The sequence below is a fragment of the Mumia zhuanghuii genome (assembly GCF_042681565.1).
In the GTDB taxonomy this organism is placed as follows: Bacteria; Actinomycetota; Actinomycetes; order Propionibacteriales; family Nocardioidaceae; genus Mumia.
In genome coordinates this window covers 1,952,234-2,009,904 of sequence record NZ_JBHUFT010000008.1, presented here as the reverse complement: position 1 = coordinate 2,009,904, position 57,671 = coordinate 1,952,234, and the positions used below count along the sequence as shown (strand labels likewise).

Annotated in this window: 45 protein-coding genes (2 of these 45 running past the window's edge); 24 read left to right on the top strand and 21 right to left on the bottom strand. The window is 68.5% G+C overall.

The features are described from left to right. The 4 genes in view from ACFSDF_RS18100 to ACFSDF_RS18085 are tightly spaced (each overlapping or abutting the next) and all read left to right on the top strand, a layout consistent with a single transcriptional unit that may run on beyond the window. Positions 1-553 carry the 3' portion of a TetR/AcrR family transcriptional regulator gene (locus ACFSDF_RS18100; RefSeq protein ID WP_167003213.1) on the top strand. 89 nt of this gene lie to the left of the window's left edge, so the window shows 553 of its 642 coding nt (coding positions 90-642); its start codon lies beyond the left edge, outside the window; its stop codon occupies positions 551-553. Continuing rightward, positions 546-1,919, top strand: a complete 1,374-nt coding sequence (locus ACFSDF_RS18095) for a glycosyltransferase (protein WP_377158617.1) — start codon at positions 546-548, stop codon at positions 1,917-1,919. Before ACFSDF_RS18100 ends, ACFSDF_RS18095 begins: the two co-directional genes overlap by 8 nt. Continuing rightward, positions 1,888-3,255: a hypothetical protein gene (locus ACFSDF_RS18090; RefSeq protein ID WP_377158615.1), complete on the top strand. Its 1,368-nt coding sequence runs from the start codon at positions 1,888-1,890 to the stop codon at positions 3,253-3,255. The genes ACFSDF_RS18095 and ACFSDF_RS18090 overlap by 32 nt, the downstream gene beginning before the upstream one ends. Then, on the top strand, positions 3,255-4,226 hold the full coding sequence (locus ACFSDF_RS18085) for an SIS domain-containing protein (RefSeq protein ID WP_377158613.1): 972 nt from the start codon (positions 3,255-3,257) through the stop codon (positions 4,224-4,226). The genes ACFSDF_RS18090 and ACFSDF_RS18085 overlap by 1 nt, the downstream gene beginning before the upstream one ends. Positions 4,227-4,249: 23 nt before the next feature. On the opposite strand, the gene ACFSDF_RS18080 is transcribed toward ACFSDF_RS18085, so the two are convergent. Both ACFSDF_RS18080 and ACFSDF_RS18075 read right to left on the bottom strand, forming a co-directional pair. Then, complete coding sequence (locus ACFSDF_RS18080) at positions 4,250-8,959, bottom strand: family 78 glycoside hydrolase catalytic domain (RefSeq protein WP_377158611.1); 4,710 nt, start codon at positions 8,957-8,959, stop codon at positions 4,250-4,252. A gap of 171 nt (positions 8,960-9,130) precedes the next feature. After that, positions 9,131-9,412, bottom strand: coding sequence for a hypothetical protein (locus ACFSDF_RS18075; protein WP_167003220.1), 282 nt, complete (start codon positions 9,410-9,412; stop codon positions 9,131-9,133). 117 nt (positions 9,413-9,529) lie between these two features. Here ACFSDF_RS18075 and ACFSDF_RS18070 point away from each other — a divergent pair, with 117 nt between their 5' ends. Next, positions 9,530-10,222, top strand: coding sequence for a phosphotransferase (locus ACFSDF_RS18070; RefSeq protein WP_167003222.1), 693 nt, complete (start codon positions 9,530-9,532; stop codon positions 10,220-10,222). Positions 10,223-10,229: 7 nt separating this feature from the next. After that, positions 10,230-10,385, top strand: coding sequence for a hypothetical protein (locus ACFSDF_RS18065; RefSeq protein WP_167003224.1), 156 nt, complete (start codon positions 10,230-10,232; stop codon positions 10,383-10,385). Positions 10,386-10,411: 26 nt separating this feature from the next. Here ACFSDF_RS18065 and ACFSDF_RS18060 read toward each other — a convergent pair whose 3' ends face one another. The 3 genes from ACFSDF_RS18060 to ACFSDF_RS18050 all read right to left on the bottom strand — a co-directional run bounded on the left by ACFSDF_RS18060 (position 10,412) and on the right by ACFSDF_RS18050 (position 13,820). Continuing rightward, complete coding sequence (locus ACFSDF_RS18060) at positions 10,412-11,161, bottom strand: VOC family protein (protein WP_377158608.1); 750 nt, start codon at positions 11,159-11,161, stop codon at positions 10,412-10,414. Positions 11,162-11,170: 9 nt separating this feature from the next. Next, on the bottom strand, positions 11,171-12,601 hold the full coding sequence (locus ACFSDF_RS18055) for an MFS transporter (RefSeq protein ID WP_167003228.1): 1,431 nt from the start codon (positions 12,599-12,601) through the stop codon (positions 11,171-11,173). Positions 12,602-12,716: 115 nt separating this feature from the next. After that, entirely contained in the window at positions 12,717-13,820 is a 1,104-nt protein-coding gene (locus tag ACFSDF_RS18050) for an NAD(P)H-binding protein (RefSeq protein WP_167003230.1), read from the bottom strand. 141 nt (positions 13,821-13,961) lie between these two features. Here ACFSDF_RS18050 and ACFSDF_RS18045 point away from each other — a divergent pair, with 141 nt between their 5' ends. The 4 genes from ACFSDF_RS18045 to ACFSDF_RS18030 all read left to right on the top strand — a co-directional run bounded on the left by ACFSDF_RS18045 (position 13,962) and on the right by ACFSDF_RS18030 (position 18,795). Continuing rightward, on the top strand, positions 13,962-14,927 hold the full coding sequence (locus tag ACFSDF_RS18045) for a hypothetical protein (protein ID WP_377158605.1): 966 nt from the start codon (positions 13,962-13,964) through the stop codon (positions 14,925-14,927). A gap of 18 nt (positions 14,928-14,945) precedes the next feature. Continuing rightward, positions 14,946-15,179 carry a ribbon-helix-helix domain-containing protein gene (locus ACFSDF_RS18040; protein WP_167003234.1) on the top strand — a complete coding sequence of 78 codons (234 nt, stop codon included), beginning with the start codon at positions 14,946-14,948 and terminating at the stop codon, positions 15,177-15,179. Then, positions 15,176-15,604, top strand: a complete 429-nt coding sequence (locus ACFSDF_RS18035) for a TA system VapC family ribonuclease toxin (protein ID WP_377158603.1) — start codon at positions 15,176-15,178, stop codon at positions 15,602-15,604. The genes ACFSDF_RS18040 and ACFSDF_RS18035 overlap by 4 nt, the downstream gene beginning before the upstream one ends. 107 nt (positions 15,605-15,711) lie before the next feature. Continuing rightward, positions 15,712-18,795, top strand: a complete 3,084-nt coding sequence (locus tag ACFSDF_RS18030) for a M14 family zinc carboxypeptidase (protein ID WP_377158601.1) — start codon at positions 15,712-15,714, stop codon at positions 18,793-18,795. A 52-nt stretch (positions 18,796-18,847) separates the two neighbouring features. On the opposite strand, the gene ACFSDF_RS18025 is transcribed toward ACFSDF_RS18030, so the two are convergent. Beyond that, positions 18,848-21,514 (bottom strand): DEAD/DEAH box helicase, encoded by a 2,667-nt coding sequence (locus ACFSDF_RS18025; protein WP_167250630.1) that lies wholly within the window; start codon positions 21,512-21,514, stop codon positions 18,848-18,850. A gap of 135 nt (positions 21,515-21,649) precedes the next feature. On the opposite strand from ACFSDF_RS18025, the gene ACFSDF_RS18020 reads away from it, so the two are divergent. The 4 genes from ACFSDF_RS18020 (at position 21,650) to ACFSDF_RS18005 (ending at position 27,143) form a co-directional block, all read left to right on the top strand. Next, a complete protein-coding gene (locus ACFSDF_RS18020) occupies positions 21,650-25,072 on the top strand; it encodes a helicase-related protein (RefSeq protein ID WP_167250628.1) in 3,423 nt (1,140 codons plus the stop codon). Between the two features lie 96 nt (positions 25,073-25,168). Beyond that, positions 25,169-25,507, top strand: a complete 339-nt coding sequence (locus ACFSDF_RS18015; protein ID WP_167250625.1) for a PadR family transcriptional regulator — start codon at positions 25,169-25,171, stop codon at positions 25,505-25,507. After that, the gene (locus ACFSDF_RS18010; RefSeq protein ID WP_167003247.1) at positions 25,504-26,436 is read left to right on the top strand and encodes a hypothetical protein; all 933 of its coding nucleotides are present in this window, start codon (positions 25,504-25,506) and stop codon (positions 26,434-26,436) included. The genes ACFSDF_RS18015 and ACFSDF_RS18010 overlap by 4 nt, the downstream gene beginning before the upstream one ends. 185 nt (positions 26,437-26,621) lie before the next feature. After that, entirely contained in the window at positions 26,622-27,143 is a 522-nt protein-coding gene (locus ACFSDF_RS18005; protein ID WP_377158598.1) for a sunset domain-containing protein, read from the top strand. A 9-nt stretch (positions 27,144-27,152) separates the two neighbouring features. Here ACFSDF_RS18005 and ppk2 read toward each other — a convergent pair whose 3' ends face one another. The 3 genes from ppk2 to ACFSDF_RS17990 form a co-directional block, all read right to left on the bottom strand. Beyond that, positions 27,153-27,974 carry a polyphosphate kinase 2 gene (gene ppk2, locus ACFSDF_RS18000; protein ID WP_167250621.1) on the bottom strand — a complete coding sequence of 274 codons (822 nt, stop codon included), beginning with the start codon at positions 27,972-27,974 and terminating at the stop codon, positions 27,153-27,155. Positions 27,975-28,016: 42 nt separating this feature from the next. Further along, positions 28,017-29,258, bottom strand: coding sequence for an ATP-binding protein (locus ACFSDF_RS17995; RefSeq protein ID WP_243845101.1), 1,242 nt, complete (start codon positions 29,256-29,258; stop codon positions 28,017-28,019). A gap of 125 nt (positions 29,259-29,383) precedes the next feature. Continuing rightward, positions 29,384-30,313 (bottom strand): serine/threonine-protein kinase, encoded by a 930-nt coding sequence (locus ACFSDF_RS17990; protein WP_243842953.1) that lies wholly within the window; start codon positions 30,311-30,313, stop codon positions 29,384-29,386. On the opposite strand from ACFSDF_RS17990, the gene ACFSDF_RS17985 reads away from it, so the two are divergent. Both ACFSDF_RS17985 and ACFSDF_RS17980 read left to right on the top strand, forming a co-directional pair. After that, entirely contained in the window at positions 30,312-30,869 is a 558-nt protein-coding gene (locus tag ACFSDF_RS17985; RefSeq protein ID WP_167003254.1) for an RNA polymerase sigma factor, read from the top strand. The genes ACFSDF_RS17990 and ACFSDF_RS17985 overlap by 2 nt on opposite strands. 106 nt (positions 30,870-30,975) lie before the next feature. Next, positions 30,976-31,731 carry a hypothetical protein gene (locus ACFSDF_RS17980; protein WP_167003256.1) on the top strand — a complete coding sequence of 252 codons (756 nt, stop codon included), beginning with the start codon at positions 30,976-30,978 and terminating at the stop codon, positions 31,729-31,731. 12 nt (positions 31,732-31,743) lie between these two features. Here the strand turns inward: ACFSDF_RS17980 and ACFSDF_RS17975 are convergent, their stop codons facing one another. The 4 genes from ACFSDF_RS17975 to ACFSDF_RS17960 form a co-directional block, all read right to left on the bottom strand. Next, positions 31,744-32,994, bottom strand: a complete 1,251-nt coding sequence (locus ACFSDF_RS17975; protein WP_167003258.1) for a hypothetical protein — start codon at positions 32,992-32,994, stop codon at positions 31,744-31,746. Beyond that, positions 32,991-35,606, bottom strand: a complete 2,616-nt coding sequence (locus tag ACFSDF_RS17970; protein ID WP_377158594.1) for a hypothetical protein — start codon at positions 35,604-35,606, stop codon at positions 32,991-32,993. Before ACFSDF_RS17970 ends, ACFSDF_RS17975 begins: the two co-directional genes overlap by 4 nt. Positions 35,607-35,743: 137 nt before the next feature. Further along, complete coding sequence (locus ACFSDF_RS17965) at positions 35,744-37,000, bottom strand: type II toxin-antitoxin system HipA family toxin (RefSeq protein ID WP_167003263.1); 1,257 nt, start codon at positions 36,998-37,000, stop codon at positions 35,744-35,746. Then, the gene (locus ACFSDF_RS17960) at positions 36,987-37,322 is read right to left on the bottom strand and encodes a helix-turn-helix domain-containing protein (RefSeq protein ID WP_167003265.1); all 336 of its coding nucleotides are present in this window, start codon (positions 37,320-37,322) and stop codon (positions 36,987-36,989) included. Before ACFSDF_RS17960 ends, ACFSDF_RS17965 begins: the two co-directional genes overlap by 14 nt. Before the next feature lie 508 nt (positions 37,323-37,830). Here ACFSDF_RS17960 and ACFSDF_RS17955 point away from each other — a divergent pair. Further along, complete coding sequence (locus ACFSDF_RS17955) at positions 37,831-38,508, top strand: hypothetical protein (RefSeq protein WP_377158591.1); 678 nt, start codon at positions 37,831-37,833, stop codon at positions 38,506-38,508. Between the two features lie 6 nt (positions 38,509-38,514). Here the strand turns inward: ACFSDF_RS17955 and ACFSDF_RS17950 are convergent, their stop codons facing one another. Then, entirely contained in the window at positions 38,515-39,099 is a 585-nt protein-coding gene (locus tag ACFSDF_RS17950; protein ID WP_377158589.1) for a GNAT family N-acetyltransferase, read from the bottom strand. Positions 39,100-39,247: 148 nt separating this feature from the next. On the opposite strand from ACFSDF_RS17950, the gene ACFSDF_RS17945 reads away from it, so the two are divergent. Beyond that, a complete protein-coding gene (locus tag ACFSDF_RS17945; RefSeq protein WP_167003270.1) occupies positions 39,248-41,329 on the top strand; it encodes a chymotrypsin family serine protease in 2,082 nt (693 codons plus the stop codon). A gap of 41 nt (positions 41,330-41,370) precedes the next feature. Next, positions 41,371-41,736, top strand: coding sequence for a cupin domain-containing protein (locus ACFSDF_RS17940; protein WP_377158587.1), 366 nt, complete (start codon positions 41,371-41,373; stop codon positions 41,734-41,736). Here ACFSDF_RS17940 and ACFSDF_RS17935 read toward each other — a convergent pair. Genes ACFSDF_RS17935 through ACFSDF_RS17925 form a run of 3 tightly spaced genes read right to left on the bottom strand, consistent with a single transcriptional unit; the run spans position 41,733 to position 44,841 of the window. Further along, positions 41,733-43,649 (bottom strand): hypothetical protein, encoded by a 1,917-nt coding sequence (locus tag ACFSDF_RS17935; protein ID WP_377158585.1) that lies wholly within the window; start codon positions 43,647-43,649, stop codon positions 41,733-41,735. The genes ACFSDF_RS17940 and ACFSDF_RS17935 overlap by 4 nt on opposite strands. 13 nt (positions 43,650-43,662) lie before the next feature. Beyond that, positions 43,663-44,589, bottom strand: a complete 927-nt coding sequence (locus ACFSDF_RS17930; RefSeq protein WP_377158583.1) for a MurR/RpiR family transcriptional regulator — start codon at positions 44,587-44,589, stop codon at positions 43,663-43,665. A 51-nt stretch (positions 44,590-44,640) separates the two neighbouring features. Beyond that, positions 44,641-44,841, bottom strand: a complete 201-nt coding sequence (locus ACFSDF_RS17925; RefSeq protein ID WP_167250605.1) for a hypothetical protein — start codon at positions 44,839-44,841, stop codon at positions 44,641-44,643. A 26-nt stretch (positions 44,842-44,867) separates the two neighbouring features. Between ACFSDF_RS17925 and ACFSDF_RS17920 the strand changes: the two genes are divergently transcribed. The 5 genes from ACFSDF_RS17920 to ACFSDF_RS17900 all read left to right on the top strand — a co-directional run bounded on the left by ACFSDF_RS17920 (position 44,868) and on the right by ACFSDF_RS17900 (position 49,599). Beyond that, positions 44,868-45,407, top strand: a complete 540-nt coding sequence (locus tag ACFSDF_RS17920; RefSeq protein ID WP_377158581.1) for a CGNR zinc finger domain-containing protein — start codon at positions 44,868-44,870, stop codon at positions 45,405-45,407. Positions 45,408-45,677: 270 nt separating this feature from the next. After that, complete coding sequence (locus ACFSDF_RS17915; RefSeq protein WP_377158579.1) at positions 45,678-46,187, top strand: DUF7003 family protein; 510 nt, start codon at positions 45,678-45,680, stop codon at positions 46,185-46,187. Between the two features lie 397 nt (positions 46,188-46,584). Further along, positions 46,585-47,229: a hypothetical protein gene (locus ACFSDF_RS17910; protein WP_377158577.1), complete on the top strand. Its 645-nt coding sequence runs from the start codon at positions 46,585-46,587 to the stop codon at positions 47,227-47,229. Next, positions 47,222-48,196 (top strand): McrB family protein, encoded by a 975-nt coding sequence (locus tag ACFSDF_RS17905; RefSeq protein ID WP_377158575.1) that lies wholly within the window; start codon positions 47,222-47,224, stop codon positions 48,194-48,196. Before ACFSDF_RS17910 ends, ACFSDF_RS17905 begins: the two co-directional genes overlap by 8 nt. Then, entirely contained in the window at positions 48,193-49,599 is a 1,407-nt protein-coding gene (locus tag ACFSDF_RS17900; protein WP_377158573.1) for a 5-methylcytosine restriction system specificity protein McrC, read from the top strand. Before ACFSDF_RS17905 ends, ACFSDF_RS17900 begins: the two co-directional genes overlap by 4 nt. On the opposite strand, the gene ACFSDF_RS17895 is transcribed toward ACFSDF_RS17900, so the two are convergent. The 4 genes from ACFSDF_RS17895 to nrdR form a co-directional block, all read right to left on the bottom strand. After that, on the bottom strand, positions 49,578-50,723 hold the full coding sequence (locus tag ACFSDF_RS17895) for a DNA-methyltransferase (protein WP_377158571.1): 1,146 nt from the start codon (positions 50,721-50,723) through the stop codon (positions 49,578-49,580). The two genes, ACFSDF_RS17900 and ACFSDF_RS17895, sit on opposite strands and share 22 nt — an antisense overlap. A gap of 736 nt (positions 50,724-51,459) precedes the next feature. Then, positions 51,460-53,943: a GmrSD restriction endonuclease domain-containing protein gene (locus ACFSDF_RS17890; RefSeq protein ID WP_377158569.1), complete on the bottom strand. Its 2,484-nt coding sequence runs from the start codon at positions 53,941-53,943 to the stop codon at positions 51,460-51,462. A gap of 306 nt (positions 53,944-54,249) precedes the next feature. Beyond that, positions 54,250-57,231: a vitamin B12-dependent ribonucleotide reductase gene (locus tag ACFSDF_RS17885; RefSeq protein WP_377158567.1), complete on the bottom strand. Its 2,982-nt coding sequence runs from the start codon at positions 57,229-57,231 to the stop codon at positions 54,250-54,252. 49 nt (positions 57,232-57,280) lie between these two features. Further along, positions 57,281-57,671, bottom strand: partial view of a transcriptional regulator NrdR gene (gene nrdR, locus ACFSDF_RS17880; RefSeq protein WP_139104932.1) — the 3' portion only. The gene runs 98 nt beyond the window's last position; the window shows 391 of its 489 coding nt (coding positions 99-489); its start codon lies beyond the right edge, outside the window; its stop codon occupies positions 57,281-57,283.

The following is a 57,671-nucleotide window of genomic DNA, read 5'->3' as shown; positions in this document are numbered from 1 at the left end:
GCTCACCGAGATCGCCAAGCAGGCCGGCCTCACGTCCGGTGCCGTGCTGTACCACTATCCGGACGTCCAGTCCCTGATCCTGGAGGCGAACCGCGCCGGCACCGAGCGCTTCTACGACGAGCGCATGCGGACGCTCGCGGCGATCGAGGACCCCGCTGAGAAGCTGGTCCGGACGATCCGTTCGGGTCTGCCGAGCGACGCCGACGACGACGCGGTGCGGCTCTTCTGCGAGCTCGGCGGCGCTGCGCGGCGTCATCCCGTGTACGGCGCGCTGCTGACCTCCCTGTACGACCGCCAGGTCGCGATGTACCAGGTGATCCTCGAGACCGGCGCCGCCCGTGGCGCGTTCGAGCTGCGCCAGGACTCGCTGACGATCGGGCGCAACCTCGTCGCGCTCGAGGATGCGTACGGCTACCGCATGATGGCCGGGCACCCGACGATCGACCACGAGGTCGCGTGCGAGCTGCTCCTCGACTACGCCAGGCTGGCCACCGGCAACCTGCTCATCACCAAGGCTGCTCCTGACGACGAAGGGACCCCCACCGATGACTGACCGCGCCCTGACGATCCTGTTCATGCCCGAGTCGGCGTACGGCCCGACGAACCAGTGCGTCGGTCTCGGCGACATCCTGCTCGGACGCGGCCACAAGGTCGTGTTCGCGGCCGAGGCGTCGTGGAAGGGCAAGCTCGAGCCGCTCGGCTTCGTCGAGGCGCTGGTCTATCTCGCTGCGCCCGCCGAGGGAGCCGACGAGGCCGAGGAGGAGGACGCGGGCAAGTTCTGGACGGACTTCATCGCCGAGACCGCGCCGGAGTTCCGCAAGCCCACCGTCGAGCAGCTCGAGTCGTTCGTCGCGCCGACCTACCAGGCGCTCATCGACGGCGCGGTCTACTGCGAGCCGCAGCTGCGCGCGATCATCGCCGAGCACCAGCCCGACGTCATCGTCGAGGACAACGTCGTCACCTTCCCGGCGCTGATGACCTCTGACGCTCCGTTCGTCCGCATCGTCTCGTGCAACCCGCTGGAGGTGCGTGGCAGCGCCGACCTGCCGCCGCTGTTCGCGGGCTACCCGATCGCCGACCGCGCCGAGTGGGACGCGTACGACAAGCGCTTCGAGGAGACCCACCGCGAGATGTGGGAGGCGTTCAACACCTGGGTCCAGGAGCAGGGCACTCCCCCGCTGCCCGACCTGGAGTTCCTGCACACCTCCGACACGCTGAACCTGTACGTGTTCCCCGAGGAGGCCGACTACGACGGGGTGCGTCCGCTCGACGAGACGTGGGCACGGATCGACTCCAGCGTGCGCGAGACCGACGAGGACTACGTCGTGCCGACCGAGGTCGCCGACCGTCCCGACGACTCCGCGCTGATCTATCTCTCGCTCGGCTCGCTCGGTGGTGCCGACCTCGGCCTCATGCAGCGGCTGGTCGACGTCCTCGGGACCACCCGGCACCGCTTCATCGTGAGCAAGGGCCCGCGCGCCGACGAGCTGACGCTGCCGGAGACGATGGTCGGCGCGCAGATGGTGCCGCAGACCAAGGTCATCCCGCAGGTCGACCTCGTCATCACGCACGGCGGCAACAACACCACGACCGAGACGCTGCACTTCGGCAAACCGATGATCGTGCTGCCGCTGTTCTGGGACCAGTACGACAACGCGCAGCGCGTGGACGAGCTCGGCTTCGGCCGACGGCTCGACACGTACGGCTTCGAGGACGCCGAGCTGGTCGACGCGGTCGAGGCGCTGCTCGCCGACACCGAGCTGCGTGCGCGGATGGAGACGATCGGCGCGCGGATCCGTGAGCGCGACGGCCTGCGCAAGGGAGCGGACCTGATCGAGAAGGTCGGGCTGGACCACGTCGGCCGCGTTGCCGACCCGACGCTGGCCGATGCGCTGGAGTCGTCGGCCGTGGAGTCCTGACATCGACGACCTCGCCGCAGCCGTCCGGGCCGCGGACCCGGTCGACGTCCTCCCCGCGCGACACGCGGCGGAGGCGGGCCGGGTCCGCGGCCCGCTCGCGCTGGTCGCCGCGACCTCGCTGTCGGCGACGGTCACGCTGACCGTGGTCGAGGACGCGGACAGTCGCAGGTACGCGGCGCCGCTCGTCTTCGACGGCGACCGCGTCCGGCGGGCGGCGCCCGGGGACGGTGCGGCGCTCGCGCTGGTCGAGGCGCTCGGCCGTGGGTCCGACGGCGCGTTCTCCCTCACCCGGTGGGACGGGCATCCCGTCACCGCGGAGCGAGTGATCGACGTCGACCAGAGCAACGAGTCGGTCATCGTCCACGGGCCGGACGGCGGGGCCGTCGTGAAGTGGGTCGTCCGCGTCAGCGACGACGCAGACCCGGCGCCCGTAAGGGTCGCACGGCTGGTCGAGGCCGGGTTCGACGCGATGCCGACGCCGTGGGGCATGGTGCAGTGGCAGCCTGATCCCGAGAGCCCGCCCAGCCTGGTCGCGATGGTGACCGCGCTCGTGCCCGACGCACGCGACGGATGGCAGTGGGCTGTCCAGGACGCCGTCGCCTACGCGTCCGGCGCCACCTCGCTCCACGACTCCGCGACCGCACCCGGCGCTGCCCTCGGCGGGATCGTCGCGGCGATGCACCTTGGGCTCGCTGACTCCTCTCCCCCGGTTGCCGATGCCGAGCACGCCGCGGCGTGGCACGCCGAGGCTCTCGCGACCCTGGACGACGCGCTGGCCCTCATGGACGGCGCAGAGCGCGTGCGCCTTGAGCGCCACGCTGACGCACTGCGGAGCGACCTCGGCGCGCTCGCTCACGCCGCCGGCACCCCTCTCGTCCCGATCCACGGCGACCTCCACGTCGGTCAGGTCCTGCACGGCACCGATGGGGCGTACCGCGTGACCGACTTCGACGGGAACCCCGTCGCGACTCCAGCCGAACGCCTCGCACCGCAGCCCGCGGCGGTCGACGTCGCCGGGATGGCGCAGAGCCTTGACCACGTCGCGTACGTGGTGCGGCACCGCACGCCCGGCGTCGACCCGGCGGCAGTCCAACGCTGGCGTACGACGGCGGTCGAGGCGTTCCTGTCCTCCTACCGCGCGACCCTCGATGCGGCCGGACGCGGGGACCTCCTCGACGAGCGCCTGCTCGTGCCCATGAGAATGCGACAGGTGTGCCGCGAGTACGTGTACGCGGGACGGCACCTCCCGCACTGGCGCTACGTGCCCGACCGCGCCGTGCGTGACCGCTACGAAGACTCCACCGTTGTCGCCGCCAAGAAGGATGGTCCTGCCTGATGAACCCCGACGCGTTCGCCGCCGACCTCGCGGAGAAGCCCGCGCGACTGGCCGAGCTCGCCGCTGCGCTGGAGCACGACGACCCGTGGGCGCCGGTCGGCCTCGATGCGCGGTCGGCCGACCTCGTCTTCGTGGGCATGGGGTCCTCGCACTACGCGTCGAGCGTCGCCGCGGCACGGCTGCGCGCACGGGGAGTCCGCGCCGTCGCGGAGCTGGCGAGCAGCGATCTGCTTCCCCGTACGGGGCCTGGGACGATCGTGGTCGCGGTGTCGGCCTCCGGCGGGTCGCGGGAGACCCTCGACGCGCTCGACCGCGTCGCAGACTCCGGCGCCCGGGTGGTGGGCGTGACCAACGTCGAGTCGTCGGCACTGGCCGAGCGCGCGGACGTCATCGTCCCGATGCTGGCCGGCCCGGAGCACGGCGGTGTCGCGTGCCGGTCGTTCCAGCACACGCTCGCGCTGTTCCTCGCGCTCGAGGCGGGGCTGAGCGGCACCGTGATGCCGGCCGCGACCGTCCGTGCTGCTGCCGACGCCTCGGCAGACCTGCTCGACCGCGAGTCCGCGTGGCTGCCTGCGGTGACGGAGGCGGCGCTCGGCCCCGACGGCACGCACCTCGCGGCACCGGCACGGCGGCTCAGCTCGGCGCAGCAGTCGGCGCTCATGCTGCGTGAAGGCCCGCGTCTCGCGGCGATCGGCTGCGAGACCGGCGACTGGGCGCACGTCGACGTCTATCTGACGAAGAACACCGACTACCGGCTCGTCCTGTTCGGCGGCTCCCGCTGGATCGACGGCGTACGCGAGTGGACCGACCCCCGGGGCACGACGATCGTGTCCGTCGGCGAGGACCTCCCGACGGCCACCGTGGCCGTGCGCTTCCGTGGCGACGAGGACGACGACGTGCGGCTGCTGAGCGAGACGCTCGTGATGGAGCTCGTCGCCGCACGGCGGTGGCAAGCGCAGGCGCAGGCCTAGGTGTAGGCCTGCGCCGCGCCGCCCTACCCGAGCGGTCGCGACCAGACGTCGGCGATCGAGGGGTCGTAGTACGCCGGGTCGTCCTGGTTCTCGAACTTCACACGCACGGTCCCGTCCGCCGCGGCCAGCGCTGCCGGCACGACGACCTCGTGCGTCTCGGTGCCGGCGCCCACGGTGCGCTGGTGCGTCCGCAGCAGTACTTCCTCGCCGTCGACGTAGACCTTGTAGCGCTTGGTCTGCGCTCGGTCGTACGTCTCGACCGCGCGGAGCACGAACGGTTTGCCGGGCTCGATCTCGAGGTCGAACGCGAAGTGCGAGAACGGCGTGAGGTGACCCGCGTACCGCCGCGTCAGCCCTGCCTCGTTGCTCGTTCCGGACGAGCTGGATGCCGTCAGACCGTGCGCCTGCTCCGAGGACGCCGCCCCGAGGTCGACGTGGTCGATCGCATCCGCGACCGACGGATCGATCACGACCACCGCCGTCCCGCTGCCGGTGGCGAGCTTCTCGCCGTCGCGGGTGAACGCCACGTCGAGCGAGTGCTGGGCGCGGGCCCGCTCGGTGTCGCGGGGAACAGCCACGGACAGCGACACCGTCTCCTCGCCACCCGCTGCCACCTCGACGTCCACGGGCTCCGGCACGGTCCAGCCCTTCGGGACCCCGACCTCGACCGAGCCGGTGACGGGCACCCGGCCCAGGTTGCGGACGCGCGTGGTCACCGTTGCCTCCCCACCGGGGCGGACCTCGCTCGGCGTCACGACGACTTCATCCAGCGCGACCGGAGAGGCGACACCGACCGTGAAGCGCTTCGAGACCGCCAGGTGTGCGCCGGAGACCACGAAGCCGACCCGTGCCGACGCCGTGACCGAGGCCGGCTTCTGCTCCTCGTCGACGGTGACGGTGAGGTCCGTGCTCTTCTGCTCGCCCGGGGCGAGCTTCTTCGCGAGCGTCACCGGCTTCCCGGCTGCCCACCCGTCAGGCAGCTCGACAGCAGAGGCGGTGATGTCGCTCGACTGACGCCGCCCGCCGTTGCTCGCCGTCACTGTCACGGCGACGTCGTCACCGGGTCGTACGGCGGTGTCCGGTGCCGTCGCGCGGAACGACAGCTCGAGCAGGTCCGCCACGGCGACGGATGTGGCGCCGCGCGCGCCCTCGAGCGCCGCGCGTACCTTCTGCTCGTCGCTGTCCGACAGACCCGCCGAGGCGATCAGGTGGTCGAGCGGCTTCAGGGCGTGGTGCGCGAGGACGAGCGCGTCGGCCGCCTTCTCGTCGCGGTCCTGACGGGCATGCGCAAGAGCCGCCGTGGCGGAGGCGTCCGCGCCGGACGCCGCGACGCGGGCAAGCGCGAGCATCGCCGCACGCCCACCACTGACGTCGCGCAGGCTCGTCCGCAGCTCCCCGATGCGGTCCTTCACGTCCCCGACGAGGCCGGCCTGATCGTCGGAGACGAACGCGTACGAGCCGGAGCCGACCTCGACGACGACGTCGCCGCCGGCGTACGACACGTCATGGACACCCTCGGCGTCGGCGACCGCACGCCCTCCCTCGGTGACGGCGAGCGCGTTCGCGGCAGGGATGCGCACGGTCGCGGTGGAGCCGACCGGCACGTCGACATCCATCGTGAGGCGGTCGCCGCTGCGCCGCCAGCTGTTGCTGACCGGACCGTACGGCGTCTTGGTCGAGGCGCGTGCCCAGTCCATCTTGTCGGTGACCGCCGGGGCGATGGAGACGTTGCGGTAGCCGGTCTCCTCCGACGGGCTGATGCCCGCCACGTCGTGGTAGTACCAGTCGTCGACCGTGCCGAGGAAGTAGTGGCCGCGGGAGCGGGCGTCGAGCGCCCAGTGCTCCCACATCGACGTGCCGCCGTTCTCGGTCATGAAGCCCCAGCTGGGATACGTCGTCTGCGTGGCGAGCTCGTACGCGATGTCGGCGTAACCGTGGTCGGTGAGGACCGGCAAGAGGTACTTCGTGCCGAGCACACCCGTGTTGAGGTGCATGCCCTTGTCCTTGACGTCAGCGACGATGCTTGCCGCGGCCGTCTTCGCGGTCGCCTCGTCCGGGGCCAGCCCGAACGCGAGCGCGAGCACGTTGTGCGTCTGTCGGTAGCCGCGGTCGCCGTTGCCGCGGTAAGAGCCGGCGGCGCGGTCGAGGAAGCGGTCGTTGAAGGTCTTCTTCACGACGGCGGCGTTCTTCGCGAAGGCGTCGGCATCGGCGTCCTTGCCGAGGAACCGGGCCGAGCGCTCCATCGACGTCAGCATCGCGTACAGGTACGCCGTACCCGAGACCCGCGTGTCCTCGGGTGCGTTGCCACCGGCTGGGCTCGCCTCAGGGCTCACCCAGTCACCCAGGCGGGGATTGGTCACGAGCCCGTCCGCGGAGCGACCGAACTCGAGGTCGACGTACTTCTTCATGCCGTCGTAGTAGTGGGTGAGCGTGCGGGTGTCTCCGCCGTACTGATAGAGCCACCACGGGATCATCACGTACGCGGAGTGCCACGGCGGCGCGACGCCCCACTCCCCCCAGCTGCCGGAGCTCGGCGCGATCACCATCGGCGCGCCCTCGGCGTCGCGGGTGTCGTTCATGTCGGTCGTCCACTTGGCGAAGAGCTCGTGGACGTCGAGGTTCATCATGAACATCTCGGCGCCGACGGCCGCGTCACCGGTCCACCCGTTCTTCTCGAACATCGGGGTGTCGGTCGGGATCCCGTGGATGTTGTTCTTGAGCGTGTCGACGACAGCACGGTGCACGTCGTTCATGATCCGGCTGGAGCTCTCGAACGATCCGGTCTCCGCGGCGTCGGTGTGCACCGCCTTGGCCGTGAACGCGCTGAGCGGCGGTGCTTCGTCGCCCGGCCACCCGGTGACCTCGACGTACTGGAAGCCCTTGTAGGAGAACTGCGACTCCCACGACTCCTTCTCCCCTGTGCCGGCCAAGATGAAGCGGTCGGTCTGGAAGCCGGACTGGAAGCCTCCGTTGTTGGAGAAGTTCGGTCGGCCGTCGGCCTTGAGCTTCTCGCCGTACTGCGCCTTGATCGTCGTGCCTGCGGCGCCCTTAGCGGTGAGCTCGACCCATCCGGCGAGGACCCGGGGGAACTTCACGACGTACACGCCGTCGGCGGGCTCCGTGATCTCTTCGGCAGGCAGCGACTCAGTGACACGGATCGGCTGCTGCCGCTGGTTGACCAGCGTGCCCTTCGGTCCGTCGACCTCGCTCGCATGCTTCCATGCCGCGTCGTCGAACCCGACCTCGTCGAACCCGTCCTGCACCAGGCGCGCGTCGTACGTCTCGCCGGCGAAGAGGTCGTCGAAGACCGTCGGGCCGTCGTGGATCGTCCAGGAGTCGTCGGTCACCACGTTCTTAGTGGTCCCATCCGCGTACTCGAGCCGCAGGACCGCACGGGTGACGGGCTCGTCGTGCCACGGCGGCGACTCCCACCGCCAGACATTGCCGCCGGTCATCCCGTAGAAGCCGCGACCGAGCTCGACGCCCAGCGCGTTCTTGCCGGGCTGGAGCTGGTCGGTCAAGTCGGTGCCGACGTACTGTGCGCGGTCGTCGAAGTCGGTGAACCCCGGCGACAGCACATCCTTGCTGATCGGCGCACCGTTGACGCTGACGTCGGCATAGCCGCCCGCCGCGACGAAGAGCGTCGCCGCAGTGAGGTTCTTGCCGACGGAGAACTCCTTGCGCAGGAGCGGCGCAGGAGCGGTCTTCTTCGCAGGCGGGCGGACGCCGCTCCCCCACGGGCCGCTGCCGTACGCGGCCTGGACCACAGCCGGCGCCCACGCACTGTCATCGAAACCGGGTTCCTGGAATCCGTCCGTGACCTGCTTGCTCGCCTTCCAGGAGGTGTCGGTGGTCGTGACCGTCGTCGAGCCGTCGGACCACGTCGTCCGGATCTTGGCGATCAGGCCGGCGGGCGATCCGGGCCCGTTGTCGGTGCGCACGGCGAGGACGTTGCGATCCGGCCGCAGCGCGACCTTGTAGAGGTGCGACTGCTGCCACTCGTTCTCCGCGCCGCTGGTCTCACCGAGGAGCGAGCCGTTGAGCCAGACGCGGAACAGGTCGTCGGCGGTGAGGAGGATCTCGGCGCTGATCGCCGTCTTTCCCTCCGGCGCGTCCCACGTGGAGCGGAACGCGCGGGGCTCCGCGGGCGCGACCGGGGTGGTTGCCTCCGGAGTCCAGATCCACGAGGCGCCCCTCGGGTCGAGCGAGTCGGTCTCCGCCACGCGCTCGTTGCCGATCCACGCGCTGCCGGCCCAGTCTGTCTCTCCGAGCAGTCCGGTGCGGAACGTGCTCGTCGCGCCGGCCTTGCCCGCGCTCGTCACGACGTCGACGCGCCAGTGGTAGCGGGTCGCAGGGTCGAGGGCCGGACCGTCGTACGCGACGTTCGCCGACTCCTGCGACCGTACGGTGCCGCTGTCCCAGCTCGTCCGGTTGCCGGTGAGGCGCTTCTCCGTGGTGGCGAGCCTCAGGCGGTACGACGTCTGCCTGACGTCGCGTTGCTTCGTCGAGATCACCCAGCTGAACCTCGGCTTCTCGACATCGAGTCCGATCGGCGTCGACTTCTTCTCGACCTCGAGGTCGACGAGCTTCACGCCCTTCGGCGACGCGGTCGGTGCTGCTCCGACCGCGGGGGCGGCGTTCAGCGCGGGAAAGAGCAGGGCAAGCACCACGACGAGAGCCGCAGCGACACGACCCCGATCGAGCGGTCGGCGTTCCGACGCGGGCTTCGGCACGATTCTCCTCAGGAATTAAAACGATTCAACGAGGGAACGTAACCACACCTGATATGACGCGGACAACAGAAGTGACCGGTTGCGGCCAACACGCGCGACGGGGCTCCGACCATTGGACAGCAGAGGCCGCCCGCCCTCGACCCGAGTCGAGTGCGGGCGGCCCTTCGTCCTCTAGCGCGGTTGCTCCGCGATCTGGAACTGCACGTTGCCGTCCGGCGTGACCTGGGCGTCGAGGATCTTGTCGTCCAGCACCGCAGAGGCGCCGTCCTCGAGGTAGACCTTGGCCTCACCCGACTCGACGAGCGTGTCACCAGGCTCGCCTGCCAGTACGGCGGCGATGGCGAAGCCCTCCGCACCCGGTCCGCTGATGCGGAGACCCCCGTTCTCAGAGGGGACCTGCTTGTTGACCAGGGTCGTGACGATGTCGCTGGCGTTCTCGGTGAGGGTGAGCATGAGCTCTCCTTCCGTGGTGAACAGGTCCTCCCACCGTTCGTCGCGATGCGCCCGCGTTCAAGCGAGTGTCCGCTGGGTGGACAACCCGCCGGTACGGACGGCGGCTACCCTGCGGTCATGAGGAGCCACGTGACCCGGGAGGGCGGCACGGTCGTACGCCCGGCGGGTGCGTGGTCGGAGGCGGTCCACGCGCTCCTGAGAACGCTCAACGCGGCCGGCCTGGCGGGGGTCCCGGAGCCCCTCGAGATCATGCCGGACGGGCGGGAACGGCTCACCTACCTCGAAGGCACCGTCCCCGCCTACCCCATGCCGGACTGGGTGTGGGGAGACCTTGCGCTCGAGTCGACGGTGGAGCTCCTTCGTAGGGCTCACGACGCGTCGGCGAGCGCACCGAGGTCGGGACCGTGGCGGTCCCCCGTGCGCCAACCCGCGGAGGTCATCTGCCACAACGACTTCGCGCCGTACAACCTCGTGTTCGACGAGGGCCGCGCCATCGGCGCCATCGACTGGGACTTCGCGTCGCCGGGCCCGCGGGTATGGGATCTCGCCTACCTCGCGTACCGGATCGTGCCGCTCTCGACCGCCGACTTGGGCGATGGGTTCACCGACCGCCAGCGGCGTCGGCGACTTGAAAAGCTAGCGCGCCTGTACGACCCGGCCCTGGAGGCGGACGAGGTCTCGGCGATGGTTCCGGCACGGCTGCTCGAGCTCGCCGACCTCACTGCGGCAGCAGCCGAACGGCTGGGCGACGCCTTCCTCCACGACGACGCGGCGCTCTATCGCCGCGACACTGCGCACCTGTCGTCCTGAACTGTTAGTGGTCGCCACCTGCGTCGGGTTGACGGTCGCCACGCTGGGCGGCGAGGCCTACGAGACCGTCGTCCCGGTCTGGCTCGGGACGGTCACCGTCGTGCTCCCCGGCCTTGCCGGGATCACCGCCGTCGTCGCGGCCTGGCGGGGCGGGCGCGACTGAGGCGCGCGCGGGACCAGCGGCGAGCCCTACGGGTACGCGAGCCGGGTGCGTGACAGGAACGCGTCCGGCGTGCGCGACTCCAGGAGCTCGACGAGGACACCGTCGCTCGTCGTGCCGTAGCAGACGGCCGCGATGCCACCGCTGGACTCGGTGACGTCGTGGTGCCACGTCGTCCCGGCGACCTTCTGCCGTACGCCGTCGATGTCCGTGACGTCGAGGCAGAGGTGGTTGACGCCGAGGTCGACCGGGCGGGCCCGCGGCTCGTCGGCGCCTCCCGACACCTCGACGGCGACAGGGCCGGGAACCGTCGGAAGTGCGTGCGCCTCGGCGTCGGGGACCTGGACGAGGACACCGACGAGACCCGTCGGCCCGTCGCTGGCGACCACCGTCACCGGCGTGCCGTCCGGGCACCGTACGCGGCGCGCGCCCGACGGGGTACCGCCGGCGTCGACCGCCTGCGCGTACGTCGCGTCAGGGTCGACCGCCGCCCAGACGAGGCCCTTGACGCCGGGCGATCCCGGACTCCGTACGCCAGGGGTCGGCGACGCGAACCCGAAGAGCTCCATGAACGCGGCGTCCGTACGAAGCAGGATCACCTCGGCCGACGTGCCCTCGGTCGCGAGCGACTCGTCCGCCGGGGCCGTCCCGACCGGCCACCCGAAAGCCCCGTGCTCGTGCGCCGACAGGCCGCCGATCCAGAAGCGGCGTGCCGCCTCCAGGTCCGCGACGCTGATGCCTACGTGGTTGAGGGCGACGACGCGCCCGGCACTCTCCATGCCCGGAACCTATCGGGCGACAGCCTCCTCCGGGGCGGTCTTCACCCTCCCGGGCAGGACAAGCCCGGCAACCGCTGCCGAGACGGCGGCGGCGACGGCGGCGACCAGGAACGCCGCGGTGTATCCCGAGGCGGTCTGGTCGACCAGGCTGGCGGCGGCGACGCTCGACACGACCGCCGCCCCGAGCGACGCGCCGAACTCGTGGAACGTGGAGACGATGCCGGAGGCGATGCCCGCCTCGTGCGGTGCCACCATGCCGAGCGCCGTGGCTGACGCCACCACGAACAGCGTCCCGAGCCCAGCCGCGCTTACGCTGATGCCGACGACCACGCCGACGGTCGTCGTCCAGAGCACCGGGACGGCGAGACCCGCGGCGGCGAGGAGCATCCCGCCGACCCCGAGCGCGCGTCCGCCCGTACGGCCGATGAGCCGGCCACCGATCTGGGCTCCCGCCATGGTCGCCAGCGCGACGGGCAGGAACAGCAGCCCCGTCGCGAGCGGACCGAGGTCCGCGCGCCCCTGGAGGTAGAACGAGCCCAGGAAGAACACCGCCACCATCAGGGCCGTCGTGATCGCGATGACGAAGATGCCGGAGCTGACCGGCCTGCGCGCGAGCAGGTGCAGGTCCATCAAAGGTGAGGGGGCGATCCGCTGCCAGAGGCCGAACGCCAGGTAGAGCACGACGGAGACGGCGAAGAGGGTCAACGTCCGCGGCTCCAGCCAGCCGTCGTCCCCGGCGTCGATCATCGCGTAGATCAGGGTGCCGGTCGCCGCGGTGACGAGCACCGCACCGAGGACGTCCGGTCGCCGGGAGGCGCCGAGGCCCGCCGGCGGCAGACTGGGGAGCACGCGCGCGAGGACGACGAGCACGATCGCGCCGATCGGGACGTTCACGTAGAACACCCACGGCCAGCCCGGGCCGGCGGTCAGCACACCACCGACGAGGACACCGACCGCGGCGCCGCCTCCGCCGAGGGCGGACCAGATCCCCAGGGCACGGTTGCGCTCGTCGCCGTCGAACATGCGCACGACCGCCGAGAGGGCAGCGGGCGAGAGCATCGCCGCACCGAGCCCCTGGCCGACACGGCCCGCGAGGACGGTCCCCGCCTCCTCCGCGGCGCCGGTGACCAGCGACGCGATCGTGAACACGGCGAGCCCGGCGAAGACGAGCGCCTTGGGCCCGATGAGGTCGGCGAGACGCCCTCCGAGGAGCATCAGCCCGCCGAAGGTCAGGGTGTACGCGCTGACGACCCAGGTCAGCTCCTCGCGACTGAGGCCCACGTCGGCACCCATGTGCGGCAGCGCGATCGCCACGACGGTGACGTCGAGGATGAGCATGAACTGCGCGATGCCCAGCAGGGCGAGCGCGAGCCAGCGCTGCGGGTACGGGGTCGAAGCCTGGCCCGTCGGGCCGTCGGACGGGTGTGCGGAGGTCGCCATGACACTCCTCCTAAGTTGGACACGCAAGTACGAGATACTCCAGGCATACACCAACTCGTACTGCGCTGTCCAACTTAGGAGGGTGAGGCGCGACCCTTTAGCGACGGGAGGCGACTCAGATGTCGGTCGGCATCACAGCCGTGCCGCTCTTCATCCGCTCGCGGAAGCTGCCGGTCGGGAACTCCCGGTCCTTGAGCTTCTCCATGAACTCGCGCAGCGTGCGCGTCCCGTACGCCGGGGCGACGTGATCGACGACCGACCAGTACTTTGCGGCCTCGAGGTAGTACGCGACCGGCGCGACCTTCTTGCTGTACTTGCCGATGCGCTGCAGGCGCGCGATCTTCTTGTCCCAGGTCGTCATGGGCACGACGTCCCACTGCGGGTCGCGTCCGGTGACGTCGAACATCATCTGGCCGGCGTCCTTGAGCGTGACCACGTTGTCGGCCTGCCAGGGTCCACCGACGGGGAGCACGCGACCGAGCGCCTCCGGCGAGAGCACCTGGTTGGTGAGGAACTCGGCGAGGTCCTCACGCGCGATCGGGTTGACGACGTTGTACTCGCCGTGGTCGAAGATCCGGTACGGCAGACCGTTCTTGACGTCACCGAACGTCATCGACAGGTATGGGTAGTACGCCGTCGGCCGCACGATCGTCCACGGCAGCGCGCCGTGGTGCTGGCCCATGAGCTCGCCCTCGACCTGCAGCTTGTAGACCTGCGGGATCAGCTCGGGCCGGTACGCGCCGTAGTCGCTGACGTGGATGAACTGCTGCACCTGGTGGCCGACGGCGGAACGGATGCCGTTCATGACCGCGTCGTAGTCGACGAGCTTGCACTCTTCGGCGTCGTTCGGGCGGCGACCGCTGAGCAGCGACACGACCACGGCCGTCGGCGCCGCCGCGACGGCGTTCTCGACGTCCTCGGGGCGCGTGGCGTCTCCGGACACGATCTCCGCGCCGGCGTCGAGGAAGACCGGATCGTTCTTCACCGCCGCGTCGCGTGCCAGCACCGCAGGCTTGTATCCGCGCCGGGCCAGCTCCGGCACGAGCGCGCGGCCGATGTATCCGGTGCCGCCGAGCACGAGGACGCGCTCACCGTTGCCGCTGCCGGTGGGGCCGGTCGCATAGGTGCCCGAGGTGCTGGAGAGGAGACGCGTGCGCAGCTCGTGACTGCGCTGCTGAGCGGAGGTCGCGTCGAGGGAGGTGATCGTGCTGTAGGCCATGGGGCAGATCGTATATCTTATTGCGCATCTCGGGGAGCCCTTCGGCCGAAGATCCGGCTTCTCCACACCCAGGTCATGGCCACCGGACGGCCCCTGTGGACAGCGCCAGCCGAGGCTCCCAGGCGGACACACCCTGCATGCATGACGATCCCCAACAACGCCGACACCGGCGCATTCGCCCGGTTCCTCCACGACCTCGGCGACGAGCTGGCCGAGATGGTGCGGTTCGCGCCACGGACCCCGGTCGGCCAGCTCACCGTCGACGTGCGACGCCGCCGTCCTGACCTCACGATCCGCGACGCCGACGTGCTCAACGCGGTCACCGAGACCTTGATGCTGGTCGGCCATCCCGACGGGACGGTGAGCCATCTCGCCTCCGTGCTCGACGGATGCGTCTTCACCCAGCGGGTGCGCGCCACCACCACGGAGCGCGTCGATGTCCGCGGGGGCACCTCACTCCTCCCGATCGAGATGATCGTGCGCGAGGAGCACGAGCACGGGCGACCTCTGCCGGTCTCCACGTCCCCGTTCGGAGACGAGACGCTCGTCGGCCCGTCCGGATGGCTCCCGACGATCCCGCCGTACGGGCTCGTTGGCCTCCGCTGGACCGGCGGAGCCGTCGTCGCAGGACGGGTGGACGAGCCTGAGGTGTCCCCCGACCACATCGCGCGGATCTCCGAGCTGCTGGCCGACCACTACCGCAAGCAGGAGTGGTGGGGGTTCGAAGAGCGCGGCCTGGATGCGCGTCCCGCGGACCTTCTGCGCGCGATCGCACAGGCCAAGCTCGAGGACCCGTCCCTCTTCTGCGACCCGCTCCCTCCCCTCGCCGAGCTCATGTACGACCCGCTCGACCGCGACCAGGACCGCTTCCTCTGGCGCGAGCACGCCGCCATCCGACAGGGCGAGAACGTCAGCTTCTCGGTGCAGGGGATGCCCGACGGCCTCCATGCCGAGCTCAGGTCGCGCGCGACGACGTACGGCATGTCGTTCGACCAGTACGTGATCGCGATCCTCGGGCATCTCGCCTGGCGCACGCCGTTCGCCGAGGACCTCGGCCCGGTTGAGCGATGGTGGCCGGGCGAGAGCGACCCCTTCGGTCGCAGGTGATGCGTTAGCATCATGTGCGTGCGCACCACTCTTGACATCGACGACGACGTGCTTCGCGCGGTCAAGGAGCGGGCGCGGCGCGAGGGACGCAGCGCCGGCGCAGTCGTCTCAGACCTCGTCCGCGAGTCGCTCACCCGTTCGGTCGACATGAAGCCCGACGAGGGCTTCTTCGGCTTCTCTCCCCTGCCGCACCGAGGCCCCGTCGTCTCCAACGCGCTGGTGGACGAGCTGCGCGAGGAGATCGGCGAGTGAGGGCGCTCCTCGACGTCAACGTGCTGCTCGCTCTGTTCGACCGCGACCACGCCGATCACGCCCGTGCCCGTGACTGGCTGACGGCCGAGATCACACAGGGCTGGGCGTCCTGCCCGCTGACCCAGAACGGGTTCGTCCGCGTGGTCGGCCAGCCGCAACACCCGAGCCCGGTCCCGGTCGCGCAGGCGATCCAGATGCTGGCCCGGGCGTGCAGCACCGAGCACCACGAGTTCTGGCCCAGCGACCGCAGCCTGCTCGACGAGACGTTCGTCGACCCACGTCGGATCCACGGGCCGCGCCAGGTCACCGACCTCTACCTCCTCGCGACCGCGGTCGCACACGGCGGGAGGTTCGTGACGTTCGACCGCGCGATCCCGGTGTCCGCGGTGCCCGGAGCGACGAACGACCACCTCGTCGTGCTCTGAGCGACCCCTCGAACGGCCCTCGCGGCCTACGACGGGCAGTGTGATCCATTTCACTCTACGGTGTCGCCATCCGCCTTCTTCACCTCCAGAAAAAGGATGTCGCCCCCATGCCAAGATCCTCAACCCTGCGCAGGAAGGTCACCGCTGTCGCGCTCGCGCTCACGGTGCCGAGCCTGATCGCCGCCAGCACGACCGTACCGGCGGCTTTCGCCGATCCGTCCCCACCCGCATCCGACACCGTCACCCTCGAACGCCTCCCCGACGAGGTGCCCTCGGTCGTCGAGATCACCGTGCCGGGCACCGCTGAGCTCGACCGGCTCGTGGCGACCGGCGTCGACCTCGACCACGGCGTCGAGCAGCGCCCGGACGGCCTCGAGGTCCGCGCCATCGTCACACCCCACGAGCTCGAGGCGCTGGAGAAGGCCGGCTTCGAGGCAGGCGAGGTCCTCTACACCGAGAAGGACACCGAGACCGCGCTCGCCGAGCGCGACGCGACGGTCGCCGCGGCCAAGGCCGAGAACACGGCGTTCGCGGACGAGGCGACCCACCCGGACGTCTCCGACGTGAAGATCACGCGCGCGCAGTACTTCACCGCGTTCGGCGTCCCCGTGCTCTCGGTCGAGGCCAAGTGGGCCAACGGGCAGAACGCCACCGACGTCCTCACAGTCGAGCGCGACAGTGGCCCGGGGACGGCGTTCGGCAGCGGCGGCTCGCAGACCATCAACCGCTTCGTCGACGCCGACGTCTACCTCTACCACCGCGGGGCGAGCCCGACGACGGGCGAGCAGGCGGTGACGACGCGTCCGGACCGGATCCGGATCACCAGCCCGACCGGTGACGTGGCGATCGCCAAGGTGACCGACTGGCTGCCCACGGGCGACGAGCCCGACCCGTTCAAGGGCGCGGGCTACCAGGAGGACTTCGTCAGCTCGTACCTCGATCCGACCCAGCTGTACGACCGGATCAAGCAGCTGGCGACGGACTTCCCCGACCTGGCCGAGATCGTCGAGCTGCCGCACCAGACCAACGGCTACCGGCGCCTGGCTCAGGCCGTCATCCCCGCAGGCACGGCGGCTGCGGACCACCCGCGGCGTATCGGCGTCGACTCGAAGGCGTACGGGTCCGAGGGCGGCAACGGCATCACCGTCGCGGTCAAGCACCCGGCCACGCCCGACCAGCCGCTGACGGTCTCCGTCTCCGACAAGGCGATCACGGTCACCTCGGCGACCGACTCCGGCGGTACGGCCACGAGCACGGCCGCGCAGGTCGCCGCCGCCCTCAACGCCGACGCCTCTGCGAGCGCGCTCGTGTCGGCGTACACCTACCGCGGCAACATCGGCGACGGCATCGTGCCGGCAACCGGGGCGACCACCCTCACCGACGGGCTCGATGCGCCGGCGACCGTCTCCCGCGCGCAGCACCCGGTGTACGCGATCAAGATCGGCAAGGTGCGGGACGGCTCGAAGCCGGGCGTCTTCTACTACGCGCAGGAGCATGCGCGCGAGTGGGTGCCGCCGCTGGTCACGATCGAGACCGCCGAGCGGCTGCTGCGCAACTACGCGTCGCACCCGGCGACCAAGGATCTGGTCGACAACCTCGAGATCTGGGTGCTCCCGTCGGTCAACCCCGACGGCGGTCACTACTCGTTCTACGACTTCAGCTCGCAGCGCAAGAACATGGTCAACCACTGCGCGGCGGGCGGCAACGTCGACGCCAACTCCCGCGACTCATGGGGCGTCGACGTCAACCGCAACTACGACGAGTACAGCCTGTTCGACGGCTACTCGGGAGCGTCGCCGAGCTGCACCAGCGGGACGTTCGCCGGTCCGGCGGAGCTGAGCGAGCCCGAGGCGCGCAACGTCGACTGGGTCGCCGCGCGGCCCAACATCAAGTGGTCGATGAACGTGCACAGCTCCGGCAACTACTTCATGTGGTCGCCGGCCGCTTACCAGGTGCCGGGGCGGGTCACCGCTCCGGAGCCCACCTTGGAGGAGGAGTCGCTCTTCCAAGGTGCGTCGTCGCGCATCCTCACCGCGATCAAGCGGCACCGGGGCATGTCGGTGACACCGGCACGGACCGGGCGCGTGGTCGACACGCTCTACTCGGCGGCGGGCAACTCCGGCGACATGCTCTGGTACAAGTACGGCATCTTTGCCTGGGACTTCGAGGTCGGCTCGACGTTCCAGCCGCCGTTCGAGGCCGAGACGCCGACCGGACCGGGTGCGCACCAGGAGGCGATGGAGTTCTCCAACGGTCTGATCGAGATGCTGCGGATCGCGCGTGACCACGAAACCGACACGGTGACGCCGGTCAGCGAGGTGAAGGTGACCTCCAGCACCGTCGAGGGCAAGGTCAACGTCGAGTTCGCCACCAACGAGCCGGCGAGCGTCTTCTACACGACCGACGGCACGGTTCCGAACCTGAGGTCGACCATGTACGCCGCGGCCGGCCTGCGCGAGGGCGGCGAGCGGATCAAGGTCGACGAAGGGGCGGAGATCCGCTGGATCACCGTCGACAGCCGCGGCAACGTCGAGCGGCACTTCATCCCGGGACGCGAGGGCAACTACCGGACCTGGATCGCCGAGATCGGGTACGAGGAGCCCCTGCCCGCGTCGGCGACCGCGTTGACGCTCAACCGTACGACGGTCGTCGCGGGGAAGACCGGGGTCACCGCCGCGATCCACGTCACGGCACCGGGAGCCGGCGACCAGCCGACCCCGTCGGGCGTCGTCACCGTCTATGTCGACGGCGAAGCCGCCGGGTCGGCGGAGATCGATGCGGACGGCCGTGCGAAGGTCCGGCTGGCGGCGATCGGGTCGGTCGGCAACCACCTGCTGACCGCCACGTACGGGGGCAGTGCCGAGCTGGCGGCGAGCACCTCGCCGCCCGTGGCGCTCAAGGTGACGAAGGCCACCGCAGCCCTGTCGGTTGCGGTGTCGCCCCAGCACGTCACGACGAGGACGCGCGCGAGGCTCGCCCTCAGGGTCGAGCCCAAGGGCGTCAACGCCACCGGCGCGGCCGTCGTCACGGTGGGCAGGAGGTCCTACGCCGTCCAGATCAACGCCGAGGGCAAGGGCGCGATCACGCTGCCGCGCCTGTCCCAGGGCACCAGGCGGGTGACCGTGACCTACCTGGGCAACGCCAACCTCACCTCGGCCAAGAAGGTGGTGACGATCAAGGTGCGGCGGTGATCTCGCTGCACTGAGCTGAGGGGCCGGTCACCGGAGGGTGGCCGGCCCCTCGTCATTGCCCCTGTTCACCGGTGTCTCGTGTCAGCAACCGGACCCGCTCGGCGGCGACGACCTCGCGCGCCAGCTCGGCCTCCGAGATGTCGACCGCCTCCGGCGCACTCTCCGCGGTGTCGCTCACCCGCGCGAACTCGTCGAACAGCCTCCGCTTCTGGGCCAGGATCTCGGTGATGCGGCGATCCACCCCGTCCTCCGACAGCAGCCGGTGCACCTGGACGGACTTCAGCTGTCCCATCCGATGAGCACGCGCCACTGCCTGGGCCTCGGTCGTCGGCTTGAGCTGCGGCTCGCAGATGACGACGACCGAGGCCGCCTGGATGTTGAGCCCGACGCCGCCGGCCACGATCTGCGCGACCAGGACCGCGCCGTTGCCGGCGGCGGCGAACTTGTCGACCATGTCCTGGCGCGCGGCCGCGGGCACCGACCCCGTCAACGGACCGAAGACGGGACCCGGAAGCTCACGTGCCACGCGTGCGAGGACCTCACGGAAGTGCGAGAAGACGATCACGCGGCGGTCGTTCGCCTCGGCCTCTTCGACGACGTCGCACAGCCGCTCCATCTTCTGGCTGTCCTGCCCGAGCATCGCCGCCTGCCGCATCGCCATGAAGTTGCCCTCGACGACCGCGGCGCGGTAGGTCCGCTCGTCGTCGCGCGTCATCGGGAGCCACTCGTCGACCTCGACGAGCTTGGGCAGCTCGTCGAGGACGTCCTCCTGGTTGCGCCGCAGGTAGGCGGGCGCGACCTGACGCCGGAACCGGTGGGGCGCGAGCTCGTTCGCATGGACGACGAGATCGGGACGGACGTAGCCGACCAGGTTGCGGAACTCCTCGACGCGGTTCTCCAGCGGTGTCCCGGTCAGGAGGACGGCGCGCTCGCTGCGGTCGAGCAGCGCGGCGGTCCGCTGTGACCGTTGCGCATCCGGGTTCTTGATGTAGTGCGCCTCGTCGACGATGACGCACCCGATCTCGTCGACCTGCTCCAGGTAGGGATCGAGGCGACCGAGCGTCTCGTACGTCGTAACGGCGACGCCGCCTCCGCGTACCCACGCCTGGGCGCCCTCGTCACGTCCCGGGCCGTGGACCCGGTATGCCGTCAGCGTCGACTTGCTCGTGACCTCGCGGGTCCAGTTGGTGACGACGGCTGCGGGGCAGACCACGAGGAAGTGCGTGGCGGCTCCCGTGCTGCGAAGGTGGGCGAGCACGGCCAATGACTCGACCGTCTTGCCGAGGCCCATCTCGTCACCGATGATCACCTTGCGCTGCACCAGCGCGAACCGCGCCGCGAAGCTCTGGTAGCCGCGCAGCGACGCGTCAAGGTCGTCGCCTCTCAGCTCGAGCGCGCGCACGGCCTCGATGATCTCGTCGGGAAGGTCGCCGTGCGTCTTCTCGTCGTCCTCGATCAGGAAGCCGAGCTCGCCGAGCATCGCGAAGTAGTCCGCAGGACGCGCGAGGAAGTCGTCCCAGGGATCGTCCGACGGCATCGCGTGCGCGGAGCCGCCGTCGCCGTTCGCGATCAGCGCCGCCCGTCGTACGACCCGGTCGGCACCGGCGAGCAGCTCGGCCGCCTCTCGCCCCGCGATCCCGAAGACGAGGACGTGACTCACGTGCTCGCCCATCGCGTCGGCCAACGCAGCGAGCTCCTGGCTGCGGACGAGGTCTGCGGACGCGCCCCTCGTCCGCCGTGCGGAGTCCCAGTTCGCGAGGTGGTGCAGCAGCCGGGTCGTCTCGGAGTGTCTGCGGACCACGTCGATGCGCACCGGCGTCTCGTCGTACGTGATCTGCCAGATCGTGCGGGCGGCGCCGACGATCTGCATGCCCGTGGTCGGGCCGAGACCGGGGAGCGTCTCGACGAGCCGGCCCGCGGAGAGCACCTGCTGGACGGTCGTGATCCGGGCGTCGCGCAGCGGCCCGAGCCGGAGCCGGTCGCGGGTCGCCTCCTTGAGCCCCTCGACGGACATGTCGGACAGCAGCCGATGGACGTCGGCCTTGCGTACGGCCTCGCCGGCGTCCTTCGCCGCGTCCCGGTACGCGGCCTCGGCCTGGACCGCAGACGTGAGCGCGTCGACCGCTCCGGGGAGGCGGTGCAGCGCCGCGCCGGGCAGCATCTCGGGTGAATGACCGAGGTCGGAGAGCGCGCCGACCAGGCCGAACGCGGGCTCGAGCAGGTCGGGTGCGGCGAGGCTGGTCGCGTCGTACCGCCCGGATGAGCGCGCGAGCCGCGCGAGCCGCTCGGCGACGTCGCTGCCCGTCCCCCACGCGTGCAGTGCCCGGAGCTGATCTGCGGACGCCGCCGCTTCTGCCTTGCGCTCACGGCCGGCGAAGAAGCGTCGGGACGAGACGAGCGCGGCGACCGTCTCGACGATCTCGCGGCCCCCGTCCAGCTCCTGGATCATCGTGCGGTCGGCAGCCTCCAGCGCCGGCAGGTTCGCCCGATGAGCGAGCAGCTCCAGCAGCGGAGCATCGTCGCGACACAGCGGAACGACGCGCCACGCGGCACGACCGTCGTACGCGACCGTGACGGCGCGCGCTCGCAACGCGCGGACGAGCTCGCGCACCCGCGCCTCGTCGTCCTCGCGTTGCGCCGTGACCGCCTGCGCAGCTGCCGTCCAGCCCTCGACCTCGCTCGCGAGGGTGCGCAGCTGCTTGCGTTCGTCTCGGTTCATGACCTCTCACGGGCTTGAGCATCGGCGGGTTCCCCACGCAAGGCTAGTGACGCACCCCGACGCCCCGACACGCGCGATCCTGTCAGCGACCGTCGCTAGAGTCGGGCCGCAATCCATCTCGGGAGGAATTCGACCTTGACGCTCGAAGAGGTCATCGCCGGCGTGCGCATCGCCGGTCTGGTGCCTGGTGAAGCCGTGCTCGTTCTCGCTGCCCAGTGGCACGGCGGCGACGCGCTCGAGGTCACCTACAAGAGCGTCTCCGGTGCCCTCTCGCAACGCGTGCTCTTCCGCGATGACGAGGCGGCCCTGGGCTCGGCGGACTCCGGCGGTCGCCCGTTCGACGCCCCGGCCGACGACTTCGCGCTCGTCGCCGAGGCGCAGCGCATCACGCTCGCCGGATTGCACGACCCCATGCTCGCGGTCGCGACCAGCGATGTGCAGCCGCTCCCCCACCAGATCCGCGCGGTGTACGGCGAGCTGCTCCCCCGCACACCGCTGCGCTTCCTGCTCGCCGACGACCCCGGCGCCGGCAAGACGATCATGGCGGGCCTCTACATCAAGGAGCTCCTGCTCCGCGACGACGTCCGTCGGTGTCTCATCGTGGCGCCGGGCGGGCTCGTCGAGCAGTGGCAGGACGAGCTCTTCGTCAAGTTCGGCCTGCGGTTCGACCTCCTCACCCCCCAAGCGGTCGACGCGGTCGGGTCCGGCAACGTGTTCGCGCGGCACCCGCTGCTCATCGCCCGGATGGACCACCTCACGCGCAATGAGGCGCTCCAGGCCCAGCTCGCCGACGCCGAGTGGGACCTGGTGGTCGTCGACGAGGCGCACCGCATGGCCGCCCACTACTTCGGCGGCAAGGTCCGCAAGACCAAGCGGTTCCTCCTCGGCGAGCGCCTCGCGAGCGCGACACGACACTTCCTCCTGATGACGGCGACGCCCCACTCCGGCAAGGAGGAGGACTTCCAGCTCTTCTTGACGCTGCTCGACCGTGACCGGTTCGAGGGCAAGTACCAGCAGGACCTGCACTCCTCCGACACCACCGGCGTCATGCGCCGCATGGTCAAGGAGGACCTGCTCACCTTCGACGGTAGGCGGCTCTTCCCCGAACGCATCGCGCAGACCGTCCCGTACGCACTGACCGCGCTCGAGCTCGACCTGTACGAAGCCGTCACCGCCTACGTGCGCGACGGGATGAACCGCGCCGACCGGCTGGACGGCAAGCGCCGCAACACCGTCGGCTTCGCACTCACGGTGTTGCAGCGACGGCTCGCGTCGAGCTCCGAGGCGATTTACGGCTCCCTCGTACGCCGCACCGCGCGCCTCGAACGCCGCAAGGAGGAGATCCTCGCCGGTGTCGACGCGTGGGAGGCCGAGCTCGCGGACCCGCCGGACTTCTCCGACGACGAGGAGTATGCGGCCGCCGAGCTCGAGGAGCTCGAGGACGAGCTGGTCGATGCCGCGACGGCGTCCCGTACGGTGCGCGAGCTTGATGCGGAGCTGGTCGAGCTCGCCGCGCTGACGCAGGCGGCCAGGCGGGTGCGCGACGCCGGCACCGACCGCAAGTGGACCGAACTGCGCACGATCCTCGAGGCGGAGGCCCTCACCTCCGGTCCGGGCGGTCGTCCGCGCAAGCTCATCATCTTCTCCGAGCACCGCGACACTCTCGACTACCTCAATCGGCGCATCACGTCGCTCCTCGGCAGGCCGGACGCGGTGCTCGCCATCCACGGCGGCGTGCCACGATCCGATCGCAGGCGCATCACCGAGGAGTTCACCACCAACCCGCAGGCTCAGATCCTCCTCGCGACCGATGCCGCTGGGGAGGGGCTGAACCTCCACGCCGCGCACCTGATGGTCAACTACGACCTCCCGTGGAACCCCAACCGCCTCGAGCAGCGCTTCGGACGCATCCACCGCATCGGCCAGACGGAGGTCTGCCACCTCTGGAACCTGGTCGCCAGCAATACCCGAGAGGGCCAGGTCTTCCAGCGGCTGCTCGAGAAGATCGACGAACAGCGCGCCGCGTACGGCGGCAAGGTCTACGACATCCTCGGCAGCGCGTTCGACGAGACACCGCTGCGCGATCTCCTCATGGAGGCGGTCCGGTACGGCGAGGACCCCGCCGTGCGCGCGAGCATGGACGAGGTCATCGACCACCGAGTCGCCGACGGGATCAGAGAGCTCCTCTCGGAGCACGCGCTCGCGCACGACTCGATGTCGGAGGCCGAACTCGCTGCCATGAGACGACAGATGGACGAGGCCCAGGCGCGCCGTCTCCAGCCGTACTACATCGAGCTGGCGTTCAAGGGAGCGTTCGCGCGCCTGGGCGGGCGACTCGCGCGACGGGAGACCGGCCGGTACGAGATCGCGCACGTCCCCGCGCAGATCCGGAGCAGGGGGCGCGGCCCGGTCTCGTCGCGCTATCACCGCGTCACGTTCGACCTCGCCTCCGCCGAGGCGGCCGGGCACGATCGTGCCGAGCTCCTGGCTCCGGGTCATGCGCTCCACGACGCGGTGATGGACGAGGCGATCGCGCTGCTGCGCGGATGCCTCGAGCGCGGGACGGTCCTCGTGTCGGCGACGCTCGACCGGCCGCAGCTGCTCGTCGGGGTGATCGAGGAGGTCGTCGACGCCACCGGCAGCTCGGTCGCCAAGCGGTTCGGATACGCGTACGCCGACGAGCAGGGTGTCGTGACACCGGCCGGACCCGCGCCGTACCTCGACTGCCTCGCCGCGCCGCCTGGCCCTCAGACCGCTGACGCCCGCACATGGCCGTGGCTCGCGGACGCCGAGGCCAAGGCGATGAGCTGGATCATCGCGCACCAGCTGCCGGCCTACCTCGCCGAGGTCCAGCCCGTACGCTCACGCGAGCTCGCGCGTGCCCGGACGCTCGTCACCGGTCGGCTGAGCAGCGAGTGCGACCGGCTCGTCCGCGATGCGGCCGCCGCGTCCGCGAGCAAGCGTGGCGGCGAGAGGGGTGCGGAGTCGCCCGAGCGTCTGCGTCGGAAGGCGCGCGAGCTCGAGGTGAGGCTCGAACGCCGCCTCGCGACCCTCGACAAGCAGGCGTCGATGTCGACGAAGCCGCCGCGGATCGTCACCGCCGCGCTCGTCCTGCCCCTCGCGTCGGTCGACGATGCACTGCCAGGCGACGCGCCGATGCACGCGGTCGCCACCAAGGAGGTCGAGCGGCGAGGTGTCGATCTCGTCCTCGCGTGCGAGCAGCGCCTGGGGCGGGCGCCGGAGGAGCAGGCGTTCAACAACCCCGGCTACGACGTGCTCAGCACCGAGCCGAACGGCGACACGCTCCGCATCGAGGTCAAGGCCCGCATCGCCGGCGCCGACGACTTCTTCGTCACGCACAACGAGGTGGTGACCGGCAAGAACGCGGCCCCGCGCTATCGGCTGGCGATGGTCCGCGTCGATCCGCGCGGTGCCGCGTACGACGACGTGCGCTATCTCGACGATCCGTTCGCCGGGGTGGACCTCGGCGGCTTCGAGGCCACGGGGCACCGGGCGAGCTGGGACAAGATGTGGGCGAAGGGCCGAGAGCCGCACTGAGGTCTCCTCGCATGCGCCCCCTCGCGTAGACCCGCCTCGACCGGCGAAGGGTGTACGAGATGCGCATACAGTGCGCCGTACTGTATAGTGCGTGATGTGGACGACGACCTGATCCAACAGCATCTGCAGGAACTGCGGCGCGGCACGGTAGTGCTCGCAAGCCTGGTCTCCCTGCGTGAACCCGGCTACGGCTACGGCCTGCTCGAGTCGCTCAACGACGCGGGCATCACGGTCGACGGCAACACGCTCTATCCCCTGCTGCGCCGCCTGGAGAAGCAGGGCCTGCTCACCAGCGAGTGGAACACCGACGAGGCGAGGCCGCGCAAGTTCTACCGCACCAGCACCGACGGCGACCAGCTCGCCCACACACTCACCGCCGCATGGCACGACATCGACGCTGCGCTCGCGCGCTTCACCACCGGAGGAACCCGATGACCACCACGTTGACCGACAGGTACGTCCACGCCGCCACGCGGTGGCTCCCGGGGCAGACCCGTCGCGATGTCGGGGACGAGCTTCGTGAGCGCATCGCCGACACGGTCGCCGCGCGCGGTGACTCCGCCGCCGTCGAGCGCGAGGTGCTGGAGGAGATGGGCGACCCGTTGCTCGTCGCGGTAAAGTACACCGGCCGCGAGCCGCGGCTGATCGGGCCGCGGTACTTCATGCCGTGGCTGCGCCTCCTCGTCCTGGTGCTCGTGATCGTCCTCCCCATCGTCGGCACGGTGCACATCATCAGCGGTGTCGCGTCCGACGACAACATCGCCACGACGCTGATCGGGGCGGTCGGCGTCATGATCAGCGCCGCCATCCAGATCGCGTTCTGGGTCACGGCTGTCTTCGCCGTCCTGGAGTGGTCGGGCGTCGGTGAGGGCGAGGTGACCGAGCGCTGGACCGTGGACAAGCTCCCAGCCACGGCCCGTTCCGGCCGGCCGTACGCGGAGACGATCGCGAGCCTCGTGTACCTGGCAGTCATGGCGTTCCTGCTGATCGGGCAGCAGACCAGCTCGCCGGTCCGTATCGACGGCGAGAGCATCGCTGTCCTCGATCCCATGCTGTGGGGGTCGTGGATCCCGATCGTGCTCGGCCTGATCGCGCTCGAGATCCTGTTCACCCTCTGGGTCCACGTCAAGGGGTGGACCTGGACCGCGGCAGGCGTCAACGCGGCGCTCGGCGTGGCCTTCGCCGCAGTGACGGTGCCCGTACTGAAGAGCGGTGACTTCCTCAACCCCGAGCTGGTCGAGCGTCTGGGGTGGAATGCCTCGACACTCGACCAGGTGACGCAGGGGATCCTCGTCGGCGTGCTCGTCGTCACCGCGTGGGACGTCATCGACGGCGTCCTCAAGGCGCGGCGCGCCAGTCGCTGAGCCGAGTTGGCAGAACGCCTGAACATCTCGCCGCCGCTGATTAGGCTCGTAGGACCGCTCATTTTCGGGAGTCCCTCGGGTAGGACTAGGAGCAAGCAGTGATTCCTCACGCGAACACCACCAGGCGCACGTTGACGCGCCGTGCCACCGCGCTTGCCGTCGCCGCCACCGCAGCATTTGGTCTGGTGGCCACCACGGTTGTCCCGGCCGAAGCAGCTCCTCGACCTGTGGTCAAGGTCAAGAAGATCGCGACGAAGACCGCCCCGTACGGGGGCAAGATGACGGTGAAGCCCGTCGTGCGTGTACGCGGGCAGGTGGCCGTCGCGTCGAAGACGTTGACCGTCAAGAAGGACGGGCGCATCGTCGCCAAGAACAGAGCGAAGGTCCGCCTCAAGCCAGGCACATACCGTGTTAGGACCCGCGTCAGGTTCCGAACATTCACGATCGTCGACGGCAAGCGGAAGTACTCGGCCTTCAAGAAGCGCACCCGGTCTCAGAAGCTGACGATCAGGCGCGGGCAGCGCCCGAACCGTACCGACCCGATATCGGAGTGGAACTGCCCGTCCTGGGCGCCGATCAAGGGCAACGCGAGCAGCATGATCTATCACCTGCCGGACCAGGCCTTCTACGACCGCACGAAGCCGGAGGACTGCTTCCGGACCGAGGCCGCAGCGAAGGCTGCCGGCTACCGCAAGTCCAAGGTGTAGCCCGGCCGCTCACCCCTCGCGAAGCAGCTCGGCGACGTGGTCCGGGACGTACGTCGACAGGTCCCGCGGCGGACGCTCGTACGAGCCGGTCGCCGCTGGGCGGCCGGGGATCTTGATGTGGGGAGGCTCGACCTCCGTGTATGGGACGGTCGAGAGCAGGTGCGCGATCATGTTCAGCCGGGCCCGCTTCTTGCTGTCGGACTCGACCACGAACCACGGGCTCGTCACCGTGTCGGTGTAGGCCATCATCTCGTCCTTCGCCCGCGAGTACTCCTCCCAGCGGTTGACCGACTCGATGTCGGTCGGACTCAGCTTCCAGCGCCGGATCGGATCGCCGGCCCGCGACCGGAACCGCTTGAGCTGCTCCGCGTCGGACACCGAGAACCAGTACTTGCGCAGCAGGATCCCGTCCTCGATCAGCATCTGCTCGAACTCCGGTGCCTGGCGCATGAACAGCGCGTACTGCTCGTTGGTGCAGTAGCCCATGACGTGCTCGACACCCGCGCGGTTGTACCAGGAGCGGTCGAACAGCGCGATCTCCCCGCCCGCGGGGAGGTGCGGGACGTAGCGCTGGAAGTACCACTGCGTCTTCTCGCGCTCGGTCGGCGCGGGAAGCGCGGCAATGCGGGCGATGCGCGGGTTGAGGTTCTCGGTGATGCGCTTGATCGTGCCGCCCTTGCCGGCAGCGTCTCGGCCCTCGAAGAGCACCACGATGCGCGCCCCGGTGGTCCTCACCCACTCCTGGAGCTTGACCAGCTCGATCTGCAAGCGCGCGAGCTCTGCCTCGTACACCTTCGTCGGGAGCTTGGGCTGCTTCGCTGCGGCGCTCATGACGGGACGATAACGCCGCGGGCGCGATCCGGCCGGGTGTCACTAGGGTCCGAGAAGCGCCAGCGGAACCACTCCGATGCCGTCAGCCCGGCGGTACGCGTAAGGTCCGGTCGTCACGACGATCCGATCGGCAACCCGCTCGCCGAGTTGCGCACCGAGCCAGTGGAGATGGCGTACGTCTCTGTCGTCGACCGTCGGAGCGAGTTTGACTTCGATGGCCACCACTCGCCGGTCTTCCCCCTCGACGATGAGGTCGACCTCGCGATCTGTGCTCTTCGTTCGGAGGTGGCCGACGCCTGCGTTGTTTGCTGCGGCGTAGACCCGCACGCTCTGCGTCACAAGCGACTCGAACAGCGCACCAAGCCAGGTGCCCGTCGACGCTGACGCTCGACTGCCGTCGCCGCGAAGCAGGGCCTCCTTGCCAACGCCAACGAGCCGGGCCGCGAGGGCCGGGTCGACAAGATGGTGCTTGGGCGTACGGGTAAGCCGCTTGAGCGGGGCGAACACGGGGAGCCACGCGGGGACAGGGTCGAGGACGAAAAGTCGCTGCAGGTGATCGCGATAGGCGTCGACCGTCTGACGGGCGGGCTTGTCGTGATCACCTGCCGTCGCGGCGTCGAGGATGGCCGAATAGGCGGCGTCCGTGCTGGTAGCGGCCGCGTACGCGGCAAGCCACGCGCGCAACGTATGGGGGCGACGAACGTTGACACCGTTCTCCGGCAACTCGCGTTCGACGACACGGGTCACGTAGCTGTCGAGCTGGACCCCCAGCGCCCTTCCCGAGAGGTCGCGAATGCCGGGAAAGCCGGACCGCAGGATCTCATCGACATAGGCAGGAAGGTCGACATCGACGTCGCCGCCGAGGTCTGGTCGACGACCAGTAAGAAGGTCGCCGAGCGAGACCATAGGCTCGACGAGCCCTCGCTCACTGAACGCCATCGGGCGCATCGCGAGACTCACGATCCGCCCGGCCCCTGAGTGGAGGCGAATACCAGGCCCCACACCCGCGGACCCTGCAAGGAGGTACTGCCCCCCAGAACTGTCGTCATCCACTGCCCGGCGCACCCTGTCCCAGACCGCGGGGAGAAGCTGCCACTCATCGAGGAGGACTGGTGGAGGCACCTGCGTGATGCGGTCGAGGTTCGCGGTGAGCACCTCCCGCTGCCGCGGGTCATCGAGCGACAGGACAGTCGATGCACGCTCGCCGGCGGTCGCGGTCTTACCCACCCCCTTAGCACCTTCGATCGCAATCGCGGCCAATTGAGGGAGGAGCTCATCGAGCACGTCATCGAGGATCCGGCGACGGTATGCCATTGCCCGAACCTAACAGATGGGCAGGTTTCTACTTAACATTTGGACGCCCCTCTCTCTGACAAATGGTCGCGCGTGGGCGCATTCCACCCCCGTGGTCAGCGCATGAGCAGGTAGGTGATCGCGAAGGCCGCCAAGAAGAGGACGACGCACAGCACGAGCACGAGGATCGTCGGCACCTCGCGTCGTACGCGCGTGGGCCGGTCCTCGGACGCGATCCGCTCGAGCGCATCGGCGAGGGCGGCGGCCGACGCGGGTCGCTTGCTCGGCTCCCAGCTCAGCGCACGCGCCAGCAGCGGGTCGAGCTCGGCAGGCAGATCCACGGCCGCCGCGATCGGCGCGGGCTTGGTGTCGGGCCGACGGGCCACGACGGCCGCTGCGGTGGAGTCGTCGTACGGGGGCCGCCCGCTGAGCAGGTGGTAGGTCACGGCGGCGACCGCATAGACGTCGGCGCGCGCGTCGAAGCCGTCGCTCTGGTGAGCCTGCTCGGGCGCCATGTAGAGCGGCGTGCCGGTGGTGACAGTGAGCCCGGACGCCTCGGCGAGCACCTTGGCGCTCCCCAGGTCGGAGACGAGGAGGCGCGGCGGCGTCGTACGGTCGTCGACGAGCAGGTTGCTCGGCTTGACGTCGCGATGCACGACCCCGGCCTCGTGGAGCACGTGGAGTGCACGCGCGGCCTCGACCCCGTACGCGAGTGCCTGGCGGCTGTCCAGCCCGTCCATCCGGTCGGCGAGCGTGCCACCGGGGACGTACTCCATCACGATGTACGGCCGATCGTCGCTGACCCCGATGTCGAACACCCGCACCACACGCGGGTCGTCCACACGCCGCAGCAGTCGCGCCTCGGTGAGGAACCGCTCGCGCACGTCGGCGTTGTGCACCCAGTTGTCCGCGAGCACCTTGACGGCGACGTGTGCTTCGAGGTTGGGGTCCTCGCCGAGCCAGACGGTCGCGAACGCACCTGAGCCGAGGACACGCACCAGGCGATAGCGCCCGAGCTGCTTCATGCCGCCAAGATAGTGGTCCATGAGCTCCCACTCCCCCGGCCAGGTGCCGGACGACCTGGTCGCGCGGGCGCGTTCGGGCGATCCCGATGCGCTCGAGGAGCTGCTCGCGCTCGTCCGCCCGATGGTCGTACGGCGCTGCTCGCGCTTCCTGCCGCACACCGAGGACGCCGAGGATGCGGCGCAGGACGCGCTCGTCGCGATCGCGCAGAACATCGCGGGCTATACGGGCACGGGCTCGTTCGCGGGCTGGGTCACCGTGATCGCCTCGAACAGCGCGCGGATGACGTACCGGCGCATGCGACAGGGCGCGAGCAACCGCGGCGTACCGGACCTTCCCGAGACCGCCGATCCGCGGACGACCAGCGTCATCGCAGGGACGCGGCTCGACCTCATGGAGGCGCTCGACCAGCTGGAGCAGAGCAAGCCGCAGGTCGTGGAGCCGTTCGTGCTGCGCGACCTCGGCGCGCTGCCGTACGCCGAGATCGCCACCCTCACGGGCACGTCGGTCGGCACCGTACGGGACCGCATCCACGCGGCGCGGACGTTCATGCGCGCGGCACTTCGGACGACGCTGTGAACACGGCGGAGAAATTCTTGGCCGCCCTCGCCAACAAAAGTGCTGGCGCCTGCATCAGAGGGAGTGAAGGGGCGCAAGAAGCGCCCCCACAGCAGGAGGAACGCTCATGAGGATCGACTACGCCGTCATCGCCGCCGCCGCCGCAGTCCTGACCGGAGTCGGCGGCGCGGCCGCCGTCGTCCAGGTGAGCAGCGACGCTGACCCGAGCACGCAGCTGCCGTCGGCCACGAGCCCGGCGCCGACCTCGACCTCGGCGCCGACCGCCAGCACCACGACCGCCGCCACCACTGCGACCACGGCACCCGCGAGCGCGGATCCCTCGACGTCCCCCACCACAACGGCCGCAGACCCGGCCACGACCGACGCCCTGAGCGAGGAGAACGTCATCCGCGAGCGCCTCTACTACGACGTGACCCGCCACTCGTTTACCCAGGAGCAGACTTCGTTCCTGCCGCTCGGGCCATGCACCGGCGACCTCGAGCTAGGTGACGCCATCGGCGACGACGTCACGCGCATCGACGCGAAGCTCGTCGGTGCCGGTGGCCGGTACGTCATCGAGCAGCTCGCGGAGACGGACACCCCGAACCTCGCGGCTCAGGCGGCGGAGACGATCGTGACGCTGGTCGATGAGTGCGAGGCGATCCAGGGCGGCGACTTCGGGTACGGCGACCCGGTGCTCGTGTCCTCCGAGCCGCACCACATGATCTGGTACTTCCCGGCGTTCGACTCCGACTCGGTGGCCGGTGGCTACGCCGTGTTCAACGTCGGCAAGCGCGTCGGTGTGCTCGAGGTCAACGACGCGGTCGGCGAGAAGAAGGTCGAGCTGCTGGCCAAGGAAGCAGCGAGGATCGCCGGCGACTAGCGACGCGACGGCCTACCGACGCGTCGTCCCGGCCTTGTGCCGGGTGACCTTCCCGCCGTTCTTGAGCGCCGTCGTGCGGATCGCCGGGGACGATGTGATCCGCTGGCGGTCGCCGTCATCAGAGTCGCTGTCGTCGCTCGAGCCGTCTTCGAGGTCCATGTTGTCGCTCGACTCGTCCGAGGAGTCGTCGAACTTCGACGGCTCGTCGTACGAGGAAGCACTCTCAGGCTCGTGGCGCGCCCGCTTGAGGGGACGTTCGCGGGTGTCGGAGTTGTCATCGTCGTCGTCACGATCCCGCTTGTTCGACCCACCGCGCGCGCCGATGCGAGCGGGGGGGCCGCCGAGGTACTTGCGGGTCTCCGACCCCTCCGTCCCGAGGCTCGTGACGTAACCGATCGTGTTGTACGCCTTGCCGTTCCGGAAGTCCTCCAGTGCCTGCGGCTCCGCGTGAGGCGTGAGCGTGAGGACGTTGTCGCCGAACGTGACGCAGCTGGCAGCATTGGGGAACGCGACCTTGAGCATCGGGTCGGTGAACATACGTTGAACGAGGTCGGCTCGCCCCTTCCGCAAGAAGCAGTGCGTCCAGATCGTCCAGTACCCGGTGCTGATGATCGCGTAGGCGACGGGTGCCGGGAAGGACGGATCGTTCCCCGCGATCACGGGTGTGCCGGCCTCGACGGCCGCTGCCGCGGCGAAGGCGTTCTTGCGGCTCGCGACGCGCATGTCGGCAGCGAGTTCGCGACTGAAGGCACTGGTGGTGGTCCGAGCATTGAGTCCCCAGAGACCGATGGTGGCGTCCGCACGGTCGGCGAACCCGGGGGTGGTGAGGGCGTCCTCGAGCTCGCTGTCGACCTTCAGGGTGATCTTGGTCTGGGAGAAGAGGTCCTGCTTGAAGGCGTCCAGGCCCTGGTAGGCGGAGGTCTGGCCGTCGCCGTCGAACCGGAACGCACTGAACGTGTTCACAGCATCCGGCCACAGGTAGGCGCCGAGACCGGTCGTCGTCTTGACCTTGGCCGACTTGCGCACGTTGCACGCCCCGCACGCGACGACGTACTGGATCTCGAACGTCTCGAACTCCGCCGCGGCGGCGTTGGTGTTCGCCTGCTTGGCGACGCGGTGCTCGACCTGGACGCCGGACGGGAGAGGCGCCTCGCAGGCGACACAGTAGGCGCCGAACGTCCGGACGAGCGTCGCGCCGTAAACGTCATAGCTCATCTTGGGCGTGCGCTTCACCGTCTGCACGGGGCGGTCGACCGCTCTCACGACGGTGCCTGCGCCTGCCGGCCGTTGTGCGGCGCCGAGAGCACCCCGAGCTGTGGGTTCGCGATCTGCAGCGGCGGTGACGGGAATCCGTTGCGGAACCGGGCGACGGCCTCGACGAGCTTCGTGTAGCCGTCGAGTTCGCTGGCCTGCGCGCCGCCGGCCGACCTCAGGATGGCGGTGATCGCCTCCGTCTGGTCGTTCTCCAGCGTGACGCGGCGGGCTTCCTGCTCCTGCAGGACCGTCGAGTAGGTGTCGAGCGCGTTGCCCGTGCCGATGTAGGCGTCGACCATGACACCGTCGGTGCGCATCACCGTTCGGTTCGTCGACAGCACGATGCCGGGAACGGTGAACCCGGCCGGCTCGCCATCGATGGTGACCGCGCTGGTGTGCGCGAGGTTCACGCGGTAGTGGCGGGACGACGCATCTCCCCTCGTCTCCGCGCTCGAGAGGATGAAGCCTTGGTCGCTCTGCAGGTTGTTTGTTCCGGTGATCGCGTTGACTTCGCGCGTGACCTCGGCGCGTGCGCTCGCGGGGTCGAGGGTGTCGCTGTGGCGGGCGATGAGGATCTCTGCCTGGTGCAACGGCACCTCATCACGGGACTCTCGCAGCCCGTCGAAGTACGCCACTCTGACGTCGGTCAGATGAAGGACGGTGAGGTACTCCTGGTTCATCTGCCGGAAGACGTAGTTGAGAGTGCGTGACAGGTTGATGTTCTCGAGCACCCGCTCGTTGTCGGCCTCCTCCCACGACTCCTCGGCGACCTCATCCGCGGTCGTCACGGAGACCTCTCGGGCGGCCGAGGCGCGTGACGTGTGCTTGTCGAGCGCGTTGACCGTTGACTTGGCGAAGGTCTCCCGATCGGCGGTGCTGTTGCCTTTCACGCCGCCGGAGACGTCGACGCTCGCGCTCCCCCACCCCCACGTCGCGTCGCCCCTCGCCTCGATGTCGGCGTGGTACTCGAAGCTGCTGGCAATGTCGCTGCTCGTCGAGTCCTCCTGCATCGCGAGACGTTCGAACTCCGACTCGGCCTCACGGCTGGAGGAGTCCAGCACCGACGACGCTCGGGCGGACGTGACGGACTTGCGGTGATAGCTGCGGACCTGCATGCGCACCTTCTCGCCCGGCAGCAGGGTGAGCGTCTTCAGGGTGCGGCCGGCGCCGTACCGGCCGAGAAAGCTCGTGAGGCTGTAGGTCTCGATGAACAGCAGCCGGGGCCGCGGCTCGGTCGCCGTCCTTGGCGGGACGAGACGCCAGAGGTACGACCCGTCCGCGCTCGGATAGACGACGAGCTGGCTGTTGGAGTCCAGGATCGCTGTGGCGAGCTTGTCGGGGTCCACACCCTTCAGCGCCAGCCTGACACCGGCCATGGTGACGCCGTCCATCGACCCGGCCATCAGGGGGAAGGAGTTGGGGTTGAGGTAGCCGATCGTCTGCGCGAGCACGATGTCGTCCCGCAGCGCGATCTGCGTACGGGCGGGGCGATCCGTCTCCTGGCGGCGGTAGTCGTCGTGGGTCGTGAGTGGGTGAAGCACTCCTCCTCCGCCGCCTCCTCCTCCGCCCGGGCCTGACCCTATTGAGGACGAGGGTCCAGAGATCACGTTGGGTGGCCCCGTCTGGCCGGGTGTGCTGGCGGGCGCGACGAGAGGCTTGCTCGTGCTCGTGCTCGTGCTCGGCGCGACATCCTGCTTGGGCGCCGTTGCCGGTTGGACCGCGAGCTCGACGACGCGACGGCCGGTGTGGACGACGTTGTCGGGCAGCTTCTGCGAGATGGTCATGCGGTCGGCGTCGCCCTCGGGTACCGGCACGGTCGGAACCTCGGGTGGCAGCGGCGTCCGCGCCGGCGGCTGCGCGGGCGGCGCCGGGATGGGCTCGCTGAGGGTCGGAACGTCACCCAGCTCCGAAGCGTCGACGATCACCGTCCGCAGGTCCAGCCCTGGCGGGTAGAGATTGATCGCCTGGTCAGCAGCCGGGCCTTTGCGGACGATCCAGGGCACGGCGGAGTCGACCAACCATTCGGCGGGCACATCGTGATCCGTCACGGAGTCCTGATTGGCCGTCTGGCGGATCTCCTGCGGGGTGAGGCGACGCGTCCAGAGTCGGCCACCGGCGAAATCGCACGTCGCTGAGAAGTGGTCCCCGAAGACGCTGCTGAACTCGATGTCATTGATCGGCAGACCCACACCCGCGATCGTGGTGGGCAGGCTGATGACCAGCGTCCCGTCGAGGGACAGCTCGATCACGGTGCCATCGACGGCGACCGACACGCGGACCCAGCTGTCGTTCGCCGGCACCTCCCTGCTGGCGCTGAAGCCGTGCCCGTCCCGCCCGATCGTGCCGCCGGGGGCGTCGAACGCCACCTCGGCGTTGGCCACGGGCGCATCGGTGCTGATGTCACCCACCAGCACCGTCCATCGCGCACCTACCGCGACGGCACGCACGCCGACCGCGAGCTTGGCGAACCCGCTCGTCATCACCGCGATCGGAAAGGCGCCGTACGTCCCGTCGAGCTGGGCGAGGCGCACCCACGACTCCACCGTGAACGCTGCGAACGGGCCACCGCTGACGGGCGCGTTCAGCATGAACCTCTGGCCGGCCGTGCTGACCGCTTTCATGGATCCCCCTGTGTGCGTCGGTGCCATGCAGGCTAGGGAGAACTGACGGCCGACGAGGGGAATTGCGCGAAGCGGTCGCAGAGGGTGTCGTGAGGGAACTGATGTCCTTCCGCCTCCGGACGCCGTCGACGAGCAGATCAGCCGGCGTCGTCGAAGAAGATCGCCGGGTTGAGGAACTGCCTCTCCCACAGCGCCCGCTTCTCTACCGCAGTCAGCCGCGCAAGGTCGGCGACGTCATCCCACGACTCGCGGATCGTCGTGACCGTTCGCTCGACGATGTCGGCGGCCTGAGCCCGGGTGAGCTGGTAGATGGGCGCCGCTTCCAGGCACACCCGCAGCCTCGACTCCCGCCGTCCCTCGGTGTCGATCGCCATCGCCTGCGCGGCTGTCGCACCAGTCCGGGCCATCGGCGCGAGGTCGTACGCCGGGGTCAGGGTGAGCCTCTCGCCGTCCCAGAACGCGGCGTGATTGCGCGCGTGGTCATCCATGTTGCTGATGCACACGTTGAACACGATCCGGCCGAACAGCTCGCGCAGGGTCGCTGCCGGGTCCGTGAACCGTTGACGGATCTGCCATGCCAGGTCCGGGTACGTGGCGTACCGGCCCTCGAACTCGCTCAGGCCAAGGATGGTCAGCGCCGACACGAGCATCCTCCGCCGCCCCGGCACCTCCGTACGGTCGAACCGTTCGACGAGCAGGACATCACGGCCAAGTGACTCGATGACCTCGGTGCGCGGTGCGGACAGTCCCACGCGGCGAGCGAGCTCCATCGCGGCCCCCTCGGCCTTGACGACCGGAAGGACGTCGCTCGACGACGAGAGCTTGGCGATCAGCTGGCGTCCACCGTCGTCGACAAGGACCTTCGGCCGCGCACCACCCACAGAGGTGCCATGCTCGAGCGCGCTGGCGAGGTCAGGCGGAAGGACCTCGCCGGCGTCAAGGCGCTGTGCTGCGTCCTGCAGGTCAGCAAGGCTCGCGTGATCGTCACGCACCTCGTACGACCGCGCCGACCGCTGGAAGTCGAGCGCACCGATCCTGTTCGACCCGGAGTCGAGCAGGTAGGTGAACTCGTCGAGCTCCCCCACGTCACTGGCGGCCGAGAGCCGACCGGTGCGAGCGGCGAGGATCACCCGCCTTCCCCAAGCATCCGGCGCGGCGTCACGGATCGCGCCGGCGATCGGAAGCGCGCCGACAGGCTCGATCGGGCCCCGGCGCAGCGGGAGCTCAGGGAGGTAGAGCGAGAGGGCGTCCGCACGCTCGAGATACGACCGCCCGTAGGTGAAGACGATGCGGTCACCGGCGTGGTCGAGCCGCCCGGCGACGACGGGCTCGGTGGCGCCAGGCAGCCACACCCACACGAAGACCTGCCGAGGTACGCGCTCAGAAGTCGTCATCGAACTCGACCTCCTGCGTACGCACGCGCTGGGGCAGGAGCGCGAGCTGATCGGCCGTTCGTGCGACGACCTCGCCGAGCGTTCCTGGCTGCACTCCGTACAGCTCCACTCCGCTCAGAACGGCAGCCTCGAACATCAGACCGACTGCGACCGTTGGATTGCCGCTCTCGATCTTGCGCACAGTTCCGGGAGACACACCAAGGCGCTCGGCGAGCTCAGCCGCAGTCCAGCCGCGACGGCGACGAGCTGCGGCTACCTGGTGGCCGAGGGCCTCGACGGCTTGCAGGGTCGGGCGCCCGAGCATCCGCGTACGCTTGGTCATGACTTCTCCACAGTCGTTAAAGCGATGATTAAGGCTATAAACGTCACTTTAACGCGCTTCGCGCACCGATGTGAATGATCTCCAACGCGGCGCTGCTCCCCTAGGTGCGGCGCGTGCCTCTCGCGGTGACGCCGTCGAGGGTGATCGTCCCGTCGTCGAGGCGGACGCTGACGGCGTAGCGGAACTGCGCGCGTACGGCCGGGTCGCGGAAGTCGAACACTCCCCCGACGTCGGCCGTCGGCCCGGAGATCCCAGCCGGCTCGGTTCAAGCGGTTGTGATAGCGGAACAGCAGGTAGTTGTCGGCGTCCTTCGCCAGCCCGACGAACACCGTGTCCTGCGTCCCGGCCTCCGCGAACGTGCCCGAGCTCGGGAGCATCGGCGGGACGCAAGGGGCGGCCTCTCGTTCGCAGGGCACAGACCGGTCTCCGCGACGTTAGTGACGCCGCGTGGTGATGTCACGCCTTTCCCTCACCGCGCGATGAAATGCGCGGCCGGTACGCTCGCCGCGTGCTGAATTGGCGAACCGGCGGCGTCGGCCGCGTACTCCTCCCCCTCGCGGCCCTTCCGCTCCTTCTCACCGGATGCGGTGCCAGTGAATCGGACGCGGCGTCGACGTTGGGCGAGGAGCAGCTCGAGTCTGTGCTCGTGACGCTGGACGATCTGTCCGAGGGCTTCGTCCCGTTGTCGAGCGGCGGCGACGGCGGGGGGAACGACGCCCGCGCCAGTCTCAACGATGCCGAGTGCCTCGCCGGGCTCGACCTCGCGAACGCCAACGAGGCACCGAGGGCCGAGGCCGGATTCAACCGCGCCAACGTCCTCACGATCACCAGCACCGCGACCTCGTACCCGAACGACGACGTCGCGGCCTCGTTCGACGAGACGGCCGACGCGCTCGCGTCGTGCGCGGACTTCGAGGTGAGCGCCGAGAACGGCTCCGGCCTCAAGGGCACGTTCACCTCCGACGAGACAGCGGCCTCGAAGGACGTCGACGCGCAGATCACCGTCCACCTCACCGGGACGCAGCAGCCCACCAATCTGCCGGTAGAGATCACGTTCGGCTTCGCGCGGATCGGCAACGACGTCGTGAGCGTCAGCGCCGAAGGACTCGGCGGGCCGTCCGGCGAGTCGTTCCAGGAGCTGATGCGCGCGACGACCGACCGACTCGTCGCTGCACGCGAGGGCTGACCCGCCTCAGCCGTCCGCGCGCAGGTCGCGGCGTACGAGGACGCGCGGGAATCCGTTGAGGACGGAGTCCGTGTCCGCGACCTTCGTGAAGCCCGCGCGCTCGAACACCGCGAGCGTGCCGACGTACGCCATCGTCAGATCGACCTTCACGCCGCCGTTGTCGACCGGATAGGCCTCGAGCACCGGCGCCCCGTACGCGCGAGCGAACTCCACCGCCCCTTCGACGAGGTGGTGCACGATGCCCTGGCCGCGATGCCCCGGGCGGACGCGCACACACCAGAGCGACCAGACATCGAGGTCGTCGACGTGCGGGATCCTGCGGTTGCGGGCAAAGCTCGTGTCGGCGCGCGGGTGCACGGCCGCCCAGCCGACGACCTCGTCCCCGTCGTACGCGAGGACGCCCGGCGGCGGGTCCTCGCGGACGAGCTGCTCCACGCGAGCGCCGCGTGCGGGCCCGACGAGCTCGCGGTTCTCCTTGGACGTCGTCAGGCGATAGCTCAGGCACCAGCACACGTTGGCGTCGGGACGCTTCGGCCCGACCAGAGTCGCCACGTCCTCGTACGACGTCGCCGGGCGGACCTCGATGCTCATGGACACCGAGCGTAGGGCGCAGCAACGACATTCCCCCTGAGGCAGTTTCGGCAGTCTCGTGACATTTTGTGCCAGAACCTGACGCATCTGCCACGCTGACAGTCACTCGGGACATCCACTGGTACAAACGATCGTTGGGGGATACGTCGTGACCGACCGCGTGCAAGAGATCCTGCCCATCAAGCGGGCCGCAGAAGACGAGCTCCTGAGCAGGCCCGGTGTCACCGCGGTCGACATCGGTTACAAGTACGTCGACGGGGAACGCACCGACGAGATCGTGATCCGGGTCCACGTCGCGCACAAGCACGATGTTCCCGAGGACGAGTGGATCCCCGCGGAGATCGAGGGCATCCCCACCGACGTCATCGAGGGTCGCTACGAGCCGCTGGACGACACCGGCAGCTACAACCCGGTGAAGGGCGGCATCAGCGTCGGGCCGTACAGGATCGTCGACGGGATCTGGGCCGGCACCCTCGGCGCGATCGTCGTCGACAACGACACCGGCGACGCGTTGGCGCTAAGCAACTACCACGTCTTCTGCGTGAACGAGGGATGGCACGAGCCCGCCCGGTCTCGGCAGATCGTCCAGCCGAGTCTCGTCGACAACCCCATCACCGCTCGCTTCATCGGCCCGATCCTCCGAGGGACGCTCGGCAAGAACGTCGACGCCGCCGTCGCCCATCTGCAGGGCTGGTACACCAGCTGGGTCTGCGAGGTCCAGGACATCGGGGTCCTCACGGGGACCGCAGACGCGACTCTGGGCCTCAGTGTCCGCAAGCGGGGGCGCACCACCGGCTTGACGCACGGGAGAGTCGACGGCCTTCACACCTCCACGACGATCGACTTCGGGCACGGTGTGGGCAAGGTGACGCTCTCCGACCAGATCAGCATCGCGGCGGTCGACCCCTCGCCGACGTTCGCAGGTCCGGGTGACTCCGGATCGGTCGTGGTCGACGACCACGGTCGCGTGATCGGACTGCTGTTCGCAGGCGGCGGGTCCGCAGGGCTCAGCACCCCGATCCGGCGCGTGCTGGACGTGATGAACGTACGACTCGGTCTCGCAGGAATCGGCGGCTTCGATCTGACGACGAAGACAGATCGCGTGTTCGCGCACGACTTTGGCGGCACGGGCAAGCTCGACCACCTGGCGCTCTACCGACCTGGCAAGGGCGCTTTCTACCTGGTCGAGCGCGACGGCAAGGGGCCCGACGGCAACGCGCGGTTCAAGCCGCTCTATCAGCAGCCTCAGGGCGGTTCCGGCATCGGCGGCTTCGACCTGACCGAGTATGCGGACCGGATCATCGCCTTCGACGGCACGAGCACCGGCAAGCTCGATCACCTGCTCTGCTACCGGCCCGGCACCGGCATTGCTCAGATTCTGAAGCACGACGGCGCTCAGTCCGACGGCACGCCCAGGTTCACACCCGTCTACTCCGCGACCGACGGGATCGCCGGTTTCGATCTGTCGTCCAGCAGCGATCAGGTGATCGCCTATGACCTCGACAGCAAGGGCACGCTCGACCACCTGGTGCTCTACCGGCCCGGCAAGGGCGCCGTCTACGTCGTCGAGCGCGACGGCACAGGCGCGGACGGGACCTTGCAGTTCGCGGCGCTCTTTCAGCAACCTCAGGGCGGTTCCGGCATCGGCGGCTTCGACCTGACCTCCGGCAGAGATCGGATCATCGCCTTCGACGGTGCGAGCACTGGCAACCTCGACCACCTGCTGCTGTATCGGCCAGGCACCGGCATCGCCTTCGTCCTGAGGTACGACGGCGAGAAGGTGTCGGGTGGCCTCGAGTTCACCCCGGTCTACATCGGGAGAAGCGGGATCGGCGGCTTCGACCTGTCGGAGACCACCGACCAGGTGATCGCCTTCGACTTCGACGGCTCCGGTAAGGCCGACCACCTGGTGATGTACCGGCCCGGCACGAGCCCCTCGTACAAGGGCATCCTCTTCATCGTCAAGTGCACCGGCATGAACAGCGAAGGAAGCCTCGAGTTCACGGCGGTCTATCAGCAGGGCGATCACGATCCCGGCATCGGTGGATACGAGCTCACCTCGATCGACGATCAGATCATCGCCTTCGACGGCGCCAGCACCGGCAAGCTCGACCACCTGGTGTTGTATCGGCCAGGCACCGGGATCGCGTGCATCCTCAAGCACAACGGCTCGAGGGCCGACGGGACCCCTGCGTTCGAGCCGATCTACCGTGCCGACGGAGTGTCCTGACAAAGAAGCGCCCGCTGCCGTGAGCCTCGTACGATCGGCCCATGAGTGAAGGCGTACAGAACCTGCAGGCGGCACTCGCGACAATCACCCATCCGTGGCAGCCGCACCGGCTCGCGAGCATCAACGACTACGACGTGAAGGTCGTGAAGCTCCAGGGCGAGTTCGTGTGGCACACCCACCCCGACACCGACGAGCTGTTCCTCGTGATCAGCGGCGACCTGACGATCCAGCTCCGCGACGGTGACGTGACGCTTGGTCCCGGCGACGTCTACGTCGTCCCGAAGGGCGTCGAGCACTGCCCGATCGCCGCCGCCGAGGTGGAAGCGGTGCTCATCGAGCCGAAGGGCACCGTCAACACCGGGGACGCCGGCGGCGAGATGACCTCGGAGCTGCGCGAGCTGGCTTAGCGCGCCCGCAGCAGGACAGACTCCCCCGCGTCGAGCGTCAGGGCACCGTCGCGCTCGCGCTCCCAGCGGTCGCGGCGCGGGTCGTACGCCTCGGCGGGCGCCGGCAGCGTGAGCCGTACGCGCGCCCGCTCGTGGCGGGAGTAGTTCGCGACCAGCGTGTGCAGGCGGTCGTCGCCGTCGACGAAGCGACCCAGCACCACCGGGTCGCCGCTGACCGCGGAGACGAGCCCATCCGCCGCGAACGGGTCGAGCCCGGCGGGCGGAGCCGCGACCCCCGCGAGCTGGACGGCGGTCGACGTGAGGCCGAGCATCTGCTTGCCGAGCGGTGCGAGGACGTCGCGGTTGATGTCCTTGGAGTAGCGGTACAGCGGCGTGCGCTTGCCCTCGACCGTGATCAGCCCCGTCGTGAACGCTTCGCCGCGCGCGGGGTCTGGGGTCCAGTACGTGAAGTACTGGATGCCCTTGCACCCGTACGCGAGGCTGATCGAGATCTGCCAGAGGATGTCGGCCTTCGTCGGGATCGCGTGGTTCGCATAGCCGACGCTCTGGATGTAGACCCACGAGTCGCGCCCGTGCTTGAGCGCGGCGGCGCGGACCTGCGCCCAGTTCTCGAAGTAGCCGAGGTCTTCGCCGCTGGCCAGGATCGGGTAGCGGTCGAACGAGAGCACGGGCGAGTCGATGTCGCGCGCGGCCTGCTCGTACCCGGCGCCGAAGCCCGGCAGCATGTTGACGTACGAGAGCGCGTCCGGGTACGCCTCGTTGGCCATCGCGACGGCCTTCGCCATGAGCGGGAGCTGGCCGACGCTCGGCTCGTCGTACAGGTGCATGCCTGCGAACGACGCGTACCCGGACCCGGCCGGCAGTCGCCACGCGCTGAGCCCTTCGTCGAAGGTCTCGCTGAACAGCTCCGCTCCCCCAGGCCCGGTAACGATGACGTTGTCGAAGTACGCCGACTCGGGGCCGGCCTCGCGGAATCCGGCCGAGCCGGAGGTGAACCGGGTGTCCGTCGTCGTGTCGACGAGCACGCCGTCGATGCGCGTGGTGATCGTCGCACCGCTCAGCGTCGTCTCGACGTGATAGGTCTTGCCGGGCTCGAGCTGGTACGGCAGGGAGACCTGTGTGACGGTCGGGTTGCCGTTGACGAAGACCGCCTTCTTGAGCACCGCCTTGCCGTCGGAGCCCTGGGTCGAGAGCAGCCACACGTACGCGTTGCGCTCGTCCTGGATCCGGAACGCCCAGCCGGCCTGCGCGTACCCGCCCGCGCCCGTACGGACGGGTTCGGTGTCGAACGCGAAGGTGTAGTCGCTCCAGCTCGCGCCGTCCGCGACCCAGCCGACCGACCCGTCGCCGCTGCCGCTCGAGATGTGCAGGCGACCACCGACGGCCCGCCACGACGGGGCGTACCGGTTGACCGCTGCGGTGATCCGCTGACGCAGCTCGGCCTCGCTGATCGTGTTCGGCGCGGAAGGGTCACCGACGTTCATGTTCTTGAGCAGCCACTTGATGTCGGGGTCCTCGACGAGCACCTTGAGGCCGGCTTCGTCGGCGATGCGGAGCATGTGCGTGGTGATCTGGACGTCGGAGTTCGAGTAGTTGCCGCCGTGGACGTACGTGAAGCCCGCCTCGGCGATCTCGCGGTAGCGCGCGACCGTGGTCTGGGTGGGCGGCGGGGGCCAGAAGAGGCCGATCGGGAAGCGGCCGTCGTTCATGAGCGGGCCGCCGGTGGTGGCGCTGGCTGCGGCTGCGGCTGCGGTCGTTGTGGCCGCTGCGGCGGCGCCTGTCTTGGCCGTCGCGGCACTGGCGGCGCCGCCCCCGAACGGGTTGGCGACGCCGGCGGCGACCAGCGCTCCTCCCAGTGCGAGGAAGGACTTGCGGCTGAGGCCGTTGTCAGGTTCGTCGTGCTGGGGGGTCATGCGTCCTCCTGGGTCAGCGTGGCTCGGGACTGGTGCGGCGGGTACGGCGTTCGGGGCGGCGAGGGCGGACAGCGCGCTCGGTCTCTGACAGGAGCTGGACGGTGCGGTCGTAGTCGTGCTGGCCGACGGCGAGGTAGAGCATCTCGACGACGGCGAGCTCGGAGTGCCGGGACGCGAGCGGGCCGTCCTGGAAGGTGGTCTCCTCGGCGACGGTCACGAGGAGGTGGTCGGCGAGCTTGGCGAGGCGCGAGCGCGGGCCGGCGGTGATCGCGACCGTGCGCGCCCCGTGCTCGCGGGCGGTGGCGAGCATGTCGAGGGTCTCGTCGGTCTCGCCGGAGTACGAGACGGCGATCGCGACGTCGTGGTCGGTGAGCTGGGCGGCGGCAACCAGACCGTCGTGGACGTCGGCGTACGTCCAGCACGCGATGCCGATGCGGCTGAGCCGGAGCTCGAGCTCGCGCGCCATCACGCCGCTGCCGCTGACGGCGTAGACGTGGACGCGGGTCGCGGTGGCGATCGCCGCTGCGGCGGTCGCGAGGGCGTCGAGGTCGAGGCCGGCGAGCGTGGTGTGGACGGCGCGGGCCTGGACCGCCTCGAGCGTGCGGGCGACATCGGCGAGCGAGTCGTTGGGGCCAATCTCGCGGCTGATGTCGGCGTTCCAGCTCCCGTACGCCGTCGCAGCCGCCTCGGTGATGACGCTGACGCGGAGCGCCGGGTAGCCGTCCAAGCCGAGGGCGCGACACAGGCGAGACACGGCGCCGGTGGAGGTGCCGGCGCTGATCGCGAGGTCGTTGATCGTGCCGGCGACGGCGGAGCGCGGGTCGTCGAGGATGCGCTGCGCGGTGTGGCGCGTGGAGTCCGGGAGCTCCGGAAGGAGCAGGCGCATACGCGCGAGGACGCCGTCGGGGGCCGGGGCATCTGTGGCGGAGGTCACAGCCATGACAAGAACTATCGCGGGCAAGGACTCCTTGCGCAAGAGCGATATGACATATCAGACGATCTCGCGGCTCGTCGCGACCGGCGGCGCGTCCGGGTGGCGCAGGAGGTCGACCCTACGCGCGCCGCACTCGGAGCACCGTACGTAGTGGACGGTCCCCTCGGACGTGGCGTGGCGAGACTCCGTGAACCAGCCGTGCTCGTGGGTGCTGACCTGCTCGTGTGACGTGGTGTCTGTGCGCTGGCATGTGCTCATGAGGTCAACGGTGCTGTAATGGTCTTATGCATCTCAACCCTTACGGCGAGTACGCGGTGCTGTTGGCCGCCTCGCTCGCCAACGACTGGCCCGCCGACCGTGACGGCATCGCCTCACGGGCCCGTGAGCTGGGCATGACGATGACGTTCCCCGTGGGACCCGATGACCATGCAGGCACCCGCCGCGTCATCGACGACTGGCTGACGATCGTCGACGCCACCGACCTGACCGAACGCGCACGGCTGCTCAACGCGCAGATGGCCGCGGTCGCGGCGTACCCGAGACTCACCGACCACAACGGCGAAGGCTGGCACCTGCACTACCGCGACGACAACGACGCCCTCCCCCACGTGCTCCGGGCCGTCATCAGCGTCGGCACCGCGCTGCATCTGACGACACGCGGCATGCACCGGCTGAGCCGCTGCGAAGCCGGCAACGCTCCCGACGATCCCTGCACCAACGTCGTCGTCGACGTCACCCGCAACGGCCGCCAGCGCTACTGCTCGGTCCGGTGCGCCAACCGCGCCGCCGTACGCCGCCACCGCGCACGTGCCCTCACGCGCTAGCGTCGGCAGAGGCCCGCCATCACATTTCGATCGATCGCAAGCGGCATTCTGTCTCTCGCGCGATGGCGAGTCGCCCCGCGCGAGCATCGTCAACGCGACTCTCGAGATCTGAGGCTGCACGAATGCCTGACGTAGACGGTGTCCATTCTGTCCAGGAAGGCACTCAGGGGTCCGCGCAACGCGCGTCGGGACGTCGTTATCTGTATGTCAACGACGGCCGGTGCCGGTGGCGGGGTTCTGCGGCGACCGTAGGCCGGATCTCGATGGGCGTTGGTCGTCGAGACTGTGGGCTACAACCCGCGCGGCATGAACGTGTATGACGTCCTCCATTACTACGGGAACTGCCTGACCTCGGGTGGCCCCGGCTACAAGAATGACGACTTCCTCGCGCGGATCGAAAACATGGACCACGTCGAGAACCGCGACGAGCCCGAGGTCTTCGCGGGGACGCCCTTCATCCGCGTCCGGGAGGAAGATCTACCCGCCGACGCCCCTCCCGGAACCGACCTCGTCGATGTGTTCCGGACGCTCGTTCCCGAGCACCGGGAGTTACTCCTCGCCACCGAGGCGGAGGTACGCCGGAGGATCCCCGGTGACCTGCCGAGGTTGCTCCAGCTCGACGAGTGGCACCAGCCGGACCTGTTCGAGGTTCCGCCCAGCGGTGCAGAGGTCTACCGTCAGCTCGCTGAGGTGCTGGTGACCTCTGACCCGCGCCAGTACCGGCCGAGCGAACCTCCGAATACCCACTGGACCAACTGGCCGGAGTCCGGTTCACTCTGACGCCAGCTCCTCGATATGTGCGACGCGGCGAGACCCGTTTCGCGGGAGCGTCCTCGACGGCATCTCCAGGCTCCCGATTCCAAGCGGGATCAGGAACAGCGCAAGAAGGGCGAGGAGCGCCCCAAGCTCACCTTTCGGAGTTTGAGGCGTAGGTCCCGCTCAGCTCGTGGAACGGGCCGAGCCACAGGCAGACCGCTCCGACCCACCACACCCCAAGTTCAGCGTCGGTGACTACCAGGGCCGACGACCAGACACAACGCCCGCGAGCATCAACCTGAATCAACCCGCGACACACCAGAGCCTCCGTGAAACCCGGGGCGATCAAGTACTGACAGTTCCCCCGGCTCTTAGCTTGGATCTGCCGCGGACGTCGGGGGTCACCAGTACGATGACGGTTGTGTCTGAAGATGCTCCTGTGCCAACCCACGTTCTGACGAAGGATGCTGTCCGCTGGAGTATCGACACGCTCGGTTCTCAGCGCCTCCATCCGACTTTCGTCATGTATCTATACCTGCGCAAGCAGCGCCGTGCCGGAGCGCTGGCGCAGGCCTCTGCGTCGTCTGACGAACTGCTGGATCTCATCAATATGCCAGGCCACCCGACGAAACCGTACTACTTCCCCCTCATCGACCGAGGGAAGCGAACGGGGAAGCCGCTTGCGACATTCTGGAGAGCCGCAAACATCCCTGGGAGTTGGTCACCGACATCAATCCAACGGGGCGCATCATGGCTGACGCAGGATCGTCAGTACGTCGTGCCGGACAGCCACGTCGAGTTGGCGCTACAGCAGATGCTCTACAACAAGCTAGTGTCTGCGCTTGCACTCGGCGCCTACTTCCTTCGAAACGACGGGTTCATTCTGACCGCGGAGCCGACAGCAGAGGACGTCATCAGTGGCTTCCGTGCGAAGTTCGACTACCCACCGGAGACGGAGACCGAGTTCACGAGCCTCTTTTCGACTGATGTCCCCAAGGCGGGGTTCGCGTGGTTCGAGCCAGCCACGACGGGAGCAATTGTGATCGGAACGCCGACCGATGCTTGAGGAGGTAGTCCCCGACGTCAGGACGCTGACGGCGGATGACCTCGGGATTGGCGTGAAGGCAGCGGCTGCCGCTAGCCACGCTTCCTCCTCACCCGACGCGCCAGAGATCGCTGCCGATCACCCGATGATCCAGGAGATCATTAGGCTGGCGAGGATTTCCGGTGGCGTCATCTTGTCGGGGCCGCCGGGCACCTCGAAGTCCTTCTTCGCGGCGGCGGCAGCACAGGTGATGACCGCGGGCGACAAGCGTCGCTACCGGTTTGTGCAGTTCCACGCAAGCTACCAGTACGAGGACTTCATGCTCGGCTTTCGCCCAAAGGACGAGGGCGGGTTCGCTTACAAGGAAGGTCCGTTCCTGAAGCTTGTCCTTGACGCAGACACAGACCCGGACAACACCTACGTCCTGGTCATTGATGAGCTGTCGCGCGCCGACGTGGGCCGGGTGTTTGGCGAGGCGCTGACCTATGTCGAGCGCACCAAGCGCGAACTGCCGTTCAGTATTGCGAACGGCAACGAGGTCAAGGTGCCGTCGAACTTCGTCATACTCGCCACGATGAACCCCTTCGATCGTGGCGTAGACGAGGTCGACGCAGCCTTCGAGCGCCGGTTTGCCAAGGTAACGATGGATCCCGACAAGGAGTTGCTGGACGTGATCTTGTCCGACAACGGGATGGACGAAGCCCTCAAGACCCGGGTCATGGGCTGGTTCAGTCGGGTCAACGGCCTAGCCGACAAGAACGCGGCGGCGGCGGTAGGGCACGCATATTTCTCGACGGCCAGCGACGAAGCCAGCCTCAAGGACATCTGGGCGTACCAGCTCAAGTACTTGGTGCAGCGGGCCTTCCGGCGCGATGAGAGCACGCGAGCCGACCTTGAGACCGCCTGGAACCATATCTTCGCCGTCTCGGATTCGCCGAGCGAGGAACCGATTGAGGCACCGCAGCCTGAGCCCGAGGCGACGGCGTGACCGAGGTTCGCGACGGGGTTGTGGTGGTTGACTGCGCCGAGTACGACCACGTCGACATCGACGCGAGCCTTTGGCTGAGCGAGGGTCACGAGACGAGGTTCAACTCGGAGATCGGCGGTCGCGACATCCTGCGCGCCAACTTCAAGAAGGGCGTGCTGCGGCTCCAGGCCACCTCGTTTGTCGGCGTCATCCCGCTTAACGACCGCGTTGTCGTGCGGGTCAAGCCACGCGTCCCGATCGCGAACCTCACGCGCATGGTCATCGAGACCGGCCACAGCGTGCTGCCACTCTCAACCTTCCGGGAGTACTCCGGTCGGGGGACGGCTGACGATTGGGCGATGGACATCTACACGGACGCGCTTCTCGACTACGTGGATAAGCTCCTCGACGCAGGTCTGCTGCGTGCCTACGAGCGCCGGGAAGGCGAGGGGCACTTCCCCCATGGACGCATCGACGTCACACGCACTGTGCAGCGGTTCGCGGCGCGCGGTATCCCCAACAAGGCCGCGTACTCCTGGTTCGAGCGCACGGTCGACACACCCGCGAACCGTTGCGTGAAGGCTGCAATGGAGTTCGTTCATGAGCACATGGCGAAGACGCGGTCGAAGCCTCGCAAGGGCGACCGTGCCAAGCTTGCGCGGCTCGCTGGCCAGTTCCACGCCTTCGAGGGAGTGGGCGAGGATCGCGACTACCGGTTCCTCGATGATCCGCAGGTGCTCGGCCTGAACCCCCTTCCGGATCCACGGGCTTACTACCGGCCGATGCTCGATCTCTCGATCGTGATCCTGCAAAGGACCGGGATTGCGCTAGAACTGGGTGGCAGCGACATGCAGCTCAGCTCGCTCCTGATCGATACTAATAAGCTCTTCGAGAACTTCGTTCGGGTCAGCCTGGCCAAACACGCTGCGAAGCACCGCTGGTCCGTCGAGGTGGTCGATGGCAACACCGAGGCTGGCCGGATCGATCTCTATGACGTGCCAGATCCGCTCCCCGCTCTATTTGGCACGCCCATGACTGCGCTCGCCAGCCGGAATGCAGGCAAGGCGCAACCCGACGTCGTGCTCAAGACGCTCGACGGCGCATTCCCGCTGATCGCAGAGGTCAAGAACACCATTCACGGCATGAAGGCGAACACGGACACGCTGCCCGAGCGGGGAGAGGTCGAGCAGGCCGTCACCTACGCACTGCGGTACGACCTGCCGTTCACACTGCTGATCCATCCGTGGATCAACGGGTCGAAGGGCCTTGTCTACGTGGGCAGGGTGCGTACGGTCGACGTCTACGATTTTCGACTCGATCTGTCGTCGGACGAGGGTGTCGACGCCGCGCTGGATGACATGGCGAACGTCGTGGCTCGGCTCGCCGGACTCGACGGCGCTGCTCAGGCGCCGACATCCGGCTGATCCATCCAGTTGACGAGGTCGACCCCGATTGCGTCACGCCCCTCCTCGATGGCCGTCTTGAGCGTTGTGCCGGTGCCTGCGAACGGGTCGAGCACCACGCCGCGAGCGGGCGTGCCATGGCCACAGTCGGTCCAGCCGACGGTGCGCTTCTTGGCAAAGGTGAACTCACGGAAGTAGCCGCCAAGTGCGGCCTTCGCTTCCGCTGCCAGGCGCTGGACTTCAAGACTGTTGCGACCGGTGCCATTCTGGAACTTGGTGGCCTTGCCGACGTCGGAGACCCCGAATGCCTGGATGGCGCGGATGTGCTCGGGTGTTAGGCCCTTCTCCTTCGCTAGTTCCATCGCGCGCTTCGCCTGTGGACGGCTCGGGTCAAGCTCGGCGGTCCGCTCGATGACGCGGCGACGCGGCACCACGCAGGTGGCGCAGACCTGTGGCGGGGCAGCGAGGGTGATGGCGCGCTTGACCAGCTCGCGAGGGTACGGGGCGAGGTGGGCGCCCATATTCCGTTCCGGGTTGATCGTCCAAACGTCGCCGGGGTTAGCCCCGTTGCCGAACGCTTCGGAATAGCCCACGAGGTCGTAGTAGTAGGTGGGTCTGTACGTCATGTGAATGACGTACTCATGGCGATTGGCCAGGCGATTTTTGACCGGGTCGGGCATCCCTGACCCCTTAGCCCAGATGATCCGGTTGCGGATGAGCCACTCACCCTTGGCGGCCTGCCACTCGATCTGGCCGGGGATTCCGAGGAGGGACTTGTTGAAGTAGGTGTCCCCGACGTTGAGGAAGACTGAGCCGTGTGGACGGAGGACCCGCTTCCACTCGACAAGGCACTCCATGATCGAGGTGACGTAGGCATCGGCTGTCGGCTCCAAGCCGATCTGATCCGAATGCCCATAGTCCCGCTTGTTCCAGTACGGGGGAGAGGTGACGATCAGGTCGACGGAGTCGTCCGCTAGGCCCGTCTTGCGGGCGTCGCCAGGCGTGAACGTCAGGCTCGGCTCCAGCAGATCCTGCTCCCAATCCGCGGGCTGACTGATGGTGGCAGTGCCGAACCTGACGCGATCTGCGGCAGGATCCGAATCTGCTTGCCGCACGTCAGCGGAACGCTTGGCGGATCGGTTCATGGAGAGGGCTTCCCTTCGTCGTACGTCGACTTGTACTCGCTAGGTGGACGATAGCGGCGAAGGCCGACAGATCCTCATTCGTGCAGGTCAACGACCACGGGACAATTCTTGCCGAGAACGTGGAGGTCTTCGAACACCGCCTCGGCGTGGCGCGAAGTCTCAGGAATCACTGCGGTCTCTCACCGGGTTCCTCGGTGGAGGGTGTAGGAGGACGATTCGCCAGCGTCGAGGTGTTGGGAAATTCCCAAACACCCTCGCTCAGGTGGCGGCATGGTGGCGTGGGCGCTGGACGTGCCGCTCGACGAAGTGGACCTCCCAGAGCCTGACGATGACGCACTCGCCGAGGCTTACGAGCAGGTCCTCGCGGACCGGCCGAGCTTCGCGGATTGGCGGGACCAGATCACGCAGACTGACACTCCCACCCGGTGAGATCGGTCGACCTAGAGTGGCGGCGGATCACCAACAGAAAGACGCCCGGCCACCACAGGCCTTCACTTGTACGAGGCCACATCCGCAGTCCCCGGCTGGCCGTCGACTGCCCCGCCCCGGCATGTCCGGAGACTCTGGACATGCCGGGGCGGTTCACCTCGGCGGGTTCAGACCCCGACTCGTACACCCTCGATTGTGATGAGCCTCCTTATGAAGTGCGGCTCGCTCGGCCTCATTGCTCGCCACACTCCCTTGGACAGCACGTCCCGACGAAATCTCGGAGACTCGGGCTCCTGCCCGCGTCAGATCAACCTTTCGAGCCGTCAACGGATTCATCGCTGGGGGCAGCCATCTGCTCGAGTGCACGCACCGAACGCCACGCCGCCGCGGTGTTGGGGATCATTCGGTAGTGCCAGCGGCCATCGAACTCGACGAACTCGATCGGCGGGTTCGATCGCTCATAGTCGTTATAGATCTTGCGTGCCATCGCGCCAGTAACCCCGGCGACCTGCTCGGGCGTCATCCCGATGACAGCGAAGTCTGGCCCGGAGAGCAGCTCATCAGCGCGTTCGGTGGCGACGTGGTCGAGCAGCCGGAGAGTGAGCTCAGCGGTGCCGGCTGCGTAGTCGGCCAGGTCCTCCTCGCTCCATTCGATGCGGGGCAGTGCCGCAGTCCAGGGCAGGTCTTTCGGCTTCTCGCCTCGGAATGCCGCTCGAACGTCGATCAGGCGACGGCCGTCGGGGAGGCTCCAGAAGGTCCAGCCGTTCGTCACGCTGCCCTTGACGTGGCGACCGGCTCCAGACGGCGACCCGAACAAGTGGCCGTCCACGTCAAGGGCCCCGTCGTCGCGGATCACCGCTTCGTGAGGTTCCCAACTTCCTTGCCGCGGCGTGAGTCGCGTGCCGGGCTCGAGCAACCCCGACGCCACCAGGTCTTTGACCTCGACCCAGTCTTGGCTCTTGTCCCGCGGATCGACCACCTGCCCGACGTGACCGTCGGGAACCGGCCACACCTTCAGCAGGACATCGATGAGCTGAGTGGATCGCGTGTCGATCCTGTCCTCGGTCCATTCCGCGTCCCCTGAATAGCTGAGCAGTCGGCTGTTCAGGAGCAAGGTGTCGTGATCGTGCAGCGCCTCGCGCTTCCGGCTCCACGCGGAGTTGGACACCTTCGAGTTCAAGGAGCTCGTAAGCAGGGTCAGGTTGCCGAGGCGATGGACGTGCGCTCCACGTTCGATTTCAGCTTCGAGCCCGTCGACAGGCCAGTTGTCCTGCCATTTCTGTGGGAGCACGTGCTCGATCGGGTAACCGCGTCGCGGCACCTGCGGCTGGTTCGTCCCGCGTCGGAACTCGTTCTCCACGGCTTCGAGGAAGACTCGCAGTCGGGCCACCTTGAAGCGCCGATAGGCGGCCTCGTGGGTCAGGGCGGCTCGGATCTCGTCATCACCTGGCCAGTAGGTGCTGGACACATTGAGCCGGGCAAGGTGGCCCCGAACCCGGCCGACCAGTTCGTCTGCGGGAGCGTCACCATGAATCCGGATGATCTCCGCGACGACACGGCCGAGGTCGGAAGTCGTGAGTCGCAGGAACATTCGGCGGATGATCCAGCTCTCTGCCACAGCTGCCGCGCCGGCAATGACATCGGCGGGCAGCGAGCGCTCCGGCTCATGAAGCCAAATCAGGAGCGGCTTCAGCAGTTCCAGCTCGCTCGCCTTCATGCGATAGAGGGACATCTCGACTGCGGTGAGCTGCCGGTCCTTGTCGTCGGCGGCAACCGTCCACGACTCGTACGTGTCTGCCTGCTGCTTGATGATCGGCAGCAACTCACTCATCTTCTGGCCGGCATCGTGCTCGACGTACGCCTTGAATCGGGTGAACGTCTGCTGGGGGCTGATCTCCTCACCTAGGCGCGAGGCTAGCCACTGGTTGAGGAAGAGCGAGCCACGACTCACCCGGTATCGGCCGACGCTGACATCGGTCTCCCAGAACTTCGTGTCGAACGGCCAGTCCTCGGCATAGGCGCGGCGTGTGTCGGCGCCGTCAGCGGCGAGGCGTTGGAAAACAAAGTTCTTGATTAGGTCTGCTGCCGTTAGCGGAGTGCCGCGCGCATTGAGGGTCTCGAAGATTTCCTGGGAGTTCTCGGTGGCCGTGAGGTTGATGGCGACCAACTGCAGCCCGCTCGCGAGCACCGCAGCCAGTGTGTTCGCCCGCCCGGCGTGCTCGTCCCCCTCCAGGTCGCCAAGCCACGTGGCGACAGCGTCAGTGAAGTACGCGTGCGCCCGAGTGATCTTCGAGGACGCGTGCTTAAGGTTCGTGTGATCGATGGGCGGCTCGGCGTCCATCACCTCGTCGAACGCAGCCTGGTCGCGATTGGTGTGGCGGATCTTGAGACGTGACTCTCCCGCACGCACGAAGGTGGCCTGGTTATGGGTCAGGCTCTCGAGTTGCCCCGCGAGCGTGTCGAGTCCGGCTGCCTCCAGAACGGAGGCCGCGGCATCCATCAGCACCTGCAGAGTGGTGAGCCGCTGCTGGCCGTCGATGATGTTGCTCGCCTGCATGCTGCCGAGCTGCCCGTCCTGAGCCTGTACGACCACCGCTCCGAGAAAGTGAGTCGCCGTGGACGACGGATAACGAAGCCGCACCTCGGTCAGGCGTCGGATATCGCTCCACAACGGAGCCCACTGCTCGTCCTGCTCCCACACGTAGGGCCGCTGGAAGAGCGGCACGACGAGCTGCTGCGGAAGGCTGAAGATCTGCATTGGCGTCCGGACGTTGGTCTCCACGGATGCCATCATGCCCTGCGGCCCCGAGTGTTGGGCACGGGAATGAAACGGATCATCGTAGACGAGGTCGGCTACCTACTTCGAACAACACCTCGCGAAACCTGATCCCTTCGCGTCAGTGATCCTGAAGCGCAGTCTCGCGGACCTGTTGGCTAACCCGGGACAGCAGACCGTCCGGGCCCCACCAGCTTCGATCATCACCTCGCAGGCCTGCGCCGTTCGGACCAGCGGACACACAGAACCTCGGCCCAGAAATGTACCCGAACAGGCGCGTGGGGCGGCCCCGGTCGGGACCGCCCCACTCACTCACTCCGCTCAGCTGCAGCCGCTCGTCGCTCCGCAGCCCTCGCACACGTGGCACGAGCCGGCCGGGCGCATCTTGGTCCCGCAGGTGAAGCACAGCGGTGCGTCGACTTCGGTCCCGGAGATCACCTGCAGCAGCTCGGCGCTGGTGTGCGCCTGCTTCGGTGCCGGGCGGGCGGACTCGGCGACGATCTCCGCGTCCACGGCGTCGACCTGGGACTCGCGGGCGAGCTCGGCCTTGGCGGCCTTGGTTTCGACAGGCTCAACCGGCGGGGTGGTTTCGACAGGCTCAACCACCGGGGATGAGGTTGTCTTCAGCGACTCGGGCTCGGAGACTTCGTCCTCGATCGGGGCGTAGCTGCCGGTGTCGAGCTGGCGCTGGCGCTCGTCGGCCGAGTGGATGCCCATCTGCGAGCGCACCTCGAACGGGAGGTAGTCCAGCGCGAGCCTGCGGAAGATGTAGTCCATGATCGACTGCGCCATCCGCACGTCCGGGTCGTCGGTCAGACCGGCCGGCTCGAACTTCAGGTTCGTGAACTTCTGGACGTAGGTCTCGAGCGGCACCCCGTACTGGAGCCCGATCGACACCGCGATCGAGAACGCGTCCATCACGCCGGCCAGGGTCGAGCCCTGCTTGCCGAGCTTGAGGAACACCTCGCCGAGGCCGTCGTCCGGGTAGGAGCCCGAGGTCATGTAGCCCTCGGCGCCGCCGACCGTGAAGGAGGTCGTCAGCGACGGACGCGTCTTGGGGAGGCGCTTGCGGATCGGCTTTTCGACGATGACTTCGCGGATGGTTTCCTTGGTTTCGACAGGCTCAACCACCGAGGAGGAGGTCTTGTTCGAGTCGACGCCCTTGTTCTCGCCCTTGCCGGTGCTCAGGGGCTGGCCGACCTTGCAGTTGTCGCGGTAGACCGCGAGCGCCTTCAGGCCGAGCTTCCAACCCTGGAAGTAGATGTCACCGATCTCCTCGACGGTCGCCGACTCCGGCATGTTGACCGTCTTGGAGATCGCGCCCGACAGGAACGGCTGCGCCGCCGCCATCATCCGGACGTGACCCATCGGCTTGATGGACCGCTCCCCCATCGCGCAGTCGAAGACCTCGTAGTGCTCGGTCTTCAGGCCCGGCGCGTCGATGACGTGGCCGTGCTCGGCGATGTACTCGACGATCGCCTCGATCGTCTCGTTGGTGTAGCCGAGCTTCTTGAGCGCCACCGGGATCGTCTGGTTGACGATCTGCATCGAGCCGCCACCGACGAGCTTCTTGAACTTGACCAGCGAGAAGTCCGGCTCGATGCCGGTCGTGTCGCAGTCCATCATGAAGCCGATCGTGCCGGTCGGAGCCAGCACCGACGCCTGAGCGTTGCGCCAGCCCTGCTTCGTACCGATCTCGATGCCCTTGGCCCACTGCTTCGTGGCCTCACGGTGCACGGCGATGTCCATCGCGTGCATCGTGCGGACCGCGTCGTTGGCGGCCTGGTGCTTGCGCATCACGCGAGCGTGCGGCTCGGCGTTCTGCTTGTAGCCCTCGTACGGGCCGACGATGCCGGCGAGCTCCGCCGAGCGACGGTAGGAGGTGCCGGTCATCAGCGACGTGATCGCCGAGGCGAAGGCGCGGCCGCCGTCGGAGTCGTACGCGAGGCCCGACGCCATGAGGAGCGCACCGAGGTTGGCGTAGCCGATACCGAGCTGACGGAACTTGCGCGTCGTGTCGCCGATCGCCTCGGTCGGGAAGTCGGCGAAGGTGATCGAGATGTCCATCGCTGTGATGATCAGCTCGGTCGCCTTGACGAACGTGGCGACGTCGAATGAGCCGTCGTCCTGCAGGAACTTCAGCAGGTTGAGCGAGGCCAGGTTGCACGACGAGTTGTCGAGGTGCATGTACTCCGAGCACGGGTTGGACGCGGTGATGCGACCCGTCTCCGGCGTGGTGTGCCAGTCGTTGATCGTCGAGTCGTACTGGATGCCCGGGTCGGCACACTCCCACGCGGCCTGAGCGATGTCCTTGAAGAGCTTCTTGGCATCGATGGTCTCGATGACCTCGCCGGTCGTACGAGCGCGCAGCCCGAACTCCGAACCCTCCTCGACCGCCTGCATGAACTCGTCGGTCACGCGGACCGAGTTGTTGGCGTTCTGGTACTGGACAGACGAGATGTCCTGCCCGCCGAGGTCCATGTCAAAGCCGGCGTCACGGAGGACACGGATCTTGTCCTCCTCGCGCGCCTTCGTCTGCACGAACTCCTCGATGTCGGGGTGGTCGACGTCGAGCACGACCATCTTGGCCGCACGACGCGTCGCGCCGCCCGACTTGATCGTCCCCGCAGACGCGTCGGCGCCGCGCATGAACGACACCGGACCCGAGGCCGTACCGCCCGACGAGTGCAGCAGCTCCTTGCTGGAGCGGATGCGGGAGAGGTTGAGGCCGGCGCCCGAGCCGCCCTTGAAGATCAGACCCTCTTCCTTGTACCAGTTGAGGATCGAGTCCATCGAGTCGTCGACCGCGAGGATGAAGCAGGCGCTGACCTGCTGCGGGCTCGACGTGCCGACGTTGAACCACACCGGGCTGTTGAAGCTGAAGACCTGGTGAAGAAGCATGTACGTGAGCTCGTGCTCGAAGACCTCGGCATCGGCGTCCGTCGCGAAGTAGCCGTTGTCCTTGCCGGCCTTCACGTACGTCAGCACGACGCGGTCGAGCAGCTGCTTGAGCGACTGCTCACGCGTGTCGGTGCCGACCGCGCCACGGAAGTACTTCGTGGTGACGATCGTCGACGCGTTGACGCTCCAGAAGTCGGGGAACTCCACCCCGCGCTGCTCGAAGACCGTGGCTCCGGTCTTCCAGTTGGTCTGCACGACATCGCGACGCTCCCACGTCACCTCGTCGTACGGGTGCACGCCCTCCGTGGTGTAGACCCGGTTGATCGTGAGGCCCTTGCCTGCACGCTTGGTGGTCTTGCGCCCCCGCGCAGCCCCGCTCGGTCCGTTGACCGTCTCCGTCATGTGATGCCCCTTCTCCCCCATGTTGCCCCGTGAAATGTGGTGTTGAGTCTCAGCTACCGGCGGAGCGCTGCTCCGCGGCGAACTCGTTGTCGGCGTCGGCCGCCATCAGCGTCGCGATCTCGTCCGCGAAGTCCGACACGTCCGTGAAGTTCTTGTAGACGCTGGCGAACCGCAGGTAGGCGACCTTGTCGAGCGCCTTGAGGGGCTCGAGCACGGCGAGCCCCACCTCGTGCGAGCTCACCTCTGCTCCCCCGGCAGCACGCAGCGCGTGCTCGACCTGCTGGCCGAGTCGCGCCAGGTCGTCCTCGTCCACAGGGCGGCCCTTGCACGCTTTGCGCACTCCACTCACGGCCTTGTCGCGCGAGAACGGCTCCGTGGCACCCGAGCGCTTGCACACCGTGAGCTGAATCTGCTCGACGGTCGTGAAGCGCTTGTTGCAC

Bases quoted from the DNA above. Each gene is read 5' to 3' on its own strand.
- ACFSDF_RS18095 (WP_377158617.1), top strand. From the start codon at position 546: ATGACTGACCGCGCCCTGACGATCCTGTTCATGCCCGAGTCGGCGTAC.
- ACFSDF_RS18090 (WP_377158615.1), top strand. From the start codon at position 1,888: ATGCGCTGGAGTCGTCGGCCGTGGAGTCCTGACATCGACGACCTCGCC.
- ACFSDF_RS18085 (WP_377158613.1), top strand. From the start codon at position 3,255: ATGAACCCCGACGCGTTCGCCGCCGACCTCGCGGAGAAGCCCGCGCGA.
- ACFSDF_RS18075 (WP_167003220.1), bottom strand. From the start codon at position 9,412: ATGCTCACCCTCACCGAGAACGCCAGCGACATCGTCACGACCCTGGTC.
- ACFSDF_RS18070 (WP_167003222.1), top strand. From the start codon at position 9,530: ATGAGGAGCCACGTGACCCGGGAGGGCGGCACGGTCGTACGCCCGGCG.
- ACFSDF_RS18060 (WP_377158608.1), bottom strand. From the start codon at position 11,161: ATGGAGAGTGCCGGGCGCGTCGTCGCCCTCAACCACGTAGGCATCAGC.
- ACFSDF_RS18055 (WP_167003228.1), bottom strand. From the start codon at position 12,601: ATGGCGACCTCCGCACACCCGTCCGACGGCCCGACGGGCCAGGCTTCG.
- ACFSDF_RS18050 (WP_167003230.1), bottom strand. From the start codon at position 13,820: ATGGCCTACAGCACGATCACCTCCCTCGACGCGACCTCCGCTCAGCAG.
- ACFSDF_RS18045 (WP_377158605.1), top strand. From the start codon at position 13,962: ATGACGATCCCCAACAACGCCGACACCGGCGCATTCGCCCGGTTCCTC.
- ACFSDF_RS18030 (WP_377158601.1), top strand. From the start codon at position 15,712: ATGCCAAGATCCTCAACCCTGCGCAGGAAGGTCACCGCTGTCGCGCTC.
- ACFSDF_RS18025 (WP_167250630.1), bottom strand. From the start codon at position 21,514: ATGAACCGAGACGAACGCAAGCAGCTGCGCACCCTCGCGAGCGAGGTC.
- ACFSDF_RS18010 (WP_167003247.1), top strand. From the start codon at position 25,504: ATGACCACCACGTTGACCGACAGGTACGTCCACGCCGCCACGCGGTGG.
- ppk2 (WP_167250621.1), bottom strand. From the start codon at position 27,974: ATGAGCGCCGCAGCGAAGCAGCCCAAGCTCCCGACGAAGGTGTACGAG.
- ACFSDF_RS17985 (WP_167003254.1), top strand. From the start codon at position 30,312: ATGAGCTCCCACTCCCCCGGCCAGGTGCCGGACGACCTGGTCGCGCGG.
- ACFSDF_RS17990 (WP_243842953.1), bottom strand. From the start codon at position 30,313: ATGGACCACTATCTTGGCGGCATGAAGCAGCTCGGGCGCTATCGCCTG.
- ACFSDF_RS17980 (WP_167003256.1), top strand. From the start codon at position 30,976: ATGAGGATCGACTACGCCGTCATCGCCGCCGCCGCCGCAGTCCTGACC.
- ACFSDF_RS17970 (WP_377158594.1), bottom strand. From the start codon at position 35,606: ATGAAAGCGGTCAGCACGGCCGGCCAGAGGTTCATGCTGAACGCGCCC.
- ACFSDF_RS17965 (WP_167003263.1), bottom strand. From the start codon at position 37,000: ATGACGACTTCTGAGCGCGTACCTCGGCAGGTCTTCGTGTGGGTGTGG.
- ACFSDF_RS17960 (WP_167003265.1), bottom strand. From the start codon at position 37,322: ATGACCAAGCGTACGCGGATGCTCGGGCGCCCGACCCTGCAAGCCGTC.
- ACFSDF_RS17950 (WP_377158589.1), bottom strand. From the start codon at position 39,099: ATGAGCATCGAGGTCCGCCCGGCGACGTCGTACGAGGACGTGGCGACT.
- ACFSDF_RS17940 (WP_377158587.1), top strand. From the start codon at position 41,371: ATGAGTGAAGGCGTACAGAACCTGCAGGCGGCACTCGCGACAATCACC.
- ACFSDF_RS17935 (WP_377158585.1), bottom strand. From the start codon at position 43,649: ATGACCCCCCAGCACGACGAACCTGACAACGGCCTCAGCCGCAAGTCC.
- ACFSDF_RS17930 (WP_377158583.1), bottom strand. From the start codon at position 44,589: ATGGCTGTGACCTCCGCCACAGATGCCCCGGCCCCCGACGGCGTCCTC.
- ACFSDF_RS17925 (WP_167250605.1), bottom strand. From the start codon at position 44,841: ATGAGCACATGCCAGCGCACAGACACCACGTCACACGAGCAGGTCAGC.
- ACFSDF_RS17920 (WP_377158581.1), top strand. From the start codon at position 44,868: ATGCATCTCAACCCTTACGGCGAGTACGCGGTGCTGTTGGCCGCCTCG.
- ACFSDF_RS17905 (WP_377158575.1), top strand. From the start codon at position 47,222: ATGCTTGAGGAGGTAGTCCCCGACGTCAGGACGCTGACGGCGGATGAC.
- ACFSDF_RS17895 (WP_377158571.1), bottom strand. From the start codon at position 50,723: ATGAACCGATCCGCCAAGCGTTCCGCTGACGTGCGGCAAGCAGATTCG.
- ACFSDF_RS17890 (WP_377158569.1), bottom strand. From the start codon at position 53,943: ATGGCATCCGTGGAGACCAACGTCCGGACGCCAATGCAGATCTTCAGC.
- ACFSDF_RS17885 (WP_377158567.1), bottom strand. From the start codon at position 57,231: ATGACGGAGACGGTCAACGGACCGAGCGGGGCTGCGCGGGGGCGCAAG.